Below are 57,413 nucleotides of genomic sequence, written 5' to 3'. Positions count from 1 at the left end.
ATCGTGAAGTTCGCGTCCGGTCTGGTGCTGGTCGGCGTGTCCTTCTTCCTCTTCCTGGCCCCGCTGTCCATCGCCGAGGGCGGCCACAAGGCCGCGGCGCTGTGGCTGGTGGCGATCTACTTCACGCAGACCGTCGGTGAGCTGCTGCTCTCCCCGGTCGGCCTGTCGGTCACCACGAAGATGGCGCCCGCGAAGTACGCCTCGCAGATGATGGGCGTCTGGTTCCTGGCCGTCACCGCCGGTGACGCCACGACCGGTCTGCTCTCCATCGCCGGCGTCGACCTGAACAAGACGGGCATCGTCGCGATGGAGGCGACCCTCGCGGTGGTCGCCGGTATCGCGGTGTGGATGTACCGCAACAAGGTCAAGGCCCTCATGGGCGACGTGCGCTGAGCCTTCCCCCACGGCTCGGTACGAAGGGCTCCGCATCCGGTGGATGCGGAGCCCTTCGGGCGTTCGCGGGGAGGGGCTGGGCGCATACGGCCACTTGTTTTTTCGCCCCCGCCGCCCCTTCCCGTCCCGAACCTGGGGCTCCGCCCCAGACCCCGCTCCTCAAACGCCGGAGGGGCTAATTCTCAGCCTCTCCGGCGTTTGAGGAGCAGGGGTTCGGGGGCAGCGCCCCCGGGGGACGGGAATGGGAAGGGGCGGCGGGGGCGAAAACCCTCCGGTCAGGAGCAGCGCGGCCCGGTGCGGGGCTCCGGGCGCGGCGGTGAGCGGGAACTACGCGGGTGCCCCGAGTTCCGCCCAGACCGTCTTGCCCGCGACGTCCGGGGCCCGTACGACCCCCCAGTCCAGGCAGAGCCGCTGCACGATGAACATGCCGTGGCCGCCGGGGCGGCCCGCCCGGTGCGGGGTGCGCGGGGCCGGCTGGCCCGTGCCCCGGTCGGTGACCTCGACCCGGATCACCTTCTTGTCGCAGGTGATGGCCAGATGATCCGGCCCCTCGGCGTGCAGGCAGGCGTTGGTGACCAGCTCGGAGACGACGAGCAGGACGTCCTCGGCGGCGGCCCGCTGGTCGGCGGTGGCGGCGGGCAGCCAGCCCCACGCGTACAGCGCCTGGCGGGTGAAGTCACGGGCGAGCGGTACGACGCCGCTCTCGCCGTCGAAGCTCAGCCGACGGACCTGGCCGCCGTCGCCCGACGGCCCGGAAGACCCCGACGGCCCGGAAGACCCCGATGACGCGGTGGGCACGGCGACGCCCCCGTCGGACGCGCCCCCCGCCGGCGCGTCGCCCCCGGGCGTCCCGGAAGCGCCGCCGGGCTCCGGACCGCGGTCGCCCGGCGAGTAGGGCCGGGTGGTGCTCATCAGCGCTTCACCTCACCGTGTCACCAGTTCACGATTCAAAAGTTTCCGTACTCGGTCGGTCACGCGCGGACGGCGCGTCCGGTTCTCGGCACCCTCGCGACCACCGCGTCCCGCACGTTCAGGGTGTCTCCTGCCCGGGCGGACCGAGGGGACACCCCCGTATTCGCACGAAAGGGCGCGACGGAAGCGGCCCTCCGACGGCGGGGGCGGCGCGAGAGCCCGGCCGGGCCTGCCCGCGCGCGTCACGCGGAATCGTCGGCCAGTGCCGCCTCGAGAGTGTCGTGGACCGTGAACACCGCGTCCGCTCCCGTGATCTCGAAGACGCGCGCGACGACGGGCTGCATCCCCACGAGATGCACCCCTCCCCCGGCCGCCTCGGCCTTCAACCGGGCGCCGAGCAGCACGTTCAGCCCCGTGGAGTCACAGAACTCCAGCCGGGAGCAGTCGATGACAAGCCGCTTGAATCCCTTGGCGAGGCAGTCCTCCAGTGGCTCCCGCAACAGATCGGCGGTGTGGTGATCCAACTCACCCGCCGGAGTCACGACGGCACTGGGGCCCTCTTCTCGCACCTCGACCAGAAGCCGGCCAGACTGTGCGCTGCCGACCGTCCCGCGGTCCATGCCGTCTCTCTCTCCCGACGTCGTGGCTGCCTGCTGACGTCCTCGAACATTACGCCTTATGGCCACGCTTCAACAGCCGAACAATCGCACGCAAATGGACATATGCGAACAGAACGCACTTGCGATCGGTTCAGGAAAGCGGGTAGGGCTAGTAAGAACACGTAACCGACACGGCCGGCTTTGGAGGCGCCGCACACCGCAGTGCACGTATCGGCTTCGGCAGCCATATGCCGAGAACGATGGAGGACATCATGTCACCCCGGCTCGACGCATCGCGTACCCCGAAAGCGACGTCGACACTCCCTCCGGAACATCTGGATCCCATCGAGCAGGACGACACGGGTGTCGTCCCGGACGACCTACTCGCCGGACTTCCGGAGATCCCCCCGTACGACGAGGTGGGCCCGGTCGACGCGCGGGCTCTGTCCAAGACCCTCTTCGAGCGCCTGGAGTCGCTGGAGGAAGGCACCCACGAGTATTCGTACGTACGCAACACGCTCGTCGAGCTGAACCTCGCCCTGGTCAAGTTCGCCGCCTCCCGTTTCCGCTCGCGCAGCGAGCCGATGGAGGACATCATCCAGGTCGGCACCATCGGCCTGATCAAGGCGATCGACCGCTTCGAACTGTCGCGCGGCGTGGAGTTCCCCACCTTCGCGATGCCCACCATCATCGGCGAGATCAAGCGCTTCTTCCGCGACACCTCGTGGTCCGTGCGCGTACCGCGCCGACTGCAGGAGCTCCGGCTCGACCTGGCCAAGGCCGGTGACGAGCTGGCCCAGCAGCTGGACCGGGCGCCGACGGTGGCCGAACTGGCCGAGCGCCTGGGCATCACCAACGACGAGGTCGTCGAGGGCATGGCGGCGTCGAACGCCTACACCGCCTCCTCGCTGGACGCCCAGCCGGAGGAGGACGACGCCGAGGGCGCCCTGGCGGACCGGATCGGATACGAGGACCACGGGCTCGAAGGCATCGAGTACGTCGAGTCGTTGAAGCCGCTGATCGCCGAACTGCCGCCGCGGGACCGGAAGATCCTCTCACTGCGCTTCGTCGCGGGCATGACCCAGTCGGAGATCGGCGAGGAACTGGGCATCTCCCAGATGCACGTCTCCCGCCTGCTGTCACGGACGCTGGTGAAGCTGCGCAAGGGGCTCACGGTCGAGGAATGATCCTCACCGGGTGACGCTTGCCCTCCAGGGGGGTGGTCCGGAGCCGGGCCACCCCCCTTCGGGATGCCCGGGGAGCGTCAAGCCGCTCCCACCCCGCGTACGCCCCGTCGCCACACCTCCGCGACCAGCGGTACACCGGGCCGGTAGGCGAGGTGGACGTGGCTCGGGGCGTCGAGGAGGGTGAGGTCGGCGTACGCGCCCGGGGTCAGGCGGCCGATGTCGGTGCGGCGCAGGGCCGCCGCGCCGCCCGCCGTGGCCGACCAGACCGCCTCGTCCGGCGTCATCCCCATGTCCCGCACCGCGAGCGCGATACAGAAGGGGACGGAGGACGTGAAGGACGAACCGGGGTTGCAGTCGGTGGACAGCGCGACCGTGGCCCCCGCGTCCAGCAGCCGGCGGGCGTCCGGCCACTCGGCGCGGGTGGAGAACTCGGCGCCGGGGAGCAGGGTGGCGACCGTGCCGCTGTTCGCGAGGGCGTCCACGTCGGCGTCGGTGAGGTGGGTGCAGTGGTCGGCGCTGGCCGCGTCCAGCTCGACGGCGAGCTGGACGCCGGGGCCGTACGACAGCTGGTTGGCGTGGACGCGCGGGTGCAGGCCCTTCGCCTTCCCGGCGGTGAGGATCGCGCGGGCCTGGTCGCCGTCGAAGGCGCCCTTCTCGCAGAAGACGTCGATCCAGCGGGCGTGCGGCGCGCAGGCGTCCAGCATCTCGCCGGTGACCAGGGCGACGTATCCGGCCGGGTCCTCGGCGTACTCCGGCGCGACGACGTGGGCGCCGAGATAGGTGACCTCGTCGGTGTGGCGGGCGGCCAGGCGCAGGGCGCGGGCCTCGTCCTCGACGGTCAGGCCGTAGCCGGACTTGGTCTCGAAGGTCGTGGTGCCCTGGCGGAGCGCCTCGTCGAGGAAACGGGTGAGGTTCGCCTCCAGTTCCGCGTCGCCGGCGGCGCGGGTGGCGGCGACGGTGGTGCGGATGCCGCCCGCGCCGTACGGGCGGCCCGACATCCGGGCGTTGAACTCCTCGGTGCGGTCGCCCGCGAAGACCAGGTGGGAGTGCGAGTCGACGAAGCCCGGCAGGACCGCCCGGCCCCCGGCGTCGACCCGGTTGTCAGTGGCGGGTGCTTTGCTTGATTCACCGGTCCACACGACGCGGTCGCCCTCGATGACGACGGCCGCGTCCCGGACCAGACCGAGGGGAGAGTTGTCACCCAGGGAGGGGTCGTTGGTGACCAGCGCGGCGATGTTGCTGATGACGGTGCTGCTGCTCATGGCGTCCTCATGGGGGGTCGTCAGGCTCGCAGGGCTTCGACTGCCCGCGCGAGGGCTCCGGGTACATCGGGTACGAGCGTGTGCGCCCCGTCGCGTACGACGTGCCGGCCTCCCACGACCGTGTGGCGTACGTCCGCCGCGGTCGCCGCGAATACGGCCGTCTCGGCTCCGAACCCGGGCAGGGGCCCCGCTGTCCTGACCGAGTCGAGGGCGATCGTGACGAGGTCGGCGCGCCCGCCGGCCTCGATGCGGCCGGTGTCGTCCCAGCCGAGGGCGGCGTGTCCGTCGACGGTGGCGGCCCGCAGCAGCGCGGCGGCCGTCCAGTGGCCGCGGGTGCGGGTGCGCAGCCGCTCGTCGAGCTCCATCGCGCGTGCCTCTTCGAGCAGGTCGATCACGGCGTGGCTGTCGGAGCCGAGGGAGAGCGGGGAGCCCTCGTTCTGCAGGGCGGCGGCGGGGCCGATGCCGTCGGCGAGGTCGCGTTCGGTCGTCGGGCACATGCAGGTGCCGGTGCCGCTGCCGCCGATGAGAGAGATGTCCTCGGCGGTGAGGTGGGTGTTGTGGACGCCGGTGGTGCGCGGTCCGAGGACGCCGTGCACGGCCAGGAGCTGCGCCGGGGTGCAGCCGTGGATCGCCTGGCAGGCGTCGTTCTCGGCGGTCTGCTCGGACAGGTGCACATGGAGCGGGGCCCGCCGCTCCTCGGCCCACCGTGCCACGGTCGCCAACTGCTCCGCCGGTACGGCCCGGACGGAGTGGATCGCCGCCCCGATCCGTGCGTGATCCCGTTCCTTGAGAACTGAACAGCGATCGGCCCAGGCGTCCGCGTCGCCGTCGGAGAAGCGGAGCTGGTGGGTGGTGGGCGGCTGTCCGAAGCCGGAGGAGAGGTAGACGGTGTCGAGGAGGGTGATGCGGACACCGGCTTCGGCGGCGGCCTCGATGAGCGCCTCGCCCATGGCGTTGGGGTCGGCGTAGGGCGTGCCGCCGGGGGCGTGGTGGACGTAGTGGAACTCGCCGACCGCCGTGATGCCCGCCAGCGCCATCTCGGCGTAGGTCGCACGGGCGAGGGCGTGGTACGTGTCCGGGGTGAGCCGGTCGGCCGTGGCGTACATGACCTCGCGCCAGGTCCAGAAAGTCCCGGACCCCACCTGGACCGTGGAGCGCAGGGCGCGGTGGAAGGCGTGGCTGTGGGCGTTCGCCAGTCCCGGGAGGGTCAGTCCGCGCAGGACCTCGGCGCCCGGTGGCGGGGCGGGGGTGTCCTGACGGACGGCGGTGATCCGGCCGTCCCGGACGGCGAGGGTCACGCCTGGCTCGACACGGGTGCCGAGCCAGGCGTGTTCCAGCCAGTACGTCCGCGGGGTGGCAGTCACGTGCAGGCCAGTCCTTCCAGTACGTCGGCGAGGGCGAGGACCCCGGCCACGCAGTCGTCCTCGGTGGCGGACTCGGCCGGGGAGTGCGAGACGCCGGTGGGGTTGCGCACGAACAGCATGGCGGTCGGGACGCGTCCGGAGAGGATTCCGGCGTCGTGTCCGGCGCCGGTGCCGAGGACGGGCACCTTGAGGCCGGTGTCGCTGCCGAGGATGCGGGCGAGTTCGTCGCGCAGGGCGTGGTCGAACTCGACGACGGGGGTGAAGGACTCGCGTTCGACGTCGAGTGTCACGCCGTGCTCCCGCGCGTGGGCGCGGGCGGCCTCCCGCACGCCGTCCACGACGGCGTCCAGGCTCTGCTGGTCGGCGGCGCGGGAGTCGAGCCAGCCGCGCACCAGGGAGGGGATGGCGTTGACGCCGTTCGGCTCGACGGCGATCTTGCCGAAGGTGGCCACGGCACCGGCGAGTTCCGCCTCGCGACGGGCGGCGAGGACGGTCTCCGCGTACGGCAGCACGGGGTCGCGCCGGTCGGCGAGCCGGGTGGTGCCGGCGTGGTTGGCCTCGCCCCGGAAGTCGAACCGCCAGCGGCCGTGCGGCCAGATGGCGGACGCGATGCCGATGCGGTCGCCGGACAGGTCGAGGGCGCGCCCCTGTTCGACGTGGAGTTCCACGAAGGCACCGATGCGGTCGAGCCGTTCGGGGTCGGCGCCGAGGGCGTCGGGGTCGTGTCCGGCGGCCTCCATGGCCTGCGGGAGCGTGATTCCGTCCCCGTCGGTGAGCCGGTGGGCCTGCTCGACGGTGAGCACGCCCGCGGTGAGCCGGGAGCCGACGCAGGCGAGCCCGAAGCGGGCGCCCTCCTCGTCCCCGAAGTTGACGATGCCGAAGGGCTTGGTGAAGCGCGCGCCCCTGCGGCGCAGTTCGTCGAGGGCGGCGAAGGCGGACACCACTCCGAGGGGCCCGTCGAAGGCCCCGCCGTCGGGCACGGAGTCCAGGTGCGACCCGGTGACGACGGCGTCCCCCCGGGCGGGATCCCCGAGCCAGGCCCACTGGTTCCCGTTCCGGTCGACCTCATGGGTCAGCTGCCGCCTGCGGGCCTGCTCCTCGAACCAGGCCCGGCAGTCGGAGTCGGCCCGGGTCCAGGCGAACCGCCGGTAGCCGCCGGAGGCCGCGTTGCGCCCGATGGGCCACAGTTGACGCCACATCTCGTGGAAACCGTCGGCCCGTACAGGCGGCGGGCAGTCGTTCCGCAGGGCGTCGGGGGAACCTCCCGTGCCGTCCGGACCGTGGGGGAGGGCGGGCGCACCCGGGCCCGCAGGCGACGACGTCTCCGCCTCCACCGAGGGGTTGCCGTCCTTCACGCCGGGTCACCCTCACGCATCGGCACGCGGACACCCCGCTCGCCCGCCACCGACTCCGCGATGTCGTACCCGGCGTCGACATGCCGGATGACGCCCATGCCGGGGTCGTTGGTGAGCACCCGCCGGATCTTCTCCCCGGCCAGCGCGGTCCCGTCGGCCACCGTCACCTGCCCGGCGTGGATCGACCGTCCCATACCGACACCCCCACCGTGGTGGAGGGACACCCACGACGCCCCTGAGGCCACGTTCACCATCGCGTTCAGCAGCGGCCAGTCGGCGATGGCGTCGGATCCGTCCAGCATCGCCTCGGTCTCCCGATAGGGAGAAGCCACCGAACCGCAGTCGAGGTGGTCCCGCCCGATCACGATCGGGGCGGCCAGCTCCCCGCTCGCGACCATGTCGTTGAAGCGCTCGCCGGCCTTGTCGCGCTCGCCGTAGCCGAGCCAGCAGATGCGGGCGGGCAGGCCCTGGAAGTGGACGCGCTCCCCCGCCATCCTGATCCACCGGGCCAGGGACTCGTTCTCCGGGAAGAGGTCGAGAACCGCCTTGTCGGTCTTGGCGATGTCGGCGGGGTCACCCGACAGCGCGGCCCACCGGAAGGGCCCCTTGCCCTCGCAGAACAGCGGCCGGATGTACGCCGGCACGAACCCCGGGAAGGCGAACGCGCGGTCGTACCCGGCGAGCTGCGCCTCACCACGGATGGAGTTGCCGTAGTCGAACACCTCGGCACCGGCGTCCTGGAAGCCGACCATCGCCTCGACGTGCCGGGCCATGGACTCACGCGCGCGGGTGGTGAAGCCGGCCGGGTCCTTCGCCGCGGCGTCCGCCATGTCGTCGAAGGAGATCCCGACGGGGAGGTACGCCAGCGGGTCGTGGGCGGAGGTCTGGTCGGTGACGATGTCGACGGGCGCGCCCATGGCGAGCATCTGCGGCACCAGCTCGGCGGCGTTGCCGAGGACCCCGATGGACAGGGGGCGGCGGGCGTCGCGGGCCTCGACGGCCAACCGCAGGGCGTGGTCGAGCGAGTCCGCCTTCACGTCCAGGTACCGGTGCTCGATGCGGCGTTCGATCGCGCGGGGGTCGCAGTCGACGCAGATCGCGACGCCGCCGTTCATGGTGACGGCCAGCGGCTGGGCGCCGCCCATCCCGCCGAGCCCGGCGGTGAGCGTGATGGTCCCGGCGAGGGTGCCGTCGACCCCTTTACCCATGGAGTGCAGCTTCGCGGCGACGGCGGCGAAGGTCTCGTAGGTGCCCTGGAGGATGCCCTGGGTGCCGATGTAGATCCAGGAGCCGGCGGTCATCTGCCCGTACATGGTCAGGCCGAGGGCCTCCAGGCGGCGGAACTCCTCCCAGTTGGCCCAGTCGCCGACGAGGTTGGAGTTGGCGATCAGGACCCGCGGTGCCCACTCGTGGGTCTGCATGACGCCGACCGGGCGGCCGGACTGGACGAGCATCGTCTCGTCCTGCTTGAGGGTCCTCAGCGTGCGGACCATGGCGTCGAAGGAGCGCCAGTCGCGGGCCGCCTTCCCCGTGCCGCCGTAGACGACGAGCTTGTCGGGGTGCTCGGCGACCTCCGGGTCGAGGTTGTTCTGCAGCATCCGCAGGGCGGCTTCCTGCTGCCAGCCCAGGGCGCTCGGTTCGGTGCCGCGCGGTGCTCGGACAGGTCGGGGTTCGGACATGGTCTGCCTCCTGTGCTGCCGTACTGCGGACGATTGCTACAGATATTCACATACTCGTGTTCTGAATAGAGCTAGTCAAGACGGGGACGGGTCGGCGCGGCCGTGCGAGGGATGTTTGGCTGGACGCATGCGCTCGGACACGGAGAACGCGGACGGGACGGAGGGCGTGGTGGCCCACGACGACGGCCGGACGGACGAGGTGGACGCGTCCGCCGAGGGGCGGGCGGCCCGGCGGGACGCCGCGGTGCGGGCCGCCGTGGAGCAGGGGCTGCTCGACGCCGGCACCCCCTTGGTGGCCCTGCTCGACGTGACCGGCATCCGGGAGTCGGCGGCCGGGCTGCGGACGGCGTTCGAGGCGGTGACGGCGCCCGGCACGCCCGTGCTGCACGCCTTCGCGGTGAAGGCGAGTCCGCTGGTGCCGGTGCTGCGGCTGTTGCGCGCGGAGGGCATCGGCGCGGAGGTGGCCAGCCCGGGTGAGCTGGCGCTGGCGCGGGCGGCGGGGGTGGAGCCCGAGCGGACGGTCCTCGACTCGCCCGCCAAGACACCCGCCGAGCTGCGGGAGGCGCTCGCGCTGGGCATCGCCGTCAACGCGGACAACCCGCAGGAGCTGGCCCGCCTCGACGCCCTGATGGCGGGATCCGGCTCCCGCTCCCCCCTCGGCATCCGGGTGAACCCGCAGGTCGGCGGCGGTTCCATCGAGGCGCTGTCCACGGCCACGGCGACCTCGAAGTTCGGGGTGGCGCTGCGCGACGAGGGCGCGCGGGAGTGGGTCGTACGGGCGTACCTGGACCGGCCGTGGCTGACCCGGCTGCACGCGCACACCGGCTCCCAGGGCATCGCGCTGACGATGATGGCGCGAGGAGTCGCGGAGACGTACGAACTGGCGGAGGAGATCAACCGGCGCGCCGGACGGCACCAGGTCGACACCGTCGACATCGGCGGCGGACTGCCGGTGAACTTCGCCTCCGAGGCGAGCACACCGACGTACGGCCGGTACGCGCGGCTGCTGAGCGAGACGGTGCCGGGGCTGTTCGACGGGCGGTACGGGCTGGTCACCGAGTTCGGCCGGTCGCTGCTGGCCAAGCACGGCACGGTGGTCGCGCGCGTGGAGTACGCCAAGAGCGCGGGCGGGCGCCCGGTCGCGGTGACGCACGCGGGCGTGCAGGTGGCGACGCGGACGGTGTACGCGCCGGCGTCGTGGCCGCTGCGGATCGCCGCGTACGACGCGAAGGGGCGGCCCAAGGAGGGTCCGGCGGTCGTGCAGGACGTGGCGGGACCGGCCTGCTTCGCGGGCGACCTGCTCGCCCAGGGGCAGTCACTGCCCCTGCTGGAACAGGGCGACTACGCGGCGGCACTGGACACGGGCGCGTACTACTTCGCCCACCACTACGCCTACAACTCGCTCCCCCGCCCCGGCATCCACGGCTTCACCCCGGACGGCACGGGAGGCGTCACCTTCGCGACGGTACGCGCGCCCCAGACGGTCGAGGAGATCGTGGCCGAAGCGGGCGCCGCCCACACCGACGCCCTGCTCCCCTAGGGGCGCGGGGCGGGGCCGGCCCGCGGCTCCGCCCCGCGGGCGCGATCGCCCACGACACCCCCGCGGAGAACCTCTCAGACGAGGGCCGGCGCCCGGCGACGGGCGCCCCCGGGCGCCGCGTCACCCGCCGCGACACCGGTCGTCCGGTACCCCTTGACCGCCTTGCCGGCAGGCCGCCCCGCTCCCGCGCGGAGCCAGTCGACGCGTACCCACAGCAGGACCTCGTCCGCCCGCTCCAGGCGCCCGATCCAGGCCGCCTTCAGCCAGAGGCCCGCCCCGCACCCGGCGAGCAGCAGACCACCGGCCGCGGGCACCGCGAACGCCGTGCCCAGCGCGGCGAGGAAGGCGAGCAGCAGCCACCAGCGGTGCCCGCGACGCCAGTTGCGGACGGTCACCGCCCGGTCCTGGAGCACGTCGTGCCGGCCCGCCCGGACCGCCGAACGGGCCGACGCGCGGTACCGCCCCCGCCGCCCGTACGCCACGACGGCCGCCGCCACGAGGAACAGCGCGGCACCCGCCAGTACCCCGATCCGGCGCCCGGTCAGTCCCGGCACCAGTACCCCGGCGCCCGCCGCGACGACTCCCAGCCACCACAGTGGCGCGGCCCCCGCCCGTACGACGACCGCCACCCGGGCCAGCCCCTGTCCTCCACGTGTCATGTCCGGCCTCCCGTCTCTCACGTCAGTGGGAGACGGGAGGTTAGCGGCACAAGGTGAGACGAGTCTGAGAACACGGGCGGACCGCCCCCGCCGTCCCGCGGGCCGTCAGTCCACGAACAGCCCGCGTGCCGCCGCCTTCGCGTCGAACTCCTCCAGCCGCGCCTGCGCGTCGGGCAGGTCGTCGCACATCGCCTCCAGCAGCACCCGGCCCAGCAGCATCGGCGCGCACGCCGTGTCGAAGGCCAGCCCGGTACCGACGGCGGCGGGCAGCAGCAGGTCGGACACCTTGGCGACCGGCGCGAACGGGGAGTCGGCGACGGTGACCACGGTCAGCCCCGTCTCCTTGGCACGGTCGAGGGCGTCGACGACCTCGCGGGGGTGCCGGGGCAGCGCGAAGCACAGCAGGGCGCTCGCCCCGGCCCGCGCGGCGGCGTCGATCCGGTCGTGGAGCATCGTGCCGCCCTCGTTGAGCAGCCGTACGTCCGGATGGACCTTGGCGGCGAAGTAGGCGAACCCGTGCGCCTGGGCCGCCGCGGCCCGCAGCCCCAGCACGGGCAGCGGCCGGCTCCCGGCCAGCACCCGGCCCGCCTGCCGCACCGGCCGGGGGTCGGCCAGCACCTCCGCCAAGTGCCGCAGGTTCTCGATCTCGGCCTCGACGGCCTGCTGGTACGCGTTGTACGAGCCGGATTCCGGTGCCGGTTCGGCGGGCGCGACCTCGCGCAGATGCCGCCGCAGGGCGGGATAGCCGTCGAAGCCGAGGGCGACGGCGAACCGGGTCACGGACGGCTGGCTGACCCCGGCCAGCTCGGCCAGCTCCACGCTGGACAGGAACGGTACGTCGGCGGCGCGCCGCACCATGCTGTGCGCGATGCGCCGCTGGGTCGGCGTCAGCCGGTGCCCCTCGAAGAGCGCCTGGAGGCGCGCGGCGGGGCTCTCGGTGCCGCTCATGACCTGACTCTCCCTCGACGCCTCGACCTATTCACCCATCGAAATCCCTGCATACCGTTATACAGGGGCTCGCGGGGCCGCGCCGGTCACACGTCGCGATGGGCGGAGATCACACACTGTGCCCGCTTCGGCGACAGATCCGGAACTCGACGATTTTGTTACGACGTCACCACATCCCGAACGGGCCGGATAGCGTAACTCATCGAACAATAGAGCGTCTTGAGACGCAGGCGACCCATGTGGCACCCGACGGAGGACTGGTACAGGCGTGGACGCGCAGAGTCGTGGGCAGACGGACGGAACCGATCCTGCCGACCAGTGGGTACTCAACCCGGAGACCGGCGAATACGAACTGCGGCTGAACGATTCCGCAGAGCAGCCGAGAACGCCCCGCCCCCGCAGTGCCCCACACCCCGGCTCCACCGCGCCCGCCCGCGTCCCCGGCCAGCGCGGTCGCCGTGCCGCGCCCGCCGCGGAGGACACGCCCGGCCCCGGCAGCCGCAAGCGCAAGCAGAAGAGGAGCCGCAAGAAGAAGGCGCTGATGTGGACGGGAGGCGCCCTCGGTCTGGTCCTCGTGGGCGGTTCGGCGTTCGCGTACTACTGGTACGACCGCCTCTACGGCAACATCAACACCGTCGACATCGGTGACGTGGGCAGCGACGAGGCCGTGGCGGACGGACCGGTCAACCTCCTGGTCATCGGCAACGACGTCCGCACCGGCGAGGGCAACGAGGCCTACGGCAACCGGACCAACGTCACCGGCCACGCCGACACCACGCTCCTCTTCCACATGTCCGAGGACCGCACCAACGCGACCGTGGTGAGCATCCCCCGCGACCTGATGATCAAGATCCCGGACTGCGAGTCCAAACAGTCCGACGGTTCCACCAAGAAGATCCCCGGCTCGACGGTCCCCACCAAGTTCAACGAGTCCTACGGCGTGAACGGCCGCGATCCGGGCTGCACCATGCTCACCGTCGAGGAGATCACCGGCCTCGAGCTCGACCACTTCATGATGTTCGACTTCAACGCGGTCAAGACGCTGTCCACCGCGGTCGGCGGCGTCAAGGTGTGCCTGGAGGAGCCCATCAAGGACCTGGACGGCGGCTCCGGACTCGATCTGCCGGAAGGGGAGAGCACCATCCAGGGCGAGGACGCGCTGTCGTTCCTCCGCAACCGGCACGGTCTGAAGAACGAGAGCGACCTGGACCGGATCGAGATGCAGCAGAAGTTCGTCGCGTCGATGCTGCGCCAGCTGAAGGAGGACACGCTGGACAGCCCGTCGAAGATGCTCGACGTCGCCGACGCGGCCACCAAGTCCCTCACCGTGGACAAGGGCATAGGCAGCCCCAGCAAGCTGCTCACCCTCGCCCGGGAACTCGGCAAGATCGACCTGAAGAACATCACCCTGATGACCCTGCCGGTGGTCGACAATCCGGACGAACCCACGCCCGTCACCGTCGTACTGCACCCGGTCGAGGCCCCGAAGCTCTTCAGCATGCTGCAGAACGACGTCTCCCTCACCGAGGTGAAGAAGAAGGAGAAGGACGCCAAGGACAAGCAGGCCGAGCTGCTGGAGGGCACCCGGGCGGAGGCGTCCGAGATCCGCGTCGACGTCCTCAACGGCGGCGGCCCGGGGGGCGCCGCACAGGACACCCTCGTCTGGCTGCAGACCAGCGAGGGCGTGGCCAGGTCGACCAACAAGGGCAACGCCCCGGCCGATGTCGACAAGACCCGGCTGGAGTACGCCCCGAACCAGGCCGACCAGGCCCGCAAGCTCGCCGACCTGATGGGCCTGCCCGCCTCGGCCATGAGGCCCGGCACGACGGACGCCGACGCGACGACCCCGATGACGCTCACCCTCGGCCCCGACTTCACGAAGGCCGGCGTCTCCATCGCCCCGCCGAAGAAGGTCGACGTCAAGCAGTCCCGGGCCGACGAGAAGATGTGCAAGAAGTAGCGGCGAACCCGAGACCGAGTGGGGGGTTACCCCCAGTGCCACCGCCCTTCCGCCTCCCTACCGTGGGACGCATGACCGGAATGGACGCGCGGGACACCGAGCTGAAGAAGGAACTCGACGCCTCCCTGCAGGCCCGCAGGGAGCTGGGCGAAGAGTACGAGTCCGCGCTGGTCGACTCGTTCCTGGAGAAGGTCGACCAGCGCATCGACGGCGCGGTGGAGCGCCGGGTGCGCCGGCAGTTCGCCGAGCAGCAGATGACGGTGGCCCGGGACTCTCGGTCTCCGGGGGCCACGGACACCTGGGGCGAGCGCTTCGGCTTCGGGATCGTCTCGCTGGTCCTGGCGGTGCCGCTGTCCGCCATCGGCGGGGGTGTGGGCCATCTGCCCGGTCTGGTGGTCGCCTGGCTGGGCATCGTCGGCGTCAACGCCGTCCAGGCCGCCCGGACCAACCCGGGCCTGTTCGGCCGCCGCAGGGCCTCCCGCGACAACGACTGGGAGGACTGAGACCGTCTGCGCGGGGACCGCCGCACCCCCGTCACCGGGGGGCGGGACGACGGCGGTCCCCGCGGGGGACGCGCGCCCGTTGAGGCAGGCTGCGCGTCCGAGGCGTCCATGGAGGTCCGGGAGCCGCTCCGGAGGTCCTTCGACGCCGTTCGGTCGCCGGCCGGAACGGGGAGCCGCTCCCGTTCCGCCGACACCCACCAATCTGCCGGACCCGTGTTAAGCGAGTGCTGCGCGGACGTGACACGCTCGTACCACTTCCGCGAAGTCCACGAAGATCATCATCGCGCCGGCACCCCGCCGTTCACGGCGGGTCCACCGTCACTTCACCTGGCGGACCGTCACTTCACCTGGCGGGCCGTCACTTCACCTGGCGGGCCGTCACTTCCCGGTCCTGGCGAGGAAGGACAGCAGGTCCTGGCGGCTGACCACACCGGTCGGCTTGCCCTCGACGAGGACGATCGCCGCGTCCGCCTCGCCCAGGACGGCCATCAGGTCCGCGACGGGCTCACCGGAGCCGACCTGCGGCAGCGGCGCGGACATGTGCTTCTCCAGCGGGTCGTCGAGCGAGGCGCTCTTGCTGAACAGCGCGTCCAGCAGCTCCCGCTCCACCACCGAGCCGACGACCTCGGCGGCCATCACGTCCGGGTGACCGGCGCCCGGCTTGACCACCGGCATCTGCGAGACGCCGTACTCGCGCAGCACCTCGATGGCCTGGCCGATCGTCTCGTCGGGGTGCATGTGGACGAGGGAGGGGATGTGGCCGCCCTCCTTGTCGCTCAGGACGTCGCCGACGCGGGCGCTGGGGCCGGCGTCCTCGAGGAAGCCGTAGTCGGCCATCCACTCGTCGTTGAAGATCTTGCTGAGGTAGCCGCGGCCGCTGTCCGGCAGCAGGACGACGACCACGTCGTCCTCACCGAGCCGCGAGGCCACCTCCAGCGCCGCCACGACCGCCATGCCGCAGGAGCCGCCGACCAGCAGACCCTCCTCCTTGGCCAGGCGCCGGGTCATCTGGAAGGAGTCCTTGTCGGAGACGGCGACGATCTCGTCCGCGATCTCACGGTCGTACGCGGTCGGCCAGAAGTCCTCGCCGACGCCCTCCACCAGGTACGGCCGCCCGGAGCCGCCGGAGTACACGGAGCCCTCGGGGTCGGCGCCGACCACCTTCACGCCGCCGTCGCTGACCTCCTTCAGGTAGCGCCCGGTCCCGGAGATGGTGCCGCCGGTGCCGACGCCGGCCACGAAGTGGGTGATCCTCCCCTCGGTCTGCTCCCACAGCTCGGGGCCGGTGGAGTGGTAGTGGGAGAGCGGGTTGTGGGGGTTGGAGTACTGGTCCGGCTTCCAGGCCCCCGGCGTCTCGCGCACCAGCCGGTCGGAGACGTTGTAGTAGGAGTCGGGGTGCTCGGGCGCCACGGCGGTCGGGCAGACGACGACCTCGGCGCCGTAGGCCCGCAGTACGTTGATCTTGTCCGTGGACACCTTGTCCGGGCAGACGAAGATGCACTTGTAGCCCTTCTGCTGGGCCACGATGGCGAGCCCGACCCCGGTGTTGCCGCTGGTCGGCTCGACGATGGTGCCGCCGGGCTTGAGCTCCCCGCTCTGCTCCGCCGCCTCGATCATGCGCAGGGCGATGCGGTCCTTCACGGAACCGCCCGGGTTGAAGTACTCCACCTTGGCCAGGACGGTCGCCCTGATGCCCTTGGTCACGCTGTTGAGCCGCACCAGCGGGGTGTTGCCGACGAGGCTGATCATCGAGTCGTGGAATTGCACCGTTGTCTCCGGATGCTGCAAAAGGTGTGGTCGTAGTGGTGATGCCAGCCTAGGCCCTCACCGGTCCGAACCCGGCCGGGTCGTTCACCTGCCGTGAGGATTGGACCACGGTCCGTACGGGGCAAGCACTGGTTGTACGGGTTCGAGGAGGTGGCGGCGAGGCATGACGGGCTTGTCGAGGGCGAGGGTGGCCCGGCGCATCGCGGCCGGCGCGGCGTACGGCGGTGGGGGCATCGGTCTGGCCGGGGCGGCCACCGTGGGGCTCTTGATGGCCGAGGCCCAGCTGGCGCGGCGCCGCGTGGGCAACGGCACGACTCCTCATGTACCGAACGCGGACGGGCTGTACGGAGCGGCGTACACGGTGCCGGGCGAACCGGCGCTGCGGCTGACGATGCTGGGCGACTCCACGGCGGCCGGGCAGGGCGTGCGCCGGGCCGGGCAGACGCCGGGCGCGCTGCTGGCGTCGGGCGTCGCGGCGCTCGCGGAACGTCCGGTGGGGCTGAGCACGGTCGCGGTGCCCGGGGCCTGTTCCGACGACCTGGACCGGCAGGTGACGCAGGCGCTGGCGGATCCGTCCCGGGTGCCGGACGTCTGCGTGATCATGGTCGGCGCCAATGACGTCACCCATCGCATGCCGCCCACCCAGTCCGTGCGCCACCTGTCCTCGGCGGTACGACGGCTGCGGACGGCCGGTGCGGAGGTGGTCGTCGGCACCTGCCCCGATCTCGGCACGATCGAGCCGGTGTGGCAGCCGCTGCGCTGGCTGGCCCGCCGGGCCTCGCGGCAGCTGGCGGCGGCGCAGACGATCGGAGCCGTCGAGCAGGGCGGGCGCACGGTGTCGCTGGGCGATCTGCTGGGACCCGAGTTCGCGGCGAACCCGCGCGAGCTGTTCGGGCCGGACAGCTATCACCCCTCGGCGGAGGGGTACGCCACTGCCGCGATGGCGGTGCTGCCGACGGTGTGCGCGACGCTGGGGCTGTGGCCGGCGGAGGAGGAGCGCCCGGACGCCGCCCGCCGCGAGGGGTTCCTGCCGGTGGCCCGGGCGGCGGCGGAGGCGGCGTCGGAGGCGGGCACGGAGGTCACCGCGGCGATGCCGGCGGGTGCGCGGGGGCCGTGGGCCCTCTTGAAACGCCGCCGGCGCCGCAGGGTCACGGAGGCGGAGCCGGAACCTTCGACCCAGCCGTCGTAACCCCGGACCTCTGCCACGGACAGTCCCCGCAGCTGCGGGCAGTCGTGCCGCACCGACGCAGCGGTGCCGGTGCGGGGCGGGGGGTGTCGCGCAGTCCGGCGCTCACGGGGTGCCGTCGCGCCCGCCCGTGCCGCCCTGCGGCACGACTGCCCGCGGTGAGCGGGGTGTGCGGGGTGTGCGGCGCGGCTGCCCGTGAGTACGGTCCGCCCAAGCAAGCGCTTAGACAGTTGCGGTCCATGTCACATCGCGTCAGTCGTGACCCCGCCCATACGTCCGGGTAACTTCCCAAGAAGTCCCGCACCAACCAACCGGTATGCCCTCCCGCCGCCCCTCATCCCTGGAGCCGTGATGCCCGAAGCCGTGATCGTCTCAGCCGCCCGCTCCCCCATCGGCCGCGCCTTCAAGGGCTCCCTGAAGGACCTGCGCCCGGACGACCTGACCGCCACGATCATCCAGGCCGCCCTCGCCAAGGTCCCCGAGCTGGACCCGAGGGACATCGACGACCTGATGCTCGGCTGCGGCCTTCCCGGTGGCGAGCAGGGCAACAACCTCGGCCGCGTGGTCGCCGTGCAGATGGGGATGGACCACCTCCCCGGCTGCACCATCACCCGCTACTGCTCGTCCTCGCTGCAGACCTCCCGCATGGCCCTGCACGCCATCAAGGCCGGCGAGGGCGACGTGTTCATCTCGGCCGGCGTCGAGACGGTCTCCCGCTTCGCCAAGGGCAACTCCGACAGCCTCCCGGATACCCGCAACCCGCTGTTCGCCGAGGCCGAGGCCCGTACCGCCGCCGTCGCCGAGTCGGAGGGCTCCACCTGGCACGACCCGCGCGAGGACGGCCTGGTGCCCGACCCGTACATCGCGATGGGCCAGACCGCGGAGAACCTGGCCCGGCTCAAGGGCGTCACCCGCCAGGACATGGACGAGTTCGGCGTCCGCTCGCAGAACCTCGCCGAGGAGGCCATCAAGAACGGCTTCTGGGAGCGCGAGATCACCCCGGTGACACTCCCCGACGGCACGGTGGTCAGCAAGGACGACGGTCCCCGCGCCGGCGTCACCATGGAGGGCGTGGCGGGCCTGAAGCCGGTCTTCCGCCCCGACGGCCTGGTCACCGCCGGCAACTGCTGCCCGCTCAACGACGGCGCCGCCGCGCTCGTCATCATGAGCGACACCAAGGCCCGCGAGCTCGGCCTCACCCCGCTCGCCAGGATCGTCTCCACCGGCGTCTCCGGCCTCTCCCCCGAGATCATGGGCCTCGGCCCGGTCGAGGCGAGCAAGCAGGCACTGGGCCGCGCCGGCCTCACCATCGACGACATCGACCTGGTCGAGATCAACGAGGCGTTCGCCGCCCAGGTGATCCCCTCCTACCGCGACCTCGGCATCCCGCTGGAGAAGCTGAACGTCAACGGCGGCGCCATCGCCGTCGGCCACCCCTTCGGCATGACCGGCGCCCGCATCACCGGCACGCTGATCAACTCCCTCCAGTTCCACGACAAGCAGTTCGGTCTGGAGACGATGTGCGTCGGCGGCGGCCAGGGCATGGCGATGGTCGTCGAGCGCCTCAGCTGAACCCCGTACCGCGGGCGCACCGTAGCCGTCGCGGTACGGTCGGTGAGGCCAGGGCCAGGGCCCCCGGAAGTTCCGGGGGCCCGGGTCGTTTCGTGATCCAATCTCCCCCAGGATGTGACCTATCTCCCTCGCCGGAGGGATTCACGCAGGTCAGAACCGGACCCCTTTCGGGCTCACCCTCAAAGGCCTGTCCGTTTCGTGACGTTACGCACTGACAGATGGTTAGTCCGCCCTTCAAGCTGATGTAGGAAGTCGGGGGTCGACTTTGAACCGGGAGTACGTCAGTGAGCGCCATGCCGATCGCCCTGCTGATCACCACGGCCGCCACCGGCGCCGTGGGCGTCGCCGTCCTGCGCAGCATCATGGTGCTGCGCCGACAGGTCGCGGCCCTGCACACCGCGCTGGCCGAGAACGGCGCCCCGACCACGCGCGCGCACGTTCCCCCCGCCCGCACGGCCGGCACCGACGAGATACGCGCCGCCGTGGCGGAGGCGCTCGCCGAGGAGCGGGAGCGCGAGCTCGCCGAGGCGCGGGCCTTCTGGGCCGCCCAGGAGGCCCGTGACGCGTCCGACGCGCCGTCCCTGCTGAGTCTGGCCGACAGTGAGCTGTTCCTGCCCCGGCAGGCCGATTTCGCGGGCCTGGAGCCGGCGGGCGAGCCGGGCGCGGAGGCCGAGGAGCACTCCGGGGACTCCCCGGAGCTGGCCGCGGCCCGCCGCCGTCACCCCTCGCACCCGGACTTCGTGCCGAACCCCTCGCCGGTCGTGAACGACCACGAGCGCACGGTGGCCACCCTGGAGGAGCTGGCCGCCGCCCGGACCGAGCTGACCGACGTCCGTCCGGGCCCGCTGGGCACCCTCGACGTCTACGTCTTCGCCGACGGGACGACGCTGTGCATGACGCCGGGCCACCGCGAGACCGCGGAGCGCCTGGCAGCGGCCCTGCGCGCGGGCGAGACCCCGTTCCTGCTGGGCGGTTCCGGCATCTCGGGGGCGTACACGCTGACGTTCTCCTGCGGTGAGGAGAACGTCTACATCCTGGCGGACCGCGTCATCGCGTCCCTCTGACTCCGGGCCGGCTCCGGGCCGGCTAGACCCCGGCGCGCTCGCGCGCCTCCTCCACCAGTCGTACGGCCTCCCGCACCTCGTCCTCGTTCTTCAGTACGAGCGCCAGGTCGTGGCCGGCGACGGTGATCTGGTCGGCGGCGGCGAACATGCCCGCGTCGGGCATCTCACGGGGCTCGGTGCCCGGCTCCTCGACGAGCTGGGTGCGCCGCGCCAACTCCCTGGCCAGGGCGAGCGCCTCGGCGGCCCCGCCCCGCTGCAGCCTGCTCTGCGGCGCGGCCCGCAGGCGGTCGGCGAAATGATCCACGGCACGGGTGAAGGGCGTCGTATCAACCACGCGGCGAGCGTACGCGGCGCGGCGGGACTGTTGCCAACGGGCGAACGCTCAGGCACGGTGACCTGAAGGACCGGCTTACATCCCATGCGTCCGGAGGCGCCGATGTCCCAAGTCTTCTCCGCAGAGACCCACCGCAACATGCTCGCCCGCATCCCCCACTGCACCGGTCGTGAGATCTCCGACTGGCTGCGCACCGTCGAAGAAGGCCCGTCGCTCTTCCGCTTCGAGGAGAAGGTCAGCTGGCTCCGGCACGAGTACGACCTGGCGTACGGCCACGCCAAGGCGATCGTCCACGAGTACGACCTGAGGAGGGCCGCGCGCAAACTGCTCTGACGCGCGCCGGCACGACGAAGGGCCCCGGGTGGGAACCCGGGGCCCTGTCCGTACCGCGCTCGGGTACTAGTCGCTGCTGTTGAGGATCGAGATGAGCCGCAGGAACTCCATGTAGATCCACACCAGCGTCAGCGTGAGGCCGAAGGCGGCGAGCCAGGCCTCCTCGCGCGGGGCACCGTAGGCGATGCCGTCCTCGACCTGCTTGAAGTCCAGGGCGAGGAAGCAGGCACCGAGGATGATGCCGATGACGCCGAAGACGACGCCGAGCGCGCCGCTGCGGAAGCCGAGGCCGTCACCGCCGCCGAACACCGCGAACAGCAGGTTCACGGCCATCAGCAGGATGAAGCCGAGCGCGGCCGCCATCACGAAGCCGTAGAAGCGGCGGTTGACGCGGATCCATCCGGCCTTGTAGGCCACCAGCACACCGGCGAAGACCGCCATGGTGCCGATCACGGCCTGCATGGCCGCGCCGTCGGCGATGCGGTTGTCGACGATGTTGGAGATGACGCCGAGGAAGACACCCTCGAACGCGGCGTACGTCAGGATCAGCGCGGGCGTGGGCTTGCGCTTGAAGGACTGCACGAGCGCCAGGACCATGCCGATCAGCGCGGCGCCGATGCCGATGCCGTAGGACCGGCTGATGTTGGCGTCGTCGACCGGCAGCAGCGCCCAGGAGAGCGCCGCGGTGACGATGAGCACGCCGAGCGTGGTGCCCGTGCGCATGACGACGTCGTCGATGGTCATCCGGCCGGTGGTGGCCGGTGCCTGCGGCGGTGCGCCGTGCTGCAGGTCCTGCTGCGCGTAAGGGTTCTGCGCGTAGGGGTTCTGGGCGTACGGGTTGCCCGTCGGCTGCGCGTACGGGTTGGCCTGCGTGGCGACAGCGGGACCCCCGGCCTGCGGCGCGGTGTTGAAGCCCGCGTAGCCGTTGTCGCGGCCGAACCCCCGTCGCGAGAAGACCGGGTTACTGCTCCTCATTTCACTCCTCCATGGCCACACAGCGCGGCCTTGGCTCAAGAGTAATAGGTAGGCAAAGGAATGACCCTAATGCTTGGGGAGGATCTTTCCCTCGTTGTGCTGCGCAACACGCTACGCGGCCGGGTGATTCCCTTCACGCTCAGGACCCGAACCATGACCGGGCCGGTACCGGCCCGATACCCGTCCGGTACCCGCGGCGGCTCCGGTCACCCGACCGGACGACCGCGCGGTGACCCGGGCCCGGGAGCGGGCTCGGAAGCAGGCCCGGGAGCGGGCTCGGGCAGCGGGACGCGCACCGGCCGGCATACGCGCTCCCGCCCGGTCTCCCCCGCCCCACCCGAGTACGCGCACTCGCGATCACACGAGGGCGTCCGTCACCGAGGGACGCGCAGGTGATGATCAGCTGCGGGGAGTCTCCGACTCCCGGCCGGGCCCTCGCGGGGCGGTCGTCGCGGGGGAGCGGCATACGCGGTGGTGCCCGGAGCCGGACTCGAACCGGCACGCCCGCTCAGGGGCAGCGAGGTTTAAGCTCGCCGTGTCTGCATTCCACCATCCGGGCAGGCCATGGGCCCCGCTTCGCGGTTCCGAGCCTATCGGTGGCCCTCCCGCGGCCAGCGGCGGGAGGGACCGATCTTGTCTTATTTTATTGGCGCCTGAGGGAGCATCAGTCCTTGGAACTCGCCGTCAGCACGTGCCAACAGCCTTGCGTGTGACGCTCCGTCATGCACGCGGAATGACGGAATTTCACCGTCGGAACAGGGGCGCTCCACCTGTTCCGCGCGCCCCGGCTCAGGGTCCGCCGTCATCCCCAGGTATGACGCCGCGCCCGGTGGTCCATCCCGAGTCGCCCTCCAGAACCGGAACAGCGGGTGACTACACGGCGGTGAAGCGGCGGAACGATGGACGGCGTCCCCCGAGAACACGTCGTCCCGACAGGAGCGTCCATCCCGTGACCACCGCATCCCTCGCCGACCGGACCACCGCCGTGGCCGCGCGCGCCACGGAGCTTTCGAAGATCTACGGCCAGGGCGAGACCCAGGTGGTCGCCCTGGACCGGGTCTCCGTCGCCTTCCAGCAGGCCGAGTTCACCGCGATCATGGGCCCGTCCGGGTCCGGCAAGTCCACGCTGATGCACTGCGTGGCCGGCCTCGACACCTTCTCCTCCGGTTCCGTGCGGATCGGTGAGACCGAGCTGGGCTCGCTGAAGGACAAGCAGCTGACCAGGCTGCGCCGGGACAAGATCGGCTTCATCTTCCAGGCGTTCAACCTGCTCCCGACGCTGTCCGCGCTGGAGAACATCACCCTTCCGATGGACATCGCGGGCCGCAAGCCGGACAAGGAGTGGCTGGACACCGTGATCCGTATGGTGGGCCTTTCGGACCGGCTGAGCCACCGGCCCTCGCAGCTGTCCGGCGGTCAGCAGCAGCGGGTCGCCGTGGCGCGGGCGCTGGCGTCCAGGCCGGACATCATCTTCGGCGACGAGCCCACCGGAAACCTCGACTCCCGCTCCGGCGCCGAGGTGCTGGGCTTCCTGCGCAACTCCGTGCGCGAGCTGGGACAGACCGTGGTCATGGTGACCCACGACCCGGTGGCCGCCGCCTACGCGGACCGGGTGGTCTTCCTCGCGGACGGCCGGATCGTGGACGAGGTGCACGGGCCGACGGCCGACTCGGTGCTCGACCGCATGAAGCGGTTCGACGCCAAGGGCCGCACCAGCTGACACCCCGCCCCGCGCGTCTCCGCCCGCCCCCGCCCCCTCGTACGTCTGGACTCGAGAAGACTCCCATGTTCCGTACCGCCTTGCGCAATGTCTCCGCGCACAAGGCCCGGCTCCTGATGACCGTGCTCGCCGTGATGCTCGGCGTGGCCTTCGTGTCGGGAACCCTGGTCTTCACCAACAGCCTCTCCGACGCCCTGCAGAAGCAGTCCGCCAAGGGCTTCGACCACGTCGACGTCGCCATCACCCCCGAGTGGAAGGAGGCCGAGGACGACAAGGCCGGCGAGTACCCGGAGCTGACCCGCGCCCTGGTCGACGACAGCGCCGCCGTGCCCGGCGCCGCGCGGGCCATCGGCACCGTCCAGGGCTTCACCGCGATCGCCGGCAAGGACGGCAAGCTGCTCGGCGACGGCTTCCAGTCGCAGGGCGGCAACTACTGGGGCCCCAAGGACCCCCGGTACCCGCTGGTCAACGGACGCGCGCCGAAGGGCGAGGGCGAGATCCTCATCGACTCCGAGACCGCTGAGCGGGCCGGCTACGAGGTCGGTGACAAGGTCAGGATGTCGGTCGACGGTCCCGTCCTGGAGCCGGTGATCACCGGCGTCTTCACCACCGACGACGGCAATGTCGCGGCCGGCGGCAGCCTCACCCTGTTCGACACGGCGACCGCGCAGAAGCTGTTCGGCAAGCCGGGCACCTTCGACGAGATCGCCGTCAAGGCGAAGGACGGCGTCAGCGACACCGCGCTGCGGGCCCAGCTGGAGAAGGCGCTGCCGTCCGACGTCGTGGAGACCACGACGGGTACGCAGCTCGCCGACGACCAGGCGGAGGCGATCGCCTCCTCGATGAGCGGCCTGAAGCAGGGTCTGCTGGTGTTCGCCGGGATCGCGCTGTTCGTCGGTACCTTCATCATCGCCAACACCTTCACCATGCTGGTCGCCCAGCGCACCAAGGAGCTGGCCCTGATGCGCGCGGTCGGCGCGTCCCGGCGTCAGGTCACGCGGTCGGTGCTGATCGAGGCGTTCGTGGTCGGCGCGGTCGCCGCCGTCGCCGGACTCGTCGCCGGTGTCGGCATCGGCGCGGGGCTGCGCTCGCTGATGGGGACGCTGGACGCGCCCATGCCCGACGGTCCCCTGGTGGTCAGCCCGGGCACGGTCGGCTCCGCGTTCGTGGTCGGCATCCTGGTGACCATGCTCGCCGCGTGGCTGCCCGGCCGCCGGGCCGCGAAGATCCCGCCGGTGGCGGCGATGAGCGCGGTGCACGCCCAGGCGACCACCAAGTCGCTGGTGCTGCGCAACACGCTGGGCGCGCTGTTCTCGGCGGCCGGTGTCGCGGTGGTCCTCGCGGCCACGACGATGGAGGGGTCCGACGGCCAGGCCCCCATGGGTCTCGGCGCCGTCCTGCTGATCATCGGCGTCTTCGTCCTGACCCCGCTGCTGTCCCGCCCGCTGATCGCCGCCGCGGCCCCGGTGCTGCGCGTCTTCGGGGTCTCCGGGAAGCTGGCCCGGCAGAACTCGGTGCGCAACCCGCGCCGTACCGCCGCCACCGCGTCCGCGCTGATGATCGGGCTCACCCTGATCACCGGCATGACGGTGATGGCCGGCAGCCTGCAGAAGTCCATCGACGAGATGGCGGCCTCCGCGATCGAGGCGGACTACATGGTGTCCATGGCGAACGGGCACCCGCTGTCGCCGGACGTCGAGAAGGAGCTGAAGCGGTCCGGTGGCGTCACCGCCACCAGCCCGATGCGCAACGCGTACGCCCTCGTCGACGGCGAGGACGAGTACCTGACCGGCGTGAACGGCGCCACGTTCGGCGAGCTGACCGAGTTCACGGTGGTGCAGGGCACCTTCGAGATCGGCGGCACCCGGGTCGCCGTGGACGAGGACACCGCGAAGTCGTACGGCTGGAAGGCCGGTTCGGACTTCACCATCGTCTACGAGGACGACGAGAAGCAGAAGCTCACGGTCTCCGGCGTCTACCAGGCCAACGAGCTGATGAGCGGCATCGTGATCGACACCGCGACCCTCGATCCGCACGAGGAGGAACCGGCCGACATGATGGTCATGGTGAAGACCTCCGACGGTACGTCCGACGCGGTGAAGGACTCCCTGGAGAAGGCCCTCGGCAGCAGCCCCGCGATCAAGGTCCAGGACAAGCAGGACCTCTCCAACGAGATCGCGAAGATGTTCACCCTGATCCTGAACATGGTCTACGGCCTGCTGGCGATGGCGGTGATCGTGGCGGTCCTCGGCGTGATCAACACCCTGGCGATGTCGGTCTTCGAGCGCTCCCAGGAGATCGGCATGCTGCGGGCGATCGGCCTGGACCGCAAGGGCGTCAAGCGGATGGTCCGGCTGGAGTCCCTGGTGATCTCGATGTTCGGCGGGGTGCTCGGCCTCGGTCTGGGCGTGTTCTTCGGCTGGGCGGCCGGTGAGCTGGTGGGCTCGAGTATGGCGACGTACGAACTGGTCCTGCCGTGGGCCCGGATGGGGATCTTCCTGCTGCTGGCCGCGGTGGTGGGTGTGCTGGCGGCGCTGTGGCCGGCGCGGCGGGCGGCCCGGCTGAACATGCTGCAGGCGATCAAGGCCGAGTAGGAGTCACCGCATCGGCCGTGACGCGGGCCCCGTTCCGGGTGGAGCGGGGCCCGTCGTCGCGTGCGGGTCAGTTCCAGGTGCGGGCGCGCAGGGGGAGGGCGGAGGCGCCGGACTCGGGGGTTCTGACGGCGAGGACCTGGTTGACGCCGATGCGGTTGCGTTCGAAGGCGAGGGCGGACGCGGCCATGTACAGCAGCCAGACGCGGGCCCGTCCCGGGCCGGCCAGCGACACCGCGCGGGCCCAGTCCGCCTCCAGGTTCGCCACCCAGCGGCGCAGGGTGAGCGCGTAGTGCTCGCGGATCGACTCGACGTCGCGCACCTCGAAACCGGAACGCTCCAGCAGGGACACCGTGGTGCCCAGCGGGGCGAGTTCGCCGTCGGGGAAGACGTAGGCGTCGATGAAGGAGTCCACCCGGTACGACGTCTCGTCCCGCTGCGGGCGGCGCGCGATCTGGTGGTTCAGCAGCCGTCCGCCCGGCTTGAGGAGCCGGTGCAGGGCGGTGGCGTACTCCAGGTAGCGCTCGGATCCGACGTGCTCGGCCATGCCGATGGAGGAGACGGCGTCGTACGGGCCGTCCGTGACGTCGCGGTAGTCCTGGACGCGGATCTCGACGCGGTCGGTCAGGCCCTCGTCGGCGACGCGCTTGCGGGCGTGGGCGGCCTGTTCGTGGGAGAGGGTGACGCCGACGACGTTCACGCCGTGGTCGCGGGCGGCGTGGACGGCCATGGAGCCCCAGCCGCAGCCGACGTCCAGCAGGCGCCGGCCGGGTTCCAGGGCGAGCTTGCGGGCGACGAGTTCGAGTTTGTCGTGCTGGGCCTGTTCGAGGGTGCCCCGCGGGGGCGGGGCGGGCCAGTAGGCGCAGGAGTACACCATGGACGGGCCGAGGACGATCTCGTAGAAGTCGTTGCCGACGTCGTAGTGGTGGCTGATGGCGCGCCGGTCGCTGTGCCTGGTGTGCAGGCCGCGGCGGGGGCGGCGGGCCTCCTCGCGGGGCGGGGCGGGCGGCAGCGGGAGGCCCGCGAGGGCGATCAGTCCGCGGGCGGCGGAGCGGAAGGCGGGGTCGCGCAGGGCCTGGGTGAGGGTACGGGCGTCCTCGCCGCGCTCCCAGACGAGGCCGGCGATGCGGTCGAGGGCGGTGTAGAGGTCGCCCTCGACGGCGAGGTCGCCGGCCACCCAGGCGCGGGCGAGGCCGAGTTCGCCCGGCTTGAAGAGCAGGCGGCGCAGGGCCCGGCGGTTGCGTACGACCAGGGTCGGGGCGTCCGGAGGGCCGGCCTGTGATCCGTCCCAGGCGCGGACGCGGACGGGGAGGGGGGTGCCGATCAGCTGTTCGATGTGACCTTTCAGCCGAGAGGCGGCGTCTGCCATGGTGTACACCTCCGTGATGGGGAATCCCGGAATGCCGTCACCACGTAAACACTTGGGAGGCGGGTTGGCAGTCCCCGGCGCGCGTCATCTCCGGGCGAAACGCCGGATCGCGTGCCGGGGCGGCTCCTCGGGGCTCCGCCCTGGAGTTCCGGGCGTCGCCCGCCCACCCGGCTCGGCGGATGAGAACGTCCCCTCGGGAACGCCGAAGGGGCCGCCCGCACCACGGATGGCGGGCGGCCCCTTCGGGCGATTGGTGACCGGAGGTCAGGAGGCCTTCGCCTCGGTCTTCTTCGGTTCCTGCTGGGCCGCCGCAGGCGCGGGCGCGGGCTTCGCCGCCTCGTAGAACTCGTCGCGCGGCGTCTCGATCGCGCCCAGGGACACGACCTCGCGCTTGAGGAACATGCCGAGGGTCCAGTCGGCGAGGACGCGGATCTTGCGGTTCCAGGTCGGCATGGCCATGCCGTGGTAGCCACGGTGCATGTACCAGGCGAGCCGGCCCTTGAGCTTGATCTTCATCTTGCCGAAGACGATCATCGCGACGCCCTTGTGCAGGCCGAGGCCCGCCACCGCGCCCTTGTTGGCGTGGCTGTACTCCTTCTGCGGGAAGCCCCGCATGCCGGAGACCACGTTGTCGCCGAGGACCTTGGCCTGGCGCAGCGCGTGCTGGGCGTTCGGCGGGCACCAGGCGTTCTCGTTGCCGGCCTTGCGGCCCACGAGGTCCGGCACCTGGGCGTTGTCACCCGCGGCCCAGATGTAGTCGGTGCCCTTGACCTGGAGGGTCGGCTCGGTGTCGACGTGACCGCGCGGACCGAGCGGCAGGCCGAAGCGGGCCAGCGCCGGGTTGGGCTTGACGCCCGCCGTCCACACGATCGTGTTGGAGTCGACCTCGAGTCCGTTCTTCAGGACCACGTGGCCGTCGACGCAGGAGTCCATCGACGTGGACAGGTAGACCTCGACGCCGCGGCCCTCGAGGTGCTCCTTGCCGTACGTGCCGAGCTTGGGACCCACCTCGGGGAGGATCTTGTCGGCGGCGTCGACGAGGATGAAGCGCATGTCCTCGCGGGACACGCTCCTGTAGTACTTGGCGGCGTCGCGGGCCATGTCCTCGACCTCGCCGATGGTCTCCGCGCCCGCGAAGCCACCACCCACGAAGACGAAGGTGAGCGCCTTGCGCCGGATCTCCTCGTCCGTGGTGGAGTCGGCCTTGTCGAGCTGTTCGAGGACGTGGTTGCGCAGGCCGATGGCCTCTTCGATGCCCTTCATGCCGATGCCCTGCTCGGCGAGGCCGGGGATCGGGAAGGTGCGGGAGACCGCGCCGAGCGCGATCACCAGGTAGTCGAAAGGCAGCTCGTACGCCTCGCCGACCAGCGGGGCTACGTGCGCGACCTTGCGGTCCTGGTCGATGCTGGTGACCCGACCGGTGAGGACCTCCGCCTTGGGCAGCACGCGTCGCAGCGGGACGACGACGTGCCGGGGGGAGATGTTGCCGGCGGCGGCTTCGGGAAGAAAGGGCTGGTAGGTCATGTACGACCGCGGGTCGACGACGGTGACGGTCGCCTCGCCGTAACGCATCTTCTTCTGGATGCGCCGAGCTGCGTACAGGCCTACGTACCCACCGCCTACTACGAGGATCCTGGGACGCTCCGTGGTGCTCATGCCATCGAGTATCCACCCGCCCCGAGGGGGTACCTCGTGCGCCCCTTCACAAGCTTCGAGAGTGCCTGTGTTATTATCCCCGGCTTCTTGATCCAGGTCACAGCGCGAAGCGGGAACCGGCACCCCGCACGGGACGTTGTCAATGCCGCGTGAGCTGCCTCTCTGCTCGCCGACAGGCGATGTGAGGCCGGCCGGCGAGCCTTCGCGGCACCCCCCGGCACGGCATCCGCCGCCGCCTTCTGAACGTGTTCAAAGGGGTGTTGAGGGCCCGAATGGGTCAACTGGGTTCAGTTCTTCGCCCTCCCGGGGCCAATTCCTTGTGAAGAACTTCACGAACTTTCCCGGCGGGGCCCCGCCGAAGGGCCCGAAAGGCCCCTCGGACGCCGCTCAAACGCCATCCCGACCGCTCAGTGGAGTGCTGCTGACCAGCGAGAGAGGGGCCTAGGCGATGGACCGGGCGATGCCGTCGAGGAGCGCGCACGAACGCGTTTCCCGTCACGGATGCGCCGTGTACACGCCGATGAGTACACTTCCTTCATGACTGAGAACACCGTGACCGTACGGGAAGCCCGCGCGCACCTCGCCGACCACATCAACCGGGCCGAGGAAGGTGTCCCGACCGTCATCACGCGCAACGGCGCACCGGTGGCGGCCGTGGTCCCGATCTCGGACTTCGAAGCGTTGGAGGAAGCCGCCGACGTGATGTTGGCGCGCGAGGCCGAAGCTGTTCTGGCGGAGGGCGGCACCACCGTGACGATGGCGGAACTGCTGGCGGACCTGTTCACCGAGCAGGACGGCGAGGCCGCGTGAAGTACGCCTTCCGGTTCACCACGGCGGCACAGCGTCAGCTTCGGGCGATCAGCCGACCCGACGCCATGCGCATCCTGACCGCGTTGACCGCACTCGGTGACGACCCGTACCGCCAGGACGCCGACGTCAAGAAGCTCACCGGCCCGTCGGGCCTCTACCGGCTCCGGGTCGGAAGCTACAGAGTCGCCTATCAGATCAACGATGGAGAACTCGTCGTCCTCGTGGTCAAGGTGGGCGACCGGCGGGACGTCTACCGCAACCTGTGACGCCCCGCCTGGTGCCGGCATCGCCTGGCAGTGCCGCTCAGCGCGCCTCGGCGGCGCAGCTGTGAGCTATGCCGTCGAGGATCGCTCCTTAACGCGTCTCGGAGGCGCAACTCCAGGCGATGCCGTCGAGGATGTCGTGCTCCGACACCACGACCTCCTCCGCACCGATCCGTTCCATGATCGCCAGGAGGACCAGGGCCCCGGCGCCGATCACGTCGACCCGGCCCGGATGCATGGAGGGCACCGCCGCGCGCTCGGCATGGGTGGACCGCAGCAGCCACTCGGTGATCTCGCGGACGCGGTCGCGGGAGACCCGGGAGTGGTGGATGGCCTCGGAGTCGTACTCGGGGAGGTCCTGGGCGATCGCCGACACGGTCGTGACCGAGCCCGCCAGGCCGACCAGGGTGTGCGCCTCGCGCAACGGGACCGTCTCCTCGGCGTGGTCGAGGGCGGCCTCGATGTCGGCGCGCATCGCCGCGATCTGCTCCCCGGTCGGCGGGTCCGTCACGGCCCCGTCCCGCACCAGGTGCCGCTCGGTCATCCGTACGCAGCCGACGTCCACGGAGCGGGCGGCACGGACGTGGTCGTCACCGATGACGAACTCGGTCGAGCCGCCGCCGATGTCCACGACCAGGAACGGGCGGTGCAGGTCGGTCCGGCCCGTCAGCTCCCTGGTGGCCCCGGTGAAGGAGAACTCGGCCTCCTGGTCACCGGTGATGACCTCGGGCTCCACGCCCAGGATGTCCAGCACCCCGCGCACGAACTCGTCGCGGTTCTCGGCGTCGCGGGAGGCGGAGGTGGCGACGAAGCGCAGGTGCTCCGCGCCGTGCTCCTTGATGATCTCCGCGTACTCGCGGCAGGCGGCGAACGTCCGCTCCAGCGCCTCGGGCGCCAGCCGGCCCGTACGGTCGACGCCCTGGCCGAGCCGTACGATCGTCATACGGCGGTCCAGGTCCGTCAGTTCGCCCGTGTCCGGGTCGGCGTCGGCCACCAGCAGCCGGATGGAGTTCGTACCGCAGTCGATGGCGGCGACTCGGGTCACCGGTCCTCCTCCTTCGCGGGAAGCGTCACGCAGGCGCCCTTGCGCCACCACTCGGGCAGCATCGCCAGCGCCTCGTCACCCAGCGGGTTGACCCCGGGGCCCGCGGCCAGCGAGTGGGCGACCAGCACGTGCAGGCACTTCACGCGGTCCGGCATGCCGCCCGCGCTGGGGAAGTTCTTCAGCTCCTCGATCTCGTCGCGGCGCCGGATGTAGTCCTCGTGCGCCGCGCGGTACGCGGCCGCCAGCTCGGGGTCGGTGGCCAGCCGCTCCGTCATCTCCTTCATCACGCCGTTCGCCTCCAGCGTGCCGATCGCGGAGTTCGCCTTCGGGCAGGTGAGGTAGTAGAGCGTCGGGAAGGGGGTGCCGTCGGGCAGCCTCGGCGCGGTCTCCACGACGTCCGGCTGCCCGCAGGGGCAGCGGTGCGCGATGGCGCGCAGTCCGCGCGGGGGCCGCCCGAGCTGCTGCTTGAAGGCCTCGACGTCCGCGTCGGTGGGCTCGGTGCGCGGGGTCGTGGGCGGGGGCATGTCCATAGCTGTCTTTCTTACGGCTTTCTGCAAAGGGTCACTGGCCGGCGGCGTCGGCCTTGTCGACGCCGTCCCAGACGTTCGCGTACCAGGGACGGTCGGCGGCTTCGAGATCCGTGCGGGACTTGTCCGCCGCACCCGGGTCGATGACGATGTAGCCGGTCTCGCCGGGCATGACGTAGTGCAGCCGCCTGCGGATCTCCTGCTCGGCGTACGCGTCGTCCTGCCAGCGCGCCTTCATGTCGCGCAGCCGTTCGACCCGCTGGCGGGTCTCGTCCTGCTCCTGCCGGAGGTCGGCGATGTCCGCGCGCTGGGAGACGTACTGCCGCATGGGATAGGCGAGGGCGACGATCAGGGAGCAGACCACCAGGGCGAGCAGCGCGGCCCGGCCGGTCAGCCGGGAGCGGCGGGCCTGGCGCTTGGTCTGCGAACGGTAGACCCGGGCCGCGGTCTGCTCGCCGATCAGCCGGATCCTGGTCGCGGTGGAGAAACGGTCCCGGTCCTTGACCGCCATGTTCCGCCTCCGGTTCGCCTTCGTTCGCCTTCATACGTGCGTACGTCCCCGCACACGGTACGGGACCGGGTACGGGGACGTACGTACGACGCTGCCTACGGGTGTCAGCCCTTGAAGCGGGGGAACGCGCTGCGGCCGGCGTACACCGCGGCGTCGTCGAGGATCTCCTCGATGCGCAGCAGCTGGTTGTACTTGGCGACGCGCTCGGAGCGGGCCGGGGCGCCGGTCTTGATCTGGCCGCAGTTGGTGGCGACGGCCAGGTCGGCGATGGTGACGTCCTCGGTCTCGCCGGAGCGGTGGGACATCATGCACTTGAAGCCGTTGCGCTGGGCCAGCTCGACGGCGTCCAGGGTCTCGGTCAGCGAACCGATCTGGTTGACCTTGACCAGCAGGGCGTTGGCGGCGCCCTCCTCGATGCCGCGGGCGAGGCGCTCGGGGTTGGTGACGAACAGGTCGTCGCCGACGAGCTGGACCTTGTCACCGAGCTTGGCGGTGATGGTCTTCCAGCCCTCCCAGTCGTCCTCGAACAGCGGGTCCTCGATGGAGACGAGCGGGTACGCGTCGACGAGCTCGGCGTAGTACTCGGTCATCTCGGCGGCGGAGCGCTCCTTGCCCTCGAAGGTGTAGGAGCCGTCCTTGTAGAACTCGGACGCGGCGACGTCGAGCGCGAGCGCGATCTGCTCGCCCGGGGTGTAGCCGGCCTCCTTGATGGCCTCGAGGATGAGGTCGAGGGCCTCGCGGTTGGAGCCGAGGTTGGGGGCGAAGCCGCCCTCGTCGCCGAGGCCGGTGGCCAGGCCCTTGCTCTTCAGGACCTTCTTCAGCGTGTGGTAGACCTCGGCACCCCAGCGCAGGGCCTCGGAGAAGGACTCCGCGCCGATCGGGGCGATCATGAACTCCTGGATGTCCACGTTGGAGTCGGCGTGCGAGCCGCCGTTCAGGATGTTCATCATCGGCACCGGCAGCAGGTGCGCGTTGGGGCCGCCCAGGTAGCGGAAGAGCGGGAGGTCGGACGCCTCGGAGGCGGCGTGGGCGACGGCGAGCGAGACGCCGAGGATGGCGTTGGCGCCCAGCGAGCCCTTGTTGTCGGTGGCGTCCAGGTCGAACATCGCCTGGTCGATCAGGCGCTGCTCGGTGGCGTCGTAGCCGACGAGCTCCGGGCCGATCTGCTCGATGACGGCCAGGACGGCCTTCTCGACGCCCTTGCCCAGGTAACGGTTGGCATCGCCGTCACGGAGTTCGATGGCCTCGAAGGCGCCGGTGGAGGCGCCGGACGGGACGGCGGCACGACCCGTGCTGCCGTCGTCGAGGCCGACCTCGACCTCGACCGTGGGGTTGCCTCGGGAGTCCAGGATTTCCCGGGCTACGACGACGTCGATGGACGGCACGAGCATCTCCTTCTTGGATGTGACGCGGGTGGGCAGGACCCCGGAGGGTCTTGCGAGTCCGAGCCTAACCGGCTCCGGGCGATCGGCCAGCCGGTCGCCCGCTCCATGGACAGAACCGAGAGTAAATTGTTTCCGAACGGAACAAAGCTGTTTCCGGAAACCCGGTCACAAAAACCCCGCCCCGGCGCGTACGGGGGAAGACGCACCGGGGCGGGGAGCCGTGGGGCAGCCGCTTACTTCAGGTGCAGCTGCTGGCCCGGGTAGATGAGGTCGGCGTCGTCGACGATGTCGTCGTTCAGCTCGAACAGCTCGGCCCAGCCGCCCTCGACGTCGTGCTCGGCGGCGATGGAGCTGAGGGTGTCGCCCTTGACGACCTCGTACTCGCCGTCGCCCTTCTCGACCTTCTCGCCGGTCGGGGTGGTGACGGTCTTCTCCTCGGCCTTCTTCTCGGTCTTCTGCCCGGCGGCCGGACGCTCGGCGGAGCGGGAGGCCTTCTGCTCGGTCTCACGGGTCTCGGTGGAACCGGTGTCCTGGCTCTGCGAGGAGCCGGCCGAGGAGCCGTTCGAGGTGTCGTTCGAGGAGGAGCCGGTGTAGGCGGCGTTGGACAGGCCCGTGCCGCAGACCGGCCAGGCGCCCTTGCCCTGGCCCGCGAGGACCTTCTCGGCGATCTCGATCTGCTGGGCCTTGCTGGCCTGGTCGGCGGTGGAGGCGTACTGCGTGCCGCCGTACGCGGCCCAGGTGGAGGCGGAGAACTGCAGACCGCCGTAGTAACCGTTGCCGGTGTTGATGGACCAGTTGCCGCCGGACTCGCACTGGGCGACGGTGTCCCACTCGGAGGCGGTGGCGGCGGAGGCGCTGCCGGCCGCCATCAGCGGGACGGCGACGGCGGCGGAGGCGACACCGGCGACGGCGATCGCGCGGGTGGCCTTGGACGGACGACGGTGCTTGCCCTTGCCGGAAAACAGCATGGTTGGATCCCCTCACCGACGCCTGCGAGGTGAGCTGTCGGGTTCGGGCCGGTTGAGTTGCCCGGCCACGCCCCTCACGGGACGCGGCTTCACCCCAAGCCCGATCCGGTGTCAACCACCGGAAGGGGCACTTACCTTGGGTCCCCCGCTCCTGCCTGCGGCGCATGACGCGACGACTGTTCCCGTGCTGCCACTGGCAGGATTCGGCGTGGCGGCAGCCGGGGCCCGCGGTGGCGAGCGATCACGACCGTAGACACGCGATCCGCGGAATTTCAAAGACGATCAGGTCTTCTGAGACCTATCTCTCACAGCCTTTAAACCGGACATTCATCGCGAACCATGACGCCAACTGTCGCCGGGCCCACGCTTTTTCGAGCGTCACTTTTCGCCCGGTTCGACCCCGACCTCGAGCTCCTGGCCCGGCAGGATGAGGTCCGGGTCGGCGCCGACGACCTGCTCGTTCTCGGCGTAGAGCGACCGCCATCCGCCGCCCAGCTCAAGGGAGTCGGCGATGGACGAGAGACTGTCGCCGGTGCGCACGGTGTACGAACCGTCGGCGGCATCGCGCGAGGCGTCGGTGCCGCGCGAGGCATGCCGACCGGACGTTTCCTGCGTACGGTCCTCCGCCTCACCCTCCTCGGCACTGACGCCGCGGTGGCGGCCGGTGCCGGTGCCTTCGGTGTCGGCGAGTTCGGAAGAGCCGGTGGTCTGCCCGGACTTGTCCGACTCGTCACTCTTGGGGGTGGCCGAGGCGGAGGGGGAGGTGCCGGATCCGTCACCGGAGCCGGTGTCCGAATCCGTGCCCGAGTCGCTCGGCTTGTCGGACTTGGCCGATTCGCCGGCAGCGCCCTCGCCGTCCTCCGCCCCCTCGGCGTCGGTCGACGATCCCGGCGTGGCCGACGGGGAGGACGAAGCGGACGGATCGCCGGAGTCCGATGATCCGGACGAGTCCGAAGAGCCGGAGGAGTCGGACGCGTCCGAGGTCGAGTCCTCCGCCACACCCGTGTCGATGTCGGCCGACGTCGAGTCCTGGCCGAGGCCCGCCGTCAGTCCGCAGGTGCGCCACGCGCCGACCCCCTGGTCGGCGAGGATTCTCTCGGCCACGGCTATCTGCTGGCCGCGGCTGGCCTGGTCGGGGCTGGTCGCGTAGTCCAGACCGCCGTAGTTCTCCCAGTCGTCCTGGGTCAACTGCAGGCCGCCGTAGTAGCCGTTGCCGGTGTTCTGGCTCCACGAACCGCCGCTCTCGCATTCGGCGACCCGGTCCCAGGTCGCGCCGTCGGCCGCGCTGGCGCTGCCGGCCCCGAGGAGCGGGATCGCGATGGCGGAGCCGGTCACTCCGGCCGCGACGAGGAGAGCCGGAGCCTGGCGGGGGCGACGGTGCCGACCGTTTCCGGAGAGCATGCGGAAACCTTTCGCAAGACAGCAATGACCGGCGCGGCGAGTGGAACTCGATGTGCCGCACTTGATGGGTGAACGTATCCGCAGACGATCACTTGTCACAAGTTCATGCCGCGCAGATCACGTGAAGATCACAGAGTTGAGGGCGTGTCATGTTTGCGCTGGCCCGCTCGGGGGCACGGCGGACGGCGGCCCGGTCCGTCACTTCCGCGGAGGAGTGAACTCCACCGGGAGCGTGCGCAGTCCGCGCATGATGAGCCCGCCCCGCCAGCGGAGTTCGGCCGGTTCCACCGCGAGCCGCAGGTCCGGCAGACGCGTCAGCAGGGTGGCGAGCGCGGTCCGGCCCTCCAGACGGGCCAGCGGGGCGCCCAGGCAGTAGTGGATGCCGTGGCCGTACCCCAGATGCTGGTTGTCGCGCCGGCCGAGGTCGAGCACGTCCGGGTCGGCGAACCGCTCCGGGTCCCGGTCCGCGGCGGCGAGCACGACGAGGACGGGGTCGCCGGCCGCGATGCGCTGTCCGCCGATGGTGACCGGCTCGGTGGCGAACCGCCAGGTGGCGAGTTCCACGGGGCCGTCGTAACGCAGGAGCTCCTCGACACCGGTCTCCAGCAGCCCGTGCTCCCCGGCGGCGAGGGCCCGCTGCAGGCGGTCGCGCTGCCCGGGGTGGGTGAGCAGGGCGTAGGTGCCGTTGCCGATCAGGTTGACGGTGGTCTCGAAACCGGCGAACAGCAGGATGAACGCCATGGCGGCGGCCTCGTTCTCGGTGAGGTGCTCACCGTGGTCGGAGGCGCGGATGAGGCCGGAGATGAGGTCCTCGCCGGGGGCGGGTTCGGCGGGGAGCGCCTCACGCTTGCGGTGGATCAGCTCGGCGAGGTAGCCGCGCATCTTCTTCACGGACCGGGCGACCCCGCCGCGCGGCCCCCCGCCGTGGCGGATCATCATGCCCGCCCAGTCCCGGAAGTCGTCCTGGTCCTCGCGCGGGACGCCGAGCAGGTCGCAGATGGCGTAGATGGGGAGGGGGAAGGCGAACTCGTGGATGAGGTCGGCGGAGCCGCTGTCCGCGAACCGGTCGATGAGCCCGTCGGTGAGCTCCTGCACGCGGGGCGCGAACTCGGCGACCCGGCGCGGGGTGAACGCCTTGCTGACCAGCCGGCGCAGCCGGGTGTGGTCCGGCGGGTCGATGTTCAGCAGATGCGTCATCAGCTCCGCCTGGCGCTCCCCGGGGATACCGGTCTTGCCCTTGGCGTGCGCGGGCTCGTCGTGGTGCGCGGGGTTCTTGGACAGCCGGTCGTCGGCGAGGATCTGCTTGGCATCGGCGTACCGGGTGACCAGCCACGCCTCCACCCCGCTGGGCAGCCGCGTCCTGCGCACGGGTTCGTGCTCACGCAGCCAGGCGTAGGCGGGGTAGGGATCGGCGGCGAACTCCCAGCTGAACAACTCGGGAGGGGTGGGCTGGTCATGCATGCGGCGACCCTAACGGGCGGGGCGGCAGGGCGGCGCGGGAGAGCTCGGGTGGCGGGCGCGTTCGGTTGTTCGCGCGGTTCCCGCGCCCCGCGCTCAGCCTCCGCCCTGCCCCTCCGTCGCCCGTATCGCGTCCCGATAGACGCGCGCGGCGGCCCGCAACGCCGCCTCCGGATCGATCCCCGCCGCCTCCGCCCGCACCGCCAGCGCCAGCAGCTCGTAGCCGACCCCCTCCCCCGCCGGCAACGGCACGTCCAGCCCCGCCGTCCGCGCCCGCGACCCCAGCTTCGCCGCCAGCGCCAGCCCGGGCTGTCCGAGCGGCACCCCCTCCGTCACCGAGCTGCGCCGCTTCTCCTCCGCCTTGGTCCGCAGCCAGTGCGCCTTGACGTCCTCCGGGGTGTCCGCCGTCGCCTCGCCGAAGACGTGCGGGTGCCGGTGGATCAGCTTGGCCACGATGCCCCCCGCCACGTCGTCGACGGAGAACGGCTCCTCCGGGTGCTCCTCGGCGATCCGCGCGTGGAAGACGACCTGGAGGAGCACGTCCCCCAGCTCCTCGCGCAGCTCGTCCCGGTCGCCCTCCTCGATGGCCTCGACGAGCTCGTACGCCTCCTCGATGCCGTACTTCGCCAGGCCCTTGTGGGTCTGCCGGGACGACCACGGGCACTCCGCGCGGATGCGGTCCATCACCTGCACGAGGTCGAGCAGCCGGGCGCCCGGCAGGTCGTAGGAGGCGGGCAGCAGCTCCAGCTCGGGCATCCGCACCCTGCCGGTCCCGGCCAGCCGGGCCAGCCCGTCGGTCAGCGCGGGCTCGCCCTCGCCCGTCGCCACGACCACCACCGTCCGCCCGCCGGCGCAGGCGTCGACGATCTCCTCGGCGGTCGGTGAGGCCTCCTCGACCGGTATCCCCGCCTCCCGCAGATACGGCAGCTGCGGGTGGGCGCCGTCCGCGCACAGCACCCGGTCGGCCGCGTGCAGGGCCTGCCAGGCCGGCCAGGACAGCAGGCCGGGCGCCACGCGGTGGCTGGTGGTGAGCAGGACGACACGGCCGGGGGCGGCCTCGGAGCTCGGTGCGGGGCTGATTGCGTTCACGCTCCGAAACTAGCCCACCCTGCCGACAGTCCCCGAGTTGTCCACAGGCGGGCTGTCCACAGGCCGGTTGTCCGCAGGCAGCCGGTCAGAGCGTCTGTGGTGCCCCGGCCGCCGTGACGTCCCGTACCCACGGCGTCTTCGCGTCGACACGGCTGCTCTTCTCGACGTCCCAGCTGCCGTAGCGCGGGTTGAGGTCGACGTCGAGTTCCTCGCTCGCCTCCGACAGCGCCTGCCAGAACTCGGGCCGGCCGGGGTCGGTGCCGAGCTGCTGGGCGAGCTTCTGGGCCTGCACCTGGAGGCGGAGGTTGGCGTCGAGACGCTGCGGCGGGACGCCGTACTGCTGCAGCCAGGCCGCCTCCAGCGCCTCGGCGCCGCCGGCCTGCTGCTCCAGACCGGACCGCATCCGCTGGACCTCGCGGTTCGTGACCGTCACGCCGGCGTCCCGCGCGGCACGCTCCAGCACCCGGTCCAGGACCATGCCGTGCAGGGTGTCGCGGGTGAGGCTGCCGGTCCGGGCGATGGCCTGCTGGTACTGGGCGTCGTCCGGTACGGCCGCCCGCTGGGCCGCGCGGACCTCGCCGACCCGGTTCTCCAGCTGCGACACGGTGATCCGCTCGCCGCCGACGACGGCCGCCGCACCGGGGTGCGCGTCGTTCCCGCAGGCGGTGAGCAGGGGCGCCGCTGCGGCGATCGCGGCGGTGAGGAGGAGCGCGGTGCGACGGCGGCGGTGCAAGGAGACCTCCTGAGGAGAGCTTGTGCGGCGGTGCACAAAGTCTTGCGGTGATCGATGGTAGGCATCGGCCAAGCTCTGGCCAACCCATTCGACCAACGATTCACGGCGACTTCCGGCACCGGCGGCTGCGCCGTCCGGTCCTACGGCCCCCGAACAGCCTTCGCTCCCGCCGTCCCGCTATCCGCGCACCTGTCCCAGCCACTGCAGCGTCCGCCGGATGTCGGCGGCCATCGGGTGTCCCGGTCCCTGCACGCGTTCCACGTCGTGCAGCAGCCGGACCAGCATGTCGTGCGCGGCGGGCCGGTCGCCCAGGGCCAGCAGCAGATGGCCGATGCGGCGGCGGACGTCATGGGCGAGCTGCGGGTCGCCGGCCGCCACGTACTGGTTCTCGTAGTACGCCAGCAGCGCCCGGTACTCGGCGAGCGCCGCCGCCGGTTCGCCGAGCTGCTCCAGGCACTGCGCGGCCTCGTAGCGGTAGCGCAGGGACTGCGGGTCGGCCTGGCCGGCCTCGGCGGCGCGTTCGTCGGCGAGGCGGCGCAGCTCGGGCAGCGCGCGCCGGTACTGGCCGTCGTCCAGGAGCGTGGCCGCGTACTGCTTGCGCAGGGTGCGCACGACCGGGGAGTGCTCGCCGTGCTGTTCGGCGGCGACGGGCAGGATCGAGCCGAGGATGTCGACGGCCTGGGTGATGCGGCCCTCGCCGAGCAGCCGCTTCACCTCGTCCACGGCGGCGGCGACGTCGGCCTTCTCCGCCACGGACGCGGGCGGTGCGGCGGGGACCGGCTGGGGGGCGGGGGTGCGGGCGCGGTCCGGCCAGGGGGCGTGCGGGCGCAGGAAGGGGCGGGTGGGGTCCAGGGGCGCGCCGGTGGGCGTGCCCCGCGCGGGGAGCAGCCGCGCCAGGTCCTCGTAGACCTCCTGCGCGGAGTCCGGGCGGTGCTGCGGGTCCTTGGCGAGCAGCCGCAGCACCAGGGTCTCCAGGGCCTCGGGGACCTCCGGCCGGATCCGGCGCACGGGTACCGGCGGCTCGTACAGGTGCCGGTGCAGCACCCCGAGCGCCGTGGAGCCCGCGAACGGCACGTCACCGCTGAGCAGTTCGTGCATCAGCACCCCGAGCGCGTACAGGTCCGTGTACGGGCCGACCGCGCCGCCCATGGCCTGCTCGGGCGCCATGTAGGCGGGCGAGCCGATGGGCGAACCGGTGTGCGTCAGGCGCGTGGTGTCGCTGTCCATGACGGAGGCGACGCCGAGGTCGAGCACGGTGACCGTGCCGTCCTGCTTCACCATCACGTTGCGCGGCTTGAGGTCGCGGTGGACGATCGGCACGGCGTGCACGGCGCTCAGCACGGCGCACAACTGCGCCGCGACGGCGACCGCCCACTGCCACGGGTACGGGTCGTGTTCGGCGAGGTGGTCGCCGAGGTCGGCGCCGTCGACGTACTGCATGACGAGGAACAGCTCCTCGCCCTCGCTGCCCGCGTCGTGCACGGTGACCAGGCCGGGGTGGTCGACCTGGGCGGTCACCCGGCACTCGCGCACGAAGCGGCGGCGCAGTTCGTCGGCCTCCTGACCGGCCACCTTGTCCGGGCGCAGCAGCTTCACCGCCACGCGCCGGTCCAGCCGTTCGTCGTAGGCCGTCCAGACCTGTCCCATGCCGCCCTGCCCGATGAGCGTGGACAGTTCGTAGCGGCCGGCGACGACACGTCCCGTCGTCACGCTCACCTTCCGCCCTCGTGGTTGCCCTGCTGCCCGTCCTGGCGGCGCAGGTAGTCGCTGAGTTCGTCCAGCTCGGCGCGCACCTGGTCGATCCGGGCCGGCGCGGGATGCTGCGGCGACTGCGGCGGCGGTACGGGGGTGGGGGGTGCCTGGGTGTGCGGTACCGGGGTGTGGGGGGCCGGGGGCTGCGGCACCGGCGTGGGCGCGTACGGCGAGCCCTGCTGCGGATAGCCGTAGGGGCCCTGCACGGGGCCCTGGCCGTGCATCGTCGTGGCGTGGGGGGACGGCGGCATCTGGCCCGCGTACGGGTGCGGCCGCCGGTGCAGGCGGATGTCCACGGTCAGGTAGTACGCGGCCGCGACCGCGCCGAGGACCAGGACGACGGCCAGGGCCACGTCGGTCCGGCGGTCCGACTCCGGCAGCGAACCGATCACCATCAGGCAGGCTATCGACAGCGGGATGCTCACCCAGGCCGCCACCCAGTCGAGCAGCCGTCCCCGCAGGAACGCGACCCGGAACAGCGGCACGCAGGCCAGCAGGCCGCAGCACAGGACTCCGGCGGCGGCGTACAGCACGCGCTGCGTGATGACCATTGCCGCGCTGGGGGTGGGCGGCGCCGCGCCGTGGCCGTACATGACTGCTCCTGGACAGGTGTAGCCGATGGGAACTCGGAGTCCGAGCGTATAGGCCGACAGCGACAACCGGTCCCGGGATGTACCGAACCGTTGTCGTACGGGACGTCCTGGAGGTGCGCCGAGGGTGTTCCGTGGGCTCGGTCGGGAGCGTTCCGTGGCTCAGTCGGGGGCGATCGTCCCGTCGGTCAGGCCGTCGTACATCCCGCGGACGAACTGCTCGCCGAGCCGGCCCGCCTGCCTGAGCGCCCGCTCGAACTCGTCCAGGGCCCGGAATCGGGCGCCGTAGCGTCGCTGTTCGGCCGGTGCGAGCCGGGGCAGCCGCAGCCGGCGCACGTCGAGCCGGGTGGCGGTGGACGCGTGGCTGCCGGCCTGGCGGTGGTTGGCGGTGCCGCGCAGGAACCCGGCGAGGAACCACGCGTCGAGCACCTCCGGGTCGGGGCGCAGCAGCACGAGGTTGCGGCCCAGGGCGGCCCCGGCGGTCGTGTCGTCGATCACCCGCGCGACGGCGCCCCCGCCGAGCACGGGCACGACGACGTCGCCGGGTTCGGTGAGCACCGCTTCCCCGTCGCTCTCCGGGAGCGTGCCGGAGGGGCCGGTCCCGGAGAGTACGTCGTGGTCGGTGAGGACGGGCACGCGCGCGTGGCCGCCGTTTCCGCCCGTACGCATCACCAGGGCGCCCCCGCGCGCGAGTTCACCGACGGTGGTGAGGGGCGGGCGCCCGGCGGCGGGCGGCGCGGGGTCGGCGGGCGGCGGGGTGAGGCCGGCGGCCAGACGCAGCGTCTCGTCGAGCCGTTCGCGTACGTCGGCGAGCCGGCCGGCACCGTCCGCGGCGGCCGGGGGCGGGAGGTGGCGGGCCGGGGCGAGGTCGACGTCATCGTCGAGGAGTTCGATGACGGGCACGGAGCGGGCCAGTCCCGGCCGTTCGTCGAGCCGGCCGGCCCGGTCGAAGGCGCGCCAGGCGTCGAGGACCACCTCCCGCACCCCCGGCCAGTCGGGCCCGCCGCGCCCCTCACCGGCGAACCTTCCGGCGTCGGCGAGCAGCACCTCCGGCTGGGCGGGCGCCCGTTCGGGCCGGCGCAGCACCCACAGGTGCAGCGGGACGCCGTACGGGGGTGCCGCGCCGGCCGGCAGCGCGACGACGGCGCGCAGCGCGCCCCGGCGCAGCAGGTCGGCCCTGATCCGGCGCCCGGAGCGGCGGGACGCGGCCGCGGGCGGCATCAGCAGCACGGCGGTGCCGCCGTCCCGCAGCCGGGCGAGCGCGTGCTGCACCCAGGCCAGTTCGGACTCGGTGCGGGCCGGGAAGCCGTACTCCCAGCGCGGGTCGTAGGCGAGTTCGTCGTGCCCCCAGTCGCGCTCGTTGAACGGCGGGTGGCACAGGACGGCGTCGGCCCGCAGCTCCGGGTGGGCGTCGGCGCGCAGGGTGTCGCAGGCGGCGGTGTGCACGGGGGCGCGGGTGTGCAGGGCGAGGCGGAGCGCGGTGAGGGCGGCGAGTTCGGGGGTGCTGTCCTGGCCGTACAGCCGTCGGCCGGGGTCGTTGCCGGCGGAGCGCAGCAGGGCGCCGGTGCCGCAGGCCGGGTCGAGGACGGTGCGGGCGGTGCCGGCCAGGTCGGCCATGAGACCGGCGAGGTCGGCGGGGGTGGGGGTGTACTGGCGCGGGTTGGCGTCGAGGTGCCGGCCGAGCAGGAACTCGAAGGTGTGCCGGGCGCCGAGTTCGGCGGCGAGTCCGGCGACGGAACGGAGGAGGGGTGCGGAGGGGAGCAGTTGGGGGGCGGTAGGGGGTTCGAGGGCTTTTCGGGTGGCCGGGGCGGCGGAAGCGGCGGGGCTGTGAACAAGGCCCGGGGTGTTCACATGTGAGCCGTCCACCTCGCTGAGTCGTGGTGTGAGCACCTGCTCCAGCGCTCCGGGCAGCAGCGCGGCGAGTCGTTCGTCGGAGCCGGAGCTCACCTCCAGCCAGACCGGGGAGCGGTCGTGGATGAGGAGCAGGACGCAGCCGGCGTGGGTGAGGGCGGTGACCGGTCCGGCGGGGTGGCCGGTGAGCTGCTGCCAGACGCGTTCCCTCAGCGGGACCTCGGCGAGCTTGCTGTGTCTGCGCAGCCAGCCCTCGACCTCGGCCAGCGCGAACGAGGGGCTGGCCCCGGTGCCGCCGACCGGGCCGGGGAAGTCGGCGTGCCGCCGGCGCCAGTTGCTGACGGCGGCGCGGCCGACGCCGGCCAGTCGTGCGATCCCGGCGGCGGTCACTTCTGTCGCGTTGTCCTGCATGCCCGGCACCCCGCCCCGCTTTCCCTCTGTTCCGCGTGTGTCGGCAAGCATACCGACGCGATCGGGATTCAGTATTCACGAGCGTGGACACAGTGAACACCGTGAACCGCGTTGACTCCATTCACAGCATCTGTTCTCATTGACCCCGCGAACGAGCGACCGCCGAGGTGGCGGTGGCCGCGTGGGGAGGGACATAGCCATGGGCATGAAGAGCAAGATCGCGCTGGGCGCCGTCGTGGGCATCGTCGTCATCGGTGCCGTTTCGGCGAACTCCGGTGACTCGGGCGGCGGTTCCGGCGACAAGGGCACCTCGGCGTCCGCGGAGCAGCGGTCCGGCGGCACGAAGTCGGACGGCGCGTCGGACGCGAAGCCCGCCGAGGACAAGGGCACCGAGAAGGCGTCCCAGGCCGAGCAGTTCAAGGCGTTCGTACAGAAGAACGGGACGCCGCAGGAGAAGGAAGCGATCTCGCACGTCACCAAGGTGCAGGGCGCGGACGAGCAGAACGACATCCTCGACGCCGCCGACGTCTACACCGACTTCACCGGCGGGATCATGGGCGAGGGCACGGCCCCCGCCAAGCTCATCGCCTCCGCGTTCGCCGACTGGAAGCAGAGCGACAACGGCCTCGTCACCGTGTACGACGCCGACGGCGAGATCATCGGCAACGGCAACTTCTAGGCTCCCTGGGGACCCACCGTGCGCCGCGCCGCACGCGCCGCACGCGTCGGCCTCACCGGCCGTGGCGGCGAGATCGCCGGGAAGGCCTTCACGGCCACGACCGGGGCGCCGCCCCCGCGGACGCCCCGGACCTCCACTTCCTGAGCCGGCCCGCCCGGCGGCTCACAGCGGTGCCGCTCAGCCACCGCACTGCTCCAGCATCGTCCGCCGGTCGGCCGACGTCACCGGCATCTCGTACTTGAGGGCGACCTGCGCGAAGCGGACCGCGTAGGCGCACCGTACGCCCTTGTCCGGCGGGAGCCAGGACGCCGGGCCGGAGTCCCCCTTGGCCGAGTTGGCCCGGCCCTCGACCGGGATCAGATTGAGGGTGTCGTTCGCCAGCCGCTCCCGCTCGGCCTCGGACCAGCGGGAGGCACCCATCTGCCAGCTGTAGGAGAGCGGCACGACGTGGTCGATCTGCACCTCGGCGGCCTCCTGCTTGCGCCACTCGATGGTCGTGCCGGTGTACGGGTCGTCCAGCGTCATGGCGACCACCACGCAGTTGGACCCGGACCGGAAACGCACGTCCCGGCCGTCTCGCTGCAGCAGGTCGTTGCGGGTGTCGCAGCCGTTCCTCGCCAGCGGCACTCCGTCGGCCGTGTCCATCCAGGCGTAGCCGAACTCGTCCCGGTCGTAGCCCGTCTTCGGTCCGCGGCCCTTGGTCGTCACCTTCGTGATGAGGGCGACGGCCTCGGCCCTGTCCGGCTCGCCGGTCACGGGCGCGAGGCCCGGTTCGGTGCCGTCGGGGTTGTCCAACGGGCTGACGGCGCGCCCGCCGGAGGCGGCGGTGCCGGCCGGGGAGTCCGCGTCCCGGGCTCCCTCGCAGCCGGCGAGGAGAGCCACCGCGGCGATCACCACCGGTCCCGTGCGCCGGGCCCGTGCGCCCCACCTCTTGTCTCGCGTCACCGCGCCCCTCCCTTGCTCTTCTGATTCCTGCCCTGACGGGGGCGGGTCGATCCGGGACTCACCGTAACGAGTGAGAGGTCCAGACCAATCCCGTGCTACACGGGCATTCGCCGCAAACCGCGCGTATCGTCGGTTCTGAGTCCCCTCCGGAAGGAGCTCTTGCATGGGCATCCTCGACAAGTTCAAGAGCAACAAGGCGGCGCGCGACAAGGCCAAGCAGGCCTCGGACGCCGCCGAACGGAAGATGAACGAGAGGACCGGCGGCAAGTACGAGCAGCACATCGACACCGGGCAGCAGCAGGCCGAACGCCGGCTCGGCATGGACCGCGACCGTCCCGACCAGCCGTAAGACCTTGCGCACCCGTCAGGGCCGTCCACGGCGACCTCACGCCGTGGACGGCCTCTCCCGTGCGGGTCAGGAACCCAGGACCGATGTCAGGAACTCCCCGACCCAGCCCAGCAGGTCCCGCCCGACCAGCGGCTTGCCGCCCACCTTCGCGGTCTTCGGGCGCGGGACCAGCACCTGGTGCGCGGCCGCCTTGATGACCGTGCCGGGGTACAGGCGCTTCAGGCGCAGTTCCTGGGACTCGCGCAACTCCACCGGCGCGAAGCGGATGTTGTTGCCCTGGAGCACGATCTCGCCGACGCCGCACGCACGGGCCAGCATCCGCAGACCCGCCACCAGCAGCAGGTTCTCCACCGGCTCCGGCAACTTGCCGTAGCGGTCGACGAGTTCCTCGCGTACGGCCTTGATGTCCTCCTCCGAGTTCGCGGAGGCGATCGCCCGGTACGCCTGGAGGCGCAGCCGCTCGCCGGGCGCGTAGTCGTGCGGGACGTGCGCGTCGACGGGCAGCTCGATCTTGACCTCGAGCGGCGGCTCCTCCTCGATCTCGCCGGTCTCCAGCTGGCGCCGGTAGTCCGCGACCGCCTCGCCCACCATCCGTACGTACAGGTCGAAGCCGACACCCGCGATGTGACCGGACTGCTCACCGCCGAGGAGGTTTCCGGCGCCGCGGATCTCCAGGTCCTTCATCGCCACGTACATGCCCGCGCCCATCTCCGTGTGCTGGGCGATCGTCGCGAGCCGCTCGTGCGCGGTCTCCGTCAGCGGCTTCTCCGGCGGGTACAGGAAGTAGGCGTACCCGCGCTCCCGTCCCCGCCCCACGCGTCCGCGCAGCTGGTGCAGCTGGCTGAGGCCGAAGTTGTCGCCGCGTTCGACGATCAGGGTGTTGGCGTTGGAGATGTCGATGCCGGACTCGACGATCGTCGTCGACACCAGCACGTCGAACTTCTTCTCCCAGAAGTCGACGACGACCTGCTCCAGCGCCGACTCCGACATCTGGCCGTGGGCGGTGGCGATGCGCGCCTCGGGCACGATCTCGCGCAGCCGGGCCGCCGCGCGGTCGATGGACTCGACCCGGTTGTGGATGTAGAAGACCTGGCCCTCGCGCAGCAGCTCGCGGCGGATCGCGGCACCGATCTGCTTCTGCTCGTACGGCCCGACGAAGGTGAGCACCGGGTGGCGCTCCTCCGGCGGGGTGGTGATCGTCGACATCTCGCGGATGCCGGTGACCGCCATCTCCAGGGTGCGCGGGATCGGCGTGGCGGACATGGTCAGTACGTCGACGTTGGCGCGCAGCTTCTTCAGCTGCTCCTTGTGCTCGACGCCGAAGCGCTGCTCCTCGTCGACGATGACCAGGCCGAGGTCCTTGAACTTGGTCTCGGACGAGAACAGGCGGTGGGTGCCGATGACGACGTCCACCGATCCCTCGCGCAGGCCCTCCAGCGTCGCCTTCGCCTCCGTGTCGGTCTGGAAGCGGGACAGCGCCCTCACGTTCACCGGGAACTGCGCGTACCGCTCGCTGAACGTCCCGAAGTGCTGCTGCACCAGCAGCGTGGTGGGGACGAGCACGGCGACCTGCTTGCCGTCCTGTACGGCCTTGAACGCGGCCCGTACCGCGATCTCGGTCTTGCCGTAGCCGACGTCGCCGCAGATCAGGCGGTCCATGGGGACCGACTTCTCCATGTCCTCCTTGACCTCGGCGATGGTGGTGAGCTGGTCGGGGGTCTCCGCGTACGGGAAGGCGTCCTCCAGCTCGCGCTGCCAGGGCGAGTCGGCGCCGAAGGCGTGACCGGGCGCCGCCATCCGCGCGCTGTACAGCTTGATCAGGTCGGCGGCGATCTCCTTGACGGCCTTCTTCGCGCGCGCCTTGGTCTTGGTCCAGTCCGCGCCGCCCAGGCGGTGCAGGGTGGGCGCCTCGCCGCCGACGTACTTGGTGATCTGCTCCAGCTGGTCGGTGGGGATGTAGAGGCGGTCGCCGGGCTGGCCGCGCTTGGCGGGGGCGTACTCCACGACCAGGTACTCGCGGGTGGCGCCCTGCACGGTGCGCTGCACCATCTCGATGTAGCGGCCCACGCCGTGCTGCTCGTGGACGATGTGGTCGCCCGCCTCCAGGGTGAGCGGGTCGATGGTCTTGCGGCGCCGGGCCGGCATCCGGGCGCCCTCGCGGCCGGAGGCCTTCTGGCCGGTCAGGTCGGTCTCGGTGAGCACGACGACCTTGAGCGCCGGGTCGACGAAGCCGTGGTCGATGCAGCCGCAGGCGACGTGCACGACGGACGGCGTGATCTCCCCCAGGTCCGCGTCCAGACGGGCCGCGATGCCCTCGCCGCCCAGCACCTCCACCGTGCGGGCGGCCGGGCCGTGGCCCTCGGTGACGAACACCGTGCGCCAGCCGTCGGCGAGCCAGCCCTTGGTGTCGGCGAGTGCTCTGGCGGTGTCGCCGCGGTAGGTCTCGGGGGCGTGCATGCCGAGCTTGAGGGTGTCCGCGTCACCCGCCGCGTCGGCGGCGGACGTCAGCGTCTCGTCGGCGGCGAACGGCGACACCGACCACCACATCATGTCCAGCTCGCGGGCCCGGTCCCGGACGTCCGCGAGGGACCACAGCGAGGCCGCGCCGACGTCGATGGGCGCCTCCCCGCCGCCGGCGGTGGCCGCCCAGGACGCCTGCAGGAACTCCTGGCTCGTGGCCACCAGGTCGGCGGCCCGGGTCCGCACCCGCTCCGGGTCGCAGACGACGGCCATGGCGCCCTTGGGCAGCACGTCCAGCAGCAGCTCCATGTCGTCGACGAGGACGGGTGCCAGGGACTCCATGCCCTCGACGGCGATGCCCTCGGCGATCTTCCCGAGCAGTTCGCCCAGCTCCGGGTGGAGCTCGGCGAGGGCCCGCGCGCGCTCCCGTACGTCGTCGGTGAGGAGCAGCTCGCGGCAGGGCGGGGCCCACAGGCCGTGCTCGGCGACCTCCAGGGAGCGCTGGTCGGCGACCTTGAAGTAGCGGATCTCCTCGACGTCGTCGCCCCAGAACTCCACCCGCAGGGGGTGCTCCTCGGTCGGCGGGAACACGTCGAGGATGCCGCCGCGCACGGCGAACTCGCCGCGCTTCTCGACCAGCTCCACCCGCGCGTACGCGGCGGCGGCGAGGGCTGCGACGATCTCGTTCAGGTCGGCGCTCTGCCCGGTGCGCAGGGAGACCGGCTCCAGATCGCCCAGGCCCTTGACCTGGGGCTGGAGCACCGAGCGCACGGGCGCCACGACGACGGAGACCGGGCCGGTCTCGGGGTCGTCCGGGCGGGGGTGCGCCAGGCGGCGCAGTACGGCCAGGCGGCGGCCGACGGTGTCGCTGCGGGGGCTGAGCCGCTCGTGCGGCAGCGTCTCCCAGGACGGGTACTCCACGACCCCCTCGGACGGGAGCAGGGAGCGCAGGGCCGCCGCCAGGTCCTCCGCCTCGCGTCCCGTCGCCGTCACCGCCAGCACGGGACGGCCGGTGTCACGGGCCAGGGCGGCGACCGCGAAGGGCCGGGCCGCGGGCGGGCCGACCAGGTCGACGTGCATGCGGTTGCCGTCGGCAGCCGCGGCGATCGCTTCCGCGAGGGCGGTGTCCTTGACGACGGCGTCGAGCAGACCGTGCAGGCTCATTCGGGGCGCTTTCCGTCCGGGGGTGTGCAACACGACGGGCCCGACACGCGCTGCGGGCCGGGGTTGTCCAGCGTACGTCGCTGGAGACCCCCGGTGCCGGGGCTGTGGACAACGTCCGCCGACCGGTGGGCGGTGCCGGTGCTCGGCCCCCAGGAGGTTCCCGCCCCCGGACCTCTGGCCTGTACCCACCCACCACCCGACTCAGTCGGCTGGAAAACCGGGGTGCCGGTATGCGCACACCCGGCGCCGGGAGTCCCCCGAGGACTCCCGGCGCCGGGTGTTTCCCCCGCAACCCCCGTGTGCGGTGGCTAGTCGGTGGCGATGGCGTTCAGGACGTTCATGCGGCCGGCGCGGAAGGCCGGGACCAGCGCGGCGAACAAGCCCACGAAGGCCGAGCCGATGAAGACGCCGATGATCGTCGGCCACGGGATCTCGAGGACCTTCAGGCCCTCCAGGGCGAGCAGCTGCTGCGCGGTGGCGCCCCAGCCCATGCCCAGTCCGAGGCCCAGCAGGGCACCGAAGAGGGCGATCACGACCGACTCCATGCGGATCATGCGGCGCAGCTGCCGGCGCGAGAGGCCGATGGCCCGCATCAGGCCGATCTCCCGGGTCCGCTCCACCACCGACAGGGCCAGGGTGTTCACCACACCGAGGATCGCCACGACGATCGCCAGGGCCAGCAGACCGTAGATCATGTTCAGCAGCTGGCCGATCTGGTCCTTCAGCGCCTCCTTGTAGTCGGTCTGGTCGCGCACCTCGTACTGCGGGTAGTCGTGCAGCGCGTCCTTGAGTGCCGTGTACGCGGCGTCCTGCTGTCCGTCCTTCGCCGAGACGAAGAGCAGCGTGTCCAGCGGCATCCTGTCGGCCGGCACGTACGTGGCGAGGGTGTCGATGGACGTGTACATCGCGCCCGCGTCGATGACGGCCTCGCTGCTGGTGATGGCCCGGACCGTCAGCGTGCCCGTCTCGCCGTCCTTGAACGCGATCTCGATCTTCGAGCCGATGCTGATGCCGTGGTCCTTCGCGAAGTCCTCGTGGACGGACATCGAATCGGGCTTGTAGGCGTCGCCGAGCTTCCCGGCGACCGTCTCGACCCGCAGGTCGGTCGCGTACGTCGGGTCGGCCGCCGTGATCGCCGTGTCCTTCTGCGTCTTGCCGTCGGGCGTGGTGAAGTCGGCCTCGGTCCACTTGTACTCGGTGACCCGGTCCACCTCGGGTGACTTCTTCACGGCCTCGACGGCCTGCGGGGTGATCAGGTGGCCGTTGTCGGACTGGATGATGAAGTCCGTGCCGACGGTCTTGTCGAGCTCGTCGGTGGCGGAGGCGACCATGGAGGACCCGACCACCGACAGGCACGCCACCAGCGCGAGGCCGATCATCAGCGCGGCGCCCGTCGCGCCGGTGCGGCGCGGGTTGCGCAGGGCGTTGCGCTCGGCCATGCGGCCCACGGGACCGAAGGCCCGCAGCAGGATCGCACCGAGGACCCGCACCACACCGCTCGCCAGCACCGGTCCGATGACGACGAAGCCGATCAGGGACAGCACCACGCCCAGGCCCAGCCACAGGGAGCCGTCCGTGGCCTTGTCGGCCGTCCCCGCCAGGTAGAGGGAGGCCCCGCCGGCGCCGGTGAGGACCAGGCCGATCCCACCGCGTATCCAGCCGGCCTTGGCGTCCGCCGGGGTGCCGGCGTCGCGCAGCGCGGCCATCGGGGAGATCTTCCCCGCCCGCCGGGCGGGCAGGTAGGCGGCGAGCACGGTGACGACGACGCCGAGGAGCAGTCCGAGCGCCGGGGTCGTCCAGGCCACCGTGAGGTCGTCCGTGGACAGGTCCATGCCCATCATGCCCATGAGCTTCATCAGGCCGACCGCGAGTCCCACACCCGCGCCGACTCCGAGGATCGAGCCGAAGACGCCGAGCAGCAGCGCCTCGACCAGCACCGAACGGTTGACCTGCTTGCGGGACGAGCCGATCGCCCGCATCAGGCCGATCTCCCGGGTGCGCTGGGCGACCAGCATGGAGAAGGTGTTGATGATCAGGAAGATGCCGACGAGGAAGGCGACCCCGGCGAAGCCGAGCATCGCGTACTTCATGACGTTCATGAAATCGCCGACGCTCTCCTGGTTGGCCTCGGCGGTCTCCTCTGCGGTCAGCACCTTGTAGTCGCCGCCGAGTTCGGCCACGACGTTCTTCTTCAGCTGCACGTCGCTGACGCCGGACGCGGCGGTGACGTTGATGTTGGTGTAGACGCCGCTCTCGCCGACCAGGGTCTGCTGCGCGGTCTTCGTGTCCAGGTAGAAGATCGCCGCACCGGGGTTGGTGACCGTGAACTCGGCGATGCCGGAGATCTTCGCGGTGTGCGTGCCGACGGCGCTGATGACGCCGATCTCGTCACCGAGCTTCAGGTCGTGCTTGTCGGCGGTGTCGGCGTCGACCATGATCTGCTCCGCGCCCTTGGGCGCGGCACCGGAGGTGATCTCCATGGTGCGGGCGTCGTTGCCGTTCCAGCTGCCGACGATGGTCGGGCCGCCGCTGGTGGGCGAGAGGTTGTCCTTGTCGGCGTCGACGACGGTCACCGAGGTGGAGACCACCGTGCCCTCGGCCGACTTCACCCCGTTCGCGTCCCGCACCTGGTCGACCGCGGAGGCGGGTATGACCGGCGGCTTGCCGGTGTCGGAGGTCGTCTCACCGCCGTCGGAGGCGTCCTTGGAGCTGACCGTGACGTCCGACGACGTGGCCGCGAACAGCTTGTCGAACGTCGTGTTCATGGTGTCCGTGAACACCAGCGTGCCGCAGACGAACGCCACCGACAGCAGCACCGCCACCGCCGACAGCGCCATGCGTCCCTTGTGCGCGAAGAAGTTGCGCATGGAGGTCTTCAGGACGGTCATGACGTACGCCCCCGGGCGTCGAAGTCCTTCATGCGGTCCAGGACCTGTTCGGCGGTCGGCTGGTGCATCTCGTCGACGATGCGGCCGTCGGCGAGGTACAGCACCCGGTCCGCGTAGGAGGCGGCCACCGGGTCGTGGGTGACCATCACGATGGTCTGGCCCAGCTCGTCCACCGAGCGGCGCAGGAAGCCGAGCACCTCGGCGCCGGCGCGGGAGTCGAGGTTTCCGGTCGGCTCGTCACCGAAGATGATCTCCGGCCGGGCCGCCAGCGCCCGCGCCACCGCGACCCGCTGCTGCTGGCCGCCGGAGAGCTGCGTCGGCCGGTGCTTGAGCCGCTCCGCGAGCCCGACGGTCTCCACCACCCGGTCCAGCCACGCCTTGTCGGGCTTGCGGCCGGCGATGTCCATGGGCAGCGTGATGTTCTCGATCGCGTTCAGCGTCGGCAGCAGGTTGAACGCCTGGAAGATGAAGCCGATCCGGTCCCGGCGCAGCCGCGTGAGCTTCTTGTCCTTCAGGCCGGTGATCTCGGTCTCGTCCAGGTAGATCTGCCCGGACGTCACGGTGTCGAGCCCGGCGAGGCAGTGCATCAGCGTGGACTTGCCGGACCCCGAGGGGCCCATGATCGCGGTGAACTGACTGCGGGCGATGTCCACGTCGACGTGGTCGAGGGCGACGACACGGGTCTCGCCCGACCCGTACGCCTTCACGACCTGCCGCGCCCGCGCGGCAACGGCCGTACGCCCTCCAGTGCCCCCGTGCCTGGGAATGGTCACAGCCGATGTCACGGTAAATCTCCTATGTCGGTCAGCAGATGAAAGCGGTGCTCCGGCGCCCGCCCGTCGTACCCGGCGGCCGCTTCGTGCGTGTTCGTGCGACGTGATTCAGTCTGGCGGCCGGCAGGGGCCTCGCGCCCTGGTGTTCAGCGCAGTCTTGTACTGAGGAAAACCCCACCCCCGCCGGTGCGGTACGCCGCCCCCCAGCGGCGTAAAGCCAGGTTAAGGAAGGCTCCCGCCCCCTCTCGTCCTCCGCCGGTACGAACCCTCCCCGACCCGTAGTACGGAGGTACCCCTAAGGGCTCTCCTCCGGCGGGTGGACACCGTCTCGGGGTCGCTCCACCTGTCGGCCCATCAAGGCTCCACCCTCCCGCGGCGTGAGGGTCAAGTGCGAAGCTGTCCGGCGGCGAACACATGCAGGGGACAAGCAAAGCGAGGAAGGGATTCCGGGTGGACGGCACCAGACCGGTGACACGCGACAGCGGACGATCCGCCGCGACCGGGCGGCGCGGCGCCGTCGTCGCCGCGCTGATGCTCGCGATGGCCCTGGCGGCACTCGACTCCACCATCGTGTCCACCGCCGTCCCGCAGATCGTCGGCGACCTCGGCGGCTTCTCCTACTTCTCCTGGCTCTTCTCCGGCTACCTGCTGGCCGTGACGGTCACCCTCCCCGTCTACGGCAAGCTCTCCGACACCTTCGGCCGCAAACCGGTCCTCGTCGCGGGCGCCGCCCTGTTCCTGCTGGGCTCGCTGCTGTGCGCCGTGGCCTGGAACATGGCCGCGCTCATCGCGTTCCGCATCGTGCAGGGCCTGGGCGGCGGCGCCCTCCAGGGCACGGTGCAGACCCTCGCCGCCGACCTGTATCCGCTGCAGGAACGCCCGAAGATCCAGGCCCGCCTCTCCACCGTGTGGGCGGTCTCCGCGGTGGCCGGCCCCGGCATCGGCGGACTGCTCGCCTCCTACGCCGACTGGCGCTGGATCTTCCTCGTCAACCTGCCCGTCGGAGCGGTGGCGTTGTGGCTGATCGTGCGTCACCTCCACGAGCCGCGACGGGAGAACGGCCACCACGCGCGCGTGGACTGGGCGGGCGCGGTCGCGATCTTCGCCTGCGGGGGCGTCCTGCTCACCGCGCTCGTGCAGGGCGGAGTCGCCTGGCCGTGGCTGTCCGCACCGTCACTCGCCCTGTTCGCGGCGGGAGCCGCGCTCCTCGCGGCCGTGGTCGTGGCGGAACACCGCGCGGCGGAGCCGATCATCCCCGGCTGGGTGTGGCGCCGCCGCACGATCGCCGCCGTCAACCTGGCCCTCGGCGCCCTGGGCCTGCTGATGGTGGCCCCCACGGTCTTCCTGCCCACCTACGCCCAGTCCGTCCTCGGCCTCGCCCCGGTGGCCGCCGGATTCGTCCTCTCCGTGTGGACGCTGAGCTGGCCGGTGTCGGCCGCCCTCAGCCAGCACGTGTACCGCCGCATCGGCTTCCGCAACACCGCGATGCTCGGCATCGGCACGGCCGCGGTCGTCCTCTTCGCGTTCACCTTCCTCCCCTATCCCGGCGAGGCGTGGCAGCCGACCCTGCTGATGCTGCTGCTGGGCGCGGCCCTCGGCCTGTTCCAGCTGCCCCTGATCATCGGGGTGCAGTCGTCGGTGGAGTGGGAGGAACGCGGCACGGCGACCGGGTCGATCCTCTTCTGCCGGCAGACCGGCCAGACCGTCGGCGCGGCCCTCTTCGGCGCGGTCGCCAACGGCGTCCTGGCCACGCGCCTCGGCGGCGCGCACGACCTGGACTCCGTCACCCGCGCCCTGGACGCGGGCACCGTCCCCGAGGCCACCCGCCGGGCCGTCGCGGACGCCGTGCACGCGGTCTACCTCGGCGCGGCGTGCGCGGCGGCACTGGCGTTCCTGGTCCTGCTGGTCCTCGCGCCGCGCACGTTCCCGGTGCTCAAGGACTGAACGGGTCCCGCACCCCGAACGGCCCCTTCCGCGTTCAGCCGCGGCACAGGGCCCAAGCCCGGGGCCGGGTCACTCCACGGCCCGCCCCGTCAGCGCGCTGAGGCCCGCGCACACCTGGTCCAGTTGCGCCTGTACGTCCTCCCGCGCCCCGGCGTGCTCGCGCAGCACCCGCTCGGTCTCCCGCGCGACGCCCTCCGCGCGGACACGCGCCTCGGCGAGCAGCTCCGCCGCCCGCTCCCGCGCCTCCTCCGCGCAGCGCCGCGCCGACTCCTCCGCGTCGGCGAAGACCTGCCGCGCCTCGGCCAGCACACCCTCGGCGCGCTCCTCCGCCTCCGCGTTCCGGGCCTCCAGTGCGGCCACCCGCGCGGCCTCCTCCCGGGCCACCGCGTCCAGCCGTTCCGCCTGCTCCCCGGCCGCCTCGGCGAGCATCCCCGAGGTGCGCTCGCGCATCTCCCGCAGCACCGCCAGCGTCTGCGCGCGCCGCTCCTTCACCTCGGCCCGGGCCTCGACCCGGATCCGGTCGGCCTCCGCGCGGGCCGCCAGCAGCACCTTCCCGGCGTGTTCATCGGCCTCGGCGCGTACGGTCTCGGCGTGCGCCCGCGCGGCCTCCCGCACGCCGGTCGCGTCGTCCTCCGCCAGGTCCGTCACGTCCTGCACGTACTGCCGCGCCGACTGCCGTACGTCCGTCGCCTCCTCCCCCGCCAGCTCGAACAGCCGCCGCGCGCTCTCCCCGAGCGACTCGTACGTCTGCGGTGCCAGCCCCGCCACCCGCACCCGCAGCAGCTCCAGCTCCTCCTCCATCTCCCGGGCGAGGACGGTGAGCCGCGCGGCCCGCTCCCAGGCGGCGTCACGATCACCCGAGAGGGCCTCGACGTACGCGATCACCTGCAAGGGACGGTAACCACGCCCCCGTACGAGCTCGAAGCCCTGCGACGACACCGATGCGCTGCTCACCCTGGAACCCCTCTCCACCGACGGACACGAAGCCCAGCACGAAAGACCGAGCACGAAATGGGATGAATCGCGCACATCTTGGTGGATGACACGGAAGTGTTCATAACGCGACACTCCGCGAGGAGGGCACGCAAAAGCCGGGCCCGGTCGTCCTGACGACCGGGCCCGGCTCCTCGCGTCACACGGGGTTCAGCTACGACCGGTCAGAGCAGCCCGTCCCACATCTGCTCCAGCAGCACCGACCACCAGCTCTCCGGCGAACCCAGCGCCGCCGGGTCCAGCGCGGCCAACTGCGCCTGGAAGTCCACCGTCCAGCGGCCCGCCTGCTCCTGGTTCAACCCGAACCGCAGCCGCCACATCCGGCCCAGCAGCGCCAGACAGCGCGCGAACTCCGGCAGACCGGTGTTCACGAACTGCGGCGGCACCGGCACACCGCCCGGCCCGGCCTCCACCGGCACCGCGACGATGTTCGCCGTGCCGTACTGCACACAGATCGCCTTGCCGAAGTCACTGCCCATCACCAGGTACGAACCCGCGTCCGAGGCCGGCTGCACACCCCGCTCCGCCGCCAGCTCCGCCAGCGTCGGCACCGGCCGTCCCGGCTGGGCCTGCGCCCAGAAGAACGGACCCATGTCCAGCGGCAGCCCCGCCACCACCAGAGTGTGCGCCACGACCGGCGGCACACCCTGCCGGGACACCGCCGCCTGCTCGAACCGGAACACACCCGGACCGAACGCCCCCGCCAGCTCCTGCGCGATCGCCTCCGGCGGAACCGGCGGCACGGGCTGCACCGGCGGAATCGGCGCACGCACCGGCGCGGGACGCGCCGGACCGTCCGCCACCTGGTGCAACTCACCCTGGTGGACCAGCAACTGCCCCATGCCCTGCTGCCGGCTCGCGTGATCCGTGCCGTACGGAGCGATGGACGTGATCCGCGCCTGCGGCCACTGCTCACGGATCATCCGCGCGCAGTACGCACCCGGCAGCTCGCACGACTCCAGCTCGGTGTGCAGCTCCAGCACCTGGTCCGACGGCACGTTCATGGCGCGCAGCTCGTGGAAGATCTGCCACTCCGGGTGCGGCGTACCCGGCGCCGAACGCCGGATCAGCTGCTGCTCGGAACCGTCCTGCGCGCGGTAGCGCAGCACGGCCTGGTAGCCGGGGCCGACGGTCGGCTGACCGGCGGGCGGCTGCGGATAGCCGTACGCCGGCGGCTGCCCCGGCACGGGAACCCCGGGCGCAGGCGTACCGGGGGGCATCCCGCCGGGCGGCATCGGCGGAGCGCCGCCGGGCATTCCCGGGGGCGCCGGGGGCGGAGGCATACCGGGCCCGGCCACCGGCGGCGCGGCCAGCACGGTCTCCGCGTGATGCACGGGCCCACGCCCGCCTCCGGCCGTACCGGGAGCACCGGGCGGAACCGGCGGCTGAGGGGCGCCGGGAGCACCCGGGACGCCGGGAGGGCCGGGAGGCTGAGGCACACCAGGGGCGCCAGGAGCACCAGGCGGCTGAGGGGCGCCAGGAGCACCCGGAGCGCC

Annotated in this window: 47 protein-coding genes, 1 tRNA gene and 1 riboswitch (2 of these 49 only partly in view); of the genes, 16 read left to right on the top strand and 32 right to left on the bottom strand. The window is 71.7% G+C overall.

The features are described from left to right. A protein-coding gene (locus tag KUM38_RS14930; RefSeq protein WP_217129844.1) for an oligopeptide:H+ symporter crosses the window boundary here: on the top strand, positions 1-393 show its final stretch. Its footprint begins 1,104 nt before the window's first position; 393 of the gene's 1,497 nt are visible here — the last part of the coding sequence; the start codon falls outside the window, past its left edge; the stop codon is at positions 391-393. Positions 394-720: 327 nt separating this feature from the next. Here KUM38_RS14930 and KUM38_RS14925 read toward each other — a convergent pair whose 3' ends face one another. Beyond that, on the bottom strand, positions 721-1,305 hold the full coding sequence (locus KUM38_RS14925; protein ID WP_217129843.1) for an ATP-binding protein: 585 nt from the start codon (positions 1,303-1,305) through the stop codon (positions 721-723). A gap of 242 nt (positions 1,306-1,547) precedes the next feature. Then, entirely contained in the window at positions 1,548-1,925 is a 378-nt protein-coding gene (locus tag KUM38_RS14920) for an STAS domain-containing protein (RefSeq protein ID WP_030870057.1), read from the bottom strand. A 239-nt stretch (positions 1,926-2,164) separates the two neighbouring features. Here KUM38_RS14920 and KUM38_RS14915 point away from each other — a divergent pair, with 239 nt between their 5' ends. After that, on the top strand, positions 2,165-3,091 hold the full coding sequence (locus tag KUM38_RS14915) for an RNA polymerase sigma factor SigF (RefSeq protein ID WP_217129842.1): 927 nt from the start codon (positions 2,165-2,167) through the stop codon (positions 3,089-3,091). Between the two features lie 77 nt (positions 3,092-3,168). Here KUM38_RS14915 and hutI read toward each other — a convergent pair whose 3' ends face one another. From hutI to hutU, 4 genes are all read right to left on the bottom strand, one after another. Then, the gene (hutI, locus tag KUM38_RS14910) at positions 3,169-4,353 is read right to left on the bottom strand and encodes an imidazolonepropionase (RefSeq protein ID WP_217129841.1); all 1,185 of its coding nucleotides are present in this window, start codon (positions 4,351-4,353) and stop codon (positions 3,169-3,171) included. 20 nt (positions 4,354-4,373) lie between these two features. Then, the gene (locus tag KUM38_RS14905) at positions 4,374-5,717 is read right to left on the bottom strand and encodes a formimidoylglutamate deiminase (RefSeq protein WP_217129840.1); all 1,344 of its coding nucleotides are present in this window, start codon (positions 5,715-5,717) and stop codon (positions 4,374-4,376) included. Continuing rightward, positions 5,714-6,916 carry an allantoate amidohydrolase gene (locus KUM38_RS14900; protein WP_217129890.1) on the bottom strand — a complete coding sequence of 401 codons (1,203 nt, stop codon included), beginning with the start codon at positions 6,914-6,916 and terminating at the stop codon, positions 5,714-5,716. Before KUM38_RS14900 ends, KUM38_RS14905 begins: the two co-directional genes overlap by 4 nt. 152 nt (positions 6,917-7,068) lie before the next feature. Next, a complete protein-coding gene (gene hutU / locus KUM38_RS14895; RefSeq protein ID WP_217129839.1) occupies positions 7,069-8,751 on the bottom strand; it encodes a urocanate hydratase in 1,683 nt (560 codons plus the stop codon). A gap of 127 nt (positions 8,752-8,878) precedes the next feature. Here hutU and KUM38_RS14890 point away from each other — a divergent pair, with 127 nt between their 5' ends. Next, complete coding sequence (locus KUM38_RS14890) at positions 8,879-10,291, top strand: diaminopimelate decarboxylase (protein ID WP_217129838.1); 1,413 nt, start codon at positions 8,879-8,881, stop codon at positions 10,289-10,291. A 74-nt stretch (positions 10,292-10,365) separates the two neighbouring features. On the opposite strand, the gene KUM38_RS14885 is transcribed toward KUM38_RS14890, so the two are convergent. Both KUM38_RS14885 and KUM38_RS14880 read right to left on the bottom strand, forming a co-directional pair. Next, positions 10,366-10,950: a hypothetical protein gene (locus KUM38_RS14885; RefSeq protein ID WP_217129837.1), complete on the bottom strand. Its 585-nt coding sequence runs from the start codon at positions 10,948-10,950 to the stop codon at positions 10,366-10,368. A gap of 105 nt (positions 10,951-11,055) precedes the next feature. Beyond that, positions 11,056-11,898, bottom strand: coding sequence for a MurR/RpiR family transcriptional regulator (locus KUM38_RS14880; RefSeq protein ID WP_217129836.1), 843 nt, complete (start codon positions 11,896-11,898; stop codon positions 11,056-11,058). Between the two features lie 268 nt (positions 11,899-12,166). Here KUM38_RS14880 and KUM38_RS14875 point away from each other — a divergent pair, with 268 nt between their 5' ends. Next, positions 12,167-13,858 carry an LCP family protein gene (locus KUM38_RS14875; RefSeq protein ID WP_217129835.1) on the top strand — a complete coding sequence of 564 codons (1,692 nt, stop codon included), beginning with the start codon at positions 12,167-12,169 and terminating at the stop codon, positions 13,856-13,858. 80 nt (positions 13,859-13,938) lie between these two features. Then, a complete protein-coding gene (locus KUM38_RS14870) occupies positions 13,939-14,361 on the top strand; it encodes a hypothetical protein (RefSeq protein ID WP_217129889.1) in 423 nt (140 codons plus the stop codon). Positions 14,362-14,739: 378 nt separating this feature from the next. Here KUM38_RS14870 and KUM38_RS14865 read toward each other — a convergent pair whose 3' ends face one another. Then, a complete protein-coding gene (locus KUM38_RS14865) occupies positions 14,740-16,128 on the bottom strand; it encodes a cystathionine beta-synthase (protein WP_217129834.1) in 1,389 nt (462 codons plus the stop codon). 163 nt (positions 16,129-16,291) lie between these two features. Here KUM38_RS14865 and KUM38_RS14860 point away from each other — a divergent pair, with 163 nt between their 5' ends. From KUM38_RS14860 to KUM38_RS14850, 3 genes are all read left to right on the top strand, one after another. After that, entirely contained in the window at positions 16,292-17,317 is a 1,026-nt protein-coding gene (locus tag KUM38_RS14860) for an SGNH/GDSL hydrolase family protein (RefSeq protein WP_217129833.1), read from the top strand. Positions 17,318-17,665: 348 nt separating this feature from the next. Then, positions 17,666-18,886 (top strand): acetyl-CoA C-acetyltransferase, encoded by a 1,221-nt coding sequence (locus KUM38_RS14855; RefSeq protein WP_217129832.1) that lies wholly within the window; start codon positions 17,666-17,668, stop codon positions 18,884-18,886. Between the two features lie 284 nt (positions 18,887-19,170). Then, complete coding sequence (locus KUM38_RS14850; RefSeq protein WP_217129831.1) at positions 19,171-19,950, top strand: hypothetical protein; 780 nt, start codon at positions 19,171-19,173, stop codon at positions 19,948-19,950. Positions 19,951-19,972: 22 nt separating this feature from the next. On the opposite strand, the gene KUM38_RS14845 is transcribed toward KUM38_RS14850, so the two are convergent. After that, positions 19,973-20,284 carry a hypothetical protein gene (locus tag KUM38_RS14845; RefSeq protein ID WP_217129830.1) on the bottom strand — a complete coding sequence of 104 codons (312 nt, stop codon included), beginning with the start codon at positions 20,282-20,284 and terminating at the stop codon, positions 19,973-19,975. Between the two features lie 102 nt (positions 20,285-20,386). On the opposite strand from KUM38_RS14845, the gene KUM38_RS14840 reads away from it, so the two are divergent. Next, positions 20,387-20,617 (top strand): DUF4287 domain-containing protein, encoded by a 231-nt coding sequence (locus KUM38_RS14840; RefSeq protein ID WP_037939887.1) that lies wholly within the window; start codon positions 20,387-20,389, stop codon positions 20,615-20,617. Positions 20,618-20,683: 66 nt separating this feature from the next. On the opposite strand, the gene KUM38_RS14835 is transcribed toward KUM38_RS14840, so the two are convergent. Together KUM38_RS14835 and KUM38_RS14830 are read right to left on the bottom strand one after the other, a co-directional pair. Further along, on the bottom strand, positions 20,684-21,592 hold the full coding sequence (locus tag KUM38_RS14835) for a Bax inhibitor-1/YccA family protein (RefSeq protein WP_217129829.1): 909 nt from the start codon (positions 21,590-21,592) through the stop codon (positions 20,684-20,686). A gap of 472 nt (positions 21,593-22,064) precedes the next feature. Continuing rightward, a tRNA-Leu gene (locus KUM38_RS14830) sits at positions 22,065-22,151 on the bottom strand. Between the two features lie 390 nt (positions 22,152-22,541). Here KUM38_RS14830 and KUM38_RS14825 point away from each other — a divergent pair. Beyond that, positions 22,542-23,312, top strand: a complete 771-nt coding sequence (locus tag KUM38_RS14825) for an ABC transporter ATP-binding protein (protein WP_217129828.1) — start codon at positions 22,542-22,544, stop codon at positions 23,310-23,312. A gap of 65 nt (positions 23,313-23,377) precedes the next feature. Continuing rightward, positions 23,378-25,906: an ABC transporter permease gene (locus KUM38_RS14820; RefSeq protein WP_217129827.1), complete on the top strand. Its 2,529-nt coding sequence runs from the start codon at positions 23,378-23,380 to the stop codon at positions 25,904-25,906. 67 nt (positions 25,907-25,973) lie between these two features. On the opposite strand, the gene KUM38_RS14815 is transcribed toward KUM38_RS14820, so the two are convergent. Both KUM38_RS14815 and KUM38_RS14810 read right to left on the bottom strand, forming a co-directional pair. Continuing rightward, entirely contained in the window at positions 25,974-27,272 is a 1,299-nt protein-coding gene (locus KUM38_RS14815; protein WP_217129826.1) for a cyclopropane-fatty-acyl-phospholipid synthase family protein, read from the bottom strand. A gap of 264 nt (positions 27,273-27,536) precedes the next feature. Further along, entirely contained in the window at positions 27,537-28,928 is a 1,392-nt protein-coding gene (locus KUM38_RS14810; RefSeq protein ID WP_217129825.1) for an NAD(P)/FAD-dependent oxidoreductase, read from the bottom strand. Positions 28,929-29,465: 537 nt separating this feature from the next. On the opposite strand from KUM38_RS14810, the gene KUM38_RS14805 reads away from it, so the two are divergent. Together KUM38_RS14805 and KUM38_RS14800 are read left to right on the top strand one after the other, a co-directional pair. After that, positions 29,466-29,738: a type II toxin-antitoxin system Phd/YefM family antitoxin gene (locus tag KUM38_RS14805; protein WP_048457331.1), complete on the top strand. Its 273-nt coding sequence runs from the start codon at positions 29,466-29,468 to the stop codon at positions 29,736-29,738. Beyond that, positions 29,735-30,004: a type II toxin-antitoxin system RelE/ParE family toxin gene (locus KUM38_RS14800; RefSeq protein ID WP_217129824.1), complete on the top strand. Its 270-nt coding sequence runs from the start codon at positions 29,735-29,737 to the stop codon at positions 30,002-30,004. The genes KUM38_RS14805 and KUM38_RS14800 overlap by 4 nt, the downstream gene beginning before the upstream one ends. 88 nt (positions 30,005-30,092) lie before the next feature. On the opposite strand, the gene KUM38_RS14795 is transcribed toward KUM38_RS14800, so the two are convergent. From KUM38_RS14795 to KUM38_RS14740, 12 genes are all read right to left on the bottom strand, one after another. Beyond that, positions 30,093-31,046 carry a Ppx/GppA phosphatase family protein gene (locus tag KUM38_RS14795; protein WP_217129823.1) on the bottom strand — a complete coding sequence of 318 codons (954 nt, stop codon included), beginning with the start codon at positions 31,044-31,046 and terminating at the stop codon, positions 30,093-30,095. Then, the gene (locus tag KUM38_RS14790; protein WP_217129822.1) at positions 31,043-31,576 is read right to left on the bottom strand and encodes a DUF501 domain-containing protein; all 534 of its coding nucleotides are present in this window, start codon (positions 31,574-31,576) and stop codon (positions 31,043-31,045) included. The genes KUM38_RS14795 and KUM38_RS14790 overlap by 4 nt, the downstream gene beginning before the upstream one ends. Positions 31,577-31,607: 31 nt before the next feature. Then, a complete protein-coding gene (locus tag KUM38_RS14785) occupies positions 31,608-32,084 on the bottom strand; it encodes a septum formation initiator family protein (RefSeq protein WP_217129821.1) in 477 nt (158 codons plus the stop codon). A 104-nt stretch (positions 32,085-32,188) separates the two neighbouring features. Further along, complete coding sequence (eno, locus tag KUM38_RS14780) at positions 32,189-33,469, bottom strand: phosphopyruvate hydratase (RefSeq protein WP_217129820.1); 1,281 nt, start codon at positions 33,467-33,469, stop codon at positions 32,189-32,191. A 233-nt stretch (positions 33,470-33,702) separates the two neighbouring features. Further along, positions 33,703-34,437, bottom strand: coding sequence for a transglycosylase family protein (locus tag KUM38_RS14775; protein WP_217129819.1), 735 nt, complete (start codon positions 34,435-34,437; stop codon positions 33,703-33,705). Positions 34,438-34,441: 4 nt separating this feature from the next. Then, positions 34,442-34,610, bottom strand: a riboswitch (cyclic di-AMP (ydaO/yuaA leader). Positions 34,611-34,815: 205 nt separating this feature from the next. Next, positions 34,816-35,838: a transglycosylase family protein gene (locus KUM38_RS14770; RefSeq protein WP_217129818.1), complete on the bottom strand. Its 1,023-nt coding sequence runs from the start codon at positions 35,836-35,838 to the stop codon at positions 34,816-34,818. 198 nt (positions 35,839-36,036) lie between these two features. After that, entirely contained in the window at positions 36,037-37,299 is a 1,263-nt protein-coding gene (locus KUM38_RS14765) for a cytochrome P450 (RefSeq protein WP_217129817.1), read from the bottom strand. 93 nt (positions 37,300-37,392) lie between these two features. Then, positions 37,393-38,385: a nucleoside triphosphate pyrophosphohydrolase gene (locus tag KUM38_RS14760; RefSeq protein ID WP_217129816.1), complete on the bottom strand. Its 993-nt coding sequence runs from the start codon at positions 38,383-38,385 to the stop codon at positions 37,393-37,395. An 85-nt stretch (positions 38,386-38,470) separates the two neighbouring features. Next, positions 38,471-39,118 (bottom strand): SurA N-terminal domain-containing protein, encoded by a 648-nt coding sequence (locus KUM38_RS14755; protein ID WP_217129815.1) that lies wholly within the window; start codon positions 39,116-39,118, stop codon positions 38,471-38,473. 177 nt (positions 39,119-39,295) lie between these two features. After that, entirely contained in the window at positions 39,296-40,792 is a 1,497-nt protein-coding gene (locus KUM38_RS14750; protein ID WP_302181221.1) for a serine/threonine-protein kinase, read from the bottom strand. 38 nt (positions 40,793-40,830) lie between these two features. Continuing rightward, positions 40,831-41,463, bottom strand: a complete 633-nt coding sequence (locus KUM38_RS14745) for a hypothetical protein (protein WP_217129813.1) — start codon at positions 41,461-41,463, stop codon at positions 40,831-40,833. A gap of 159 nt (positions 41,464-41,622) precedes the next feature. After that, positions 41,623-43,722 (bottom strand): N-6 DNA methylase, encoded by a 2,100-nt coding sequence (locus KUM38_RS14740; RefSeq protein WP_217129812.1) that lies wholly within the window; start codon positions 43,720-43,722, stop codon positions 41,623-41,625. Positions 43,723-43,921: 199 nt separating this feature from the next. On the opposite strand from KUM38_RS14740, the gene KUM38_RS14735 reads away from it, so the two are divergent. Continuing rightward, on the top strand, positions 43,922-44,401 hold the full coding sequence (locus KUM38_RS14735; RefSeq protein WP_217129811.1) for a hypothetical protein: 480 nt from the start codon (positions 43,922-43,924) through the stop codon (positions 44,399-44,401). Between the two features lie 177 nt (positions 44,402-44,578). Here KUM38_RS14735 and KUM38_RS14730 read toward each other — a convergent pair whose 3' ends face one another. Next, positions 44,579-45,346, bottom strand: coding sequence for an HNH endonuclease family protein (locus KUM38_RS14730; protein WP_217129810.1), 768 nt, complete (start codon positions 45,344-45,346; stop codon positions 44,579-44,581). Between the two features lie 163 nt (positions 45,347-45,509). On the opposite strand from KUM38_RS14730, the gene KUM38_RS14725 reads away from it, so the two are divergent. Then, a complete protein-coding gene (locus tag KUM38_RS14725) occupies positions 45,510-45,695 on the top strand; it encodes an antitoxin (RefSeq protein ID WP_217129809.1) in 186 nt (61 codons plus the stop codon). A 66-nt stretch (positions 45,696-45,761) separates the two neighbouring features. On the opposite strand, the gene mfd is transcribed toward KUM38_RS14725, so the two are convergent. The 3 genes from mfd to KUM38_RS14710 all read right to left on the bottom strand — a co-directional run bounded on the left by mfd (position 45,762) and on the right by KUM38_RS14710 (position 52,992). Further along, positions 45,762-49,319 carry a transcription-repair coupling factor gene (gene mfd / locus KUM38_RS14720; protein ID WP_217129808.1) on the bottom strand — a complete coding sequence of 1,186 codons (3,558 nt, stop codon included), beginning with the start codon at positions 49,317-49,319 and terminating at the stop codon, positions 45,762-45,764. A 308-nt stretch (positions 49,320-49,627) separates the two neighbouring features. Beyond that, positions 49,628-52,207, bottom strand: a complete 2,580-nt coding sequence (locus KUM38_RS14715) for an ABC transporter permease (RefSeq protein ID WP_217129807.1) — start codon at positions 52,205-52,207, stop codon at positions 49,628-49,630. Continuing rightward, positions 52,204-52,992 (bottom strand): ABC transporter ATP-binding protein, encoded by a 789-nt coding sequence (locus KUM38_RS14710; protein ID WP_217129806.1) that lies wholly within the window; start codon positions 52,990-52,992, stop codon positions 52,204-52,206. Before KUM38_RS14710 ends, KUM38_RS14715 begins: the two co-directional genes overlap by 4 nt. 438 nt (positions 52,993-53,430) lie before the next feature. On the opposite strand from KUM38_RS14710, the gene KUM38_RS14705 reads away from it, so the two are divergent. After that, positions 53,431-54,924, top strand: a complete 1,494-nt coding sequence (locus tag KUM38_RS14705) for an MFS transporter (protein WP_308408970.1) — start codon at positions 53,431-53,433, stop codon at positions 54,922-54,924. Between the two features lie 69 nt (positions 54,925-54,993). Here the strand turns inward: KUM38_RS14705 and KUM38_RS14700 are convergent, their stop codons facing one another. Together KUM38_RS14700 and KUM38_RS14695 are read right to left on the bottom strand one after the other, a co-directional pair. Further along, positions 54,994-55,878, bottom strand: a complete 885-nt coding sequence (locus KUM38_RS14700) for a cellulose-binding protein (RefSeq protein ID WP_308408969.1) — start codon at positions 55,876-55,878, stop codon at positions 54,994-54,996. A 203-nt stretch (positions 55,879-56,081) separates the two neighbouring features. Further along, a protein-coding gene (locus tag KUM38_RS14695) for an SUKH-4 family immunity protein (RefSeq protein ID WP_217129803.1) crosses the window boundary here: on the bottom strand, positions 56,082-57,413 show its end. The gene runs 1,371 nt beyond the window's last position; 1,332 of the gene's 2,703 nt are visible here — the last part of the coding sequence; the start codon falls outside the window, past its right edge; it ends in the stop codon at positions 56,082-56,084.

Source organism: Streptomyces sp. AC558_RSS880, from assembly GCF_019049255.1.
GTDB lineage: Bacteria > Actinomycetota > Actinomycetes > Streptomycetales > Streptomycetaceae > Streptomyces.
This window is presented reverse-complemented; position numbering and strand designations above follow the sequence as displayed.

Excerpts from the sequence above, each read along its gene's own strand:
- KUM38_RS14925 (WP_217129843.1), bottom strand. The coding sequence starts at position 1,305 with ATGAGCACCACCCGGCCCTACTCGCCGGGCGACCGCGGTCCGGAGCCC.
- KUM38_RS14920 (WP_030870057.1), bottom strand. The coding sequence starts at position 1,925 with ATGGACCGCGGGACGGTCGGCAGCGCACAGTCTGGCCGGCTTCTGGTC.
- KUM38_RS14915 (WP_217129842.1), top strand. The coding sequence starts at position 2,165 with ATGGAGGACATCATGTCACCCCGGCTCGACGCATCGCGTACCCCGAAA.
- hutI (WP_217129841.1), bottom strand. The coding sequence starts at position 4,353 with ATGAGCAGCAGCACCGTCATCAGCAACATCGCCGCGCTGGTCACCAAC.
- KUM38_RS14900 (WP_217129890.1), bottom strand. The coding sequence starts at position 6,916 with ATGTGGCGTCAACTGTGGCCCATCGGGCGCAACGCGGCCTCCGGCGGC.
- hutU (WP_217129839.1), bottom strand. The coding sequence starts at position 8,751 with ATGTCCGAACCCCGACCTGTCCGAGCACCGCGCGGCACCGAACCGAGC.
- KUM38_RS14890 (WP_217129838.1), top strand. The coding sequence starts at position 8,879 with ATGCGCTCGGACACGGAGAACGCGGACGGGACGGAGGGCGTGGTGGCC.
- KUM38_RS14885 (WP_217129837.1), bottom strand. The coding sequence starts at position 10,950 with ATGACACGTGGAGGACAGGGGCTGGCCCGGGTGGCGGTCGTCGTACGG.
- KUM38_RS14880 (WP_217129836.1), bottom strand. The coding sequence starts at position 11,898 with ATGAGCGGCACCGAGAGCCCCGCCGCGCGCCTCCAGGCGCTCTTCGAG.
- KUM38_RS14870 (WP_217129889.1), top strand. The coding sequence starts at position 13,939 with ATGGACGCGCGGGACACCGAGCTGAAGAAGGAACTCGACGCCTCCCTG.
- KUM38_RS14860 (WP_217129833.1), top strand. The coding sequence starts at position 16,292 with ATGACGGGCTTGTCGAGGGCGAGGGTGGCCCGGCGCATCGCGGCCGGC.
- KUM38_RS14855 (WP_217129832.1), top strand. The coding sequence starts at position 17,666 with ATGCCCGAAGCCGTGATCGTCTCAGCCGCCCGCTCCCCCATCGGCCGC.
- KUM38_RS14840 (WP_037939887.1), top strand. The coding sequence starts at position 20,387 with ATGTCCCAAGTCTTCTCCGCAGAGACCCACCGCAACATGCTCGCCCGC.
- KUM38_RS14835 (WP_217129829.1), bottom strand. The coding sequence starts at position 21,592 with ATGAGGAGCAGTAACCCGGTCTTCTCGCGACGGGGGTTCGGCCGCGAC.
- KUM38_RS14820 (WP_217129827.1), top strand. The coding sequence starts at position 23,378 with ATGTTCCGTACCGCCTTGCGCAATGTCTCCGCGCACAAGGCCCGGCTC.
- KUM38_RS14815 (WP_217129826.1), bottom strand. The coding sequence starts at position 27,272 with ATGGCAGACGCCGCCTCTCGGCTGAAAGGTCACATCGAACAGCTGATC.
- KUM38_RS14810 (WP_217129825.1), bottom strand. The coding sequence starts at position 28,928 with ATGAGCACCACGGAGCGTCCCAGGATCCTCGTAGTAGGCGGTGGGTAC.
- KUM38_RS14805 (WP_048457331.1), top strand. The coding sequence starts at position 29,466 with ATGACTGAGAACACCGTGACCGTACGGGAAGCCCGCGCGCACCTCGCC.
- KUM38_RS14790 (WP_217129822.1), bottom strand. The coding sequence starts at position 31,576 with ATGGACATGCCCCCGCCCACGACCCCGCGCACCGAGCCCACCGACGCG.
- KUM38_RS14785 (WP_217129821.1), bottom strand. The coding sequence starts at position 32,084 with ATGGCGGTCAAGGACCGGGACCGTTTCTCCACCGCGACCAGGATCCGG.
- KUM38_RS14775 (WP_217129819.1), bottom strand. The coding sequence starts at position 34,437 with ATGCTGTTTTCCGGCAAGGGCAAGCACCGTCGTCCGTCCAAGGCCACC.
- KUM38_RS14770 (WP_217129818.1), bottom strand. The coding sequence starts at position 35,838 with ATGCTCTCCGGAAACGGTCGGCACCGTCGCCCCCGCCAGGCTCCGGCT.
- KUM38_RS14765 (WP_217129817.1), bottom strand. The coding sequence starts at position 37,299 with ATGCATGACCAGCCCACCCCTCCCGAGTTGTTCAGCTGGGAGTTCGCC.
- KUM38_RS14745 (WP_217129813.1), bottom strand. The coding sequence starts at position 41,463 with ATGTACGGCCACGGCGCGGCGCCGCCCACCCCCAGCGCGGCAATGGTC.
- KUM38_RS14740 (WP_217129812.1), bottom strand. The coding sequence starts at position 43,722 with ATGCAGGACAACGCGACAGAAGTGACCGCCGCCGGGATCGCACGACTG.
- KUM38_RS14735 (WP_217129811.1), top strand. The coding sequence starts at position 43,922 with ATGGGCATGAAGAGCAAGATCGCGCTGGGCGCCGTCGTGGGCATCGTC.
- KUM38_RS14725 (WP_217129809.1), top strand. The coding sequence starts at position 45,510 with ATGGGCATCCTCGACAAGTTCAAGAGCAACAAGGCGGCGCGCGACAAG.
- mfd (WP_217129808.1), bottom strand. The coding sequence starts at position 49,319 with ATGAGCCTGCACGGTCTGCTCGACGCCGTCGTCAAGGACACCGCCCTC.
- KUM38_RS14715 (WP_217129807.1), bottom strand. The coding sequence starts at position 52,207 with ATGACCGTCCTGAAGACCTCCATGCGCAACTTCTTCGCGCACAAGGGA.